Origin of the sequence: Streptomyces sp. NPDC058464 (genome assembly GCF_042721035.1) — a bacterium.
In the GTDB taxonomy this organism is placed as follows: Bacteria; Actinomycetota; Actinomycetes; order Streptomycetales; family Streptomycetaceae; genus Streptomyces.
In genome coordinates this window covers 1-57,671 of record NZ_JBHXMA010000003.1, presented here as the reverse complement: position 1 = coordinate 57,671, position 57,671 = coordinate 1, and the positions used below count along the sequence as shown (strand labels likewise).

Below are 57,671 nucleotides of genomic sequence, written 5' to 3'. Positions count from 1 at the left end.
TCGAGCGTGCTCACAGTGTTCCGATCCAGTTGGTGAGGAGCTGGGCGCCGGCGTCGCCGGACTTCTCGGGGTGGAACTGGGTGGCCCACAGGGCGCCGTTCTCCACGGCGGCCACGAACGGCTTACCGTGCGTCGACCAGGTCACCAGCGGGGCCCGCAGCGCGGCGTTGTGCGTCTCCAGCGCCCAGTCGTGGACGGCGTAGGAGTGCACGAAGTAGAAGCGCGCGTCGGCGTCCAGGCCGGCGAACAGCTGGGAGCCGGCCGGTGCTTCCACGGTGTTCCAGCCCATGTGCGGGACGATCTCGGCCTGCAGCGGCTCGACCGAGCCGGGCCACTCGTCGAGGCCGTCGGTCTCCACGCCGTGCTCGATGCCGCGCGCGAACAGGATCTGCATGCCGACGCAGATGCCCATCACCGGCCGCCCGCCGGACAGCCGGCGGTCGATGATCCAGTCCCCGCGCGCCCCGCGCAGGCCCTCCATGCAGGCGGCGAAGGCACCCACGCCGGGCACCAGCAGGCCGTCCGCGTTCATGGCCTTGTCGAAGTCACGGGTGATCTCGACGTCGGCCCCGGTGCGGGCGAGGGCGCGCTCGGCGGACCGGACGTTGCCGAAGCCGTAGTCGAAGACGACGACCTTTTTCGACGGTGCGGTCAATTCCACACCTCCAGCCTCATGACGCCCGCCACCAGGCACAGGGCGGCGCTGATCGAGAGCAGCACGATCAGGCTGGTGGGCATCTTCTGCTTGACGAAGGAGATGATTCCGCCGACCAGGAAGAGGCCGACGACGATCAGTATGGTCGAGAGGCTGTTCATCGCTTACAGCGCGCCCTTCGTCGAGGGGAGGATGCCGGCCGCGCGCGGATCGCGCTCGGAGGCGTAGCGCAGCGCCCTCGCCAGCGCCTTGAACTGGCACTCCACGATGTGGTGCGCGTTACGTCCGTACGGTACGTGCACGTGCAGGGCGATCTGCGCCTGGGCGACGAAGGACTCCAGGATGTGCCGGGTCATGGTGGTGTCGTACTCGCCGATCATCGGCGCCATCTTCTCCGGCTCGGTGTGCACGAGGTACGGGCGGCCGGACAGGTCGACCGTCACCTGGGCGAGCGACTCGTCCAGCGGGACCGTGCAGTTGCCGAAGCGGTAGATGCCCACCTTGTCGCCGAGGGCCTGCTTGAAGGCGGCGCCGAGGGCGAGGGCGGTGTCCTCGATGGTGTGATGCGAGTCGATGTGCAGGTCGCCGTCGGTCTTGACGGTGAGATCGAACAGGCCGTGCCGGCCGAGCTGGTCGAGCATGTGGTCGTAGAAGCCGACGCCGGTCTTGATGTCGGTCTTGCCGGTGCCGTCGAGGTCGATCTCGACGAGGACCGAGGTCTCCTTGGTGGTGCGCTCCACGCGCCCTACGCGGGTCATGCGTCCAGCTCCTTCTTGACTTCACGGACCGCGTCGAGGAACGCGTCGTTCTCTTCGGGGGTTCCGGCGGACACCCGCAGGAAACCGGGCACGCCGTTGTCGCGGACGAGGACCCCCCGGTCGAGGATCTTCTGCCACACCGCGTGCGGATCCGCGAACCGCCCGAACTGCACGAAGTTGGCGTCGGATTCGGTGACCTCCAGGCCCGCCGCGCGCAACTCGCTCACCAGCCGGTCCCGCTCGGCCTTCAGCTGCTCGACGTACTTCAGCAGCGTGTCGGTGTGCTCCAGGGCGGCCAGCGCGGTCGCCTGGGTGATCGCCGACAGGTGGTACGGCAGCCGCACGAGCTGGACGGCGTCCACCACCGCGGGGTGCGCGGCGAGGTAGCCGAGGCGCAGGCCGGCCGCGCCGAAGGCCTTCGACATGGTCCGGGATACGACGAGATTCGGCCGACCTTCGAGCAGCGGCAGCAGCGAGGCGCCGTGGCTGAACTCGATGTAGGCCTCGTCCACGACGACCATCGAGGGCTTGGCGGCCTGGGCGGCCTCGTAGAGCGCGAGGACCGTCTCGGCCGGCACCGCGTTGCCGGTGGGGTTGTTGGGGGTGGTGATGAAGACGACGTCCGGCCTGTGCTCGGCGATGGCCGCCGAGGCCGCCTCGACGTCGAGCGTGAAGTCCTCGTTGCGGGGGCCGGAGATCCAGCGGGTGCCGGTGCCGCGCGAGATGAGCGAGTGCATCGAGTACGACGGCTCGAAGCCGATCGCCGTGCGGCCGGGGCCGCCGAAGGTCTGCAGCAGCTGCTGGATGACCTCGTTGGAGCCGTTGGCCGCCCACACGTTCTCGACGGTGAGCGGGTGGTTGCCGGTCTTCGTCAGGTACTTGGCGAGTTCGGTGCGGAGCTGGACCGCGTCCCGGTCGGGGTAGCGGTTCAGGTCGCGGGCGGCCTCGCGCACCCGCTCCGTGATCCGCTCGACCAGCGGCTCGGGCAGCGGGTACGGGTTCTCGTTGGTGTTCAGCCGTACCGGGACGTCCAACTGGGGCGCGCCGTAGGGGGACTTGCCGCGCAGCTCGTCCCGTACGGGGAGATCGTCGATTCCGAGGTTCACTTGCTCGCCGGTACCTTCCACCCGAACCTTGCCTTCACCGCCGCGCCGTGCGCGGGCAGGTCCTCCGCCTCCGCCAGTGTGACCACGTGGTGCGCGACCTCGGCCAGCGCGTCCCGCGTGTAGTCGACGATGTGGATGCCGCGCAGGAAGGACTGGACGGAGAGCCCCGAGGAGTGGCAGGCGCAGCCGCCGGTGGGCAGCACGTGGTTGGACCCGGCGGCGTAGTCGCCGAGGGAGACGGGCGCCCAGGGCCCGATGAAGATCGCGCCCGCGTTCCTGACCCGGTCGGCCACCGCGGCGGCGTCGGCGGTCTGGATCTCCAGGTGCTCGGCGCCGTACGCGTCGACGACCCTGAGGCCCTCCTCGACGCCGTCGACCAGGACGATCGCGGACTGCCGGCCCTGCAGGGCGGGGACGATCCGGTCCTCGACGTGCTTGGTGGCCGCGACCTGCGGCTCCAGTTCCTTCGCCACCGCGTCCGCGAGCTCGACCGAGTCGGTGACCAGGACGGCGGCGGCCAGCGGGTCGTGCTCGGCCTGGCTGATCAGGTCGGCGGCGACGTGCACCGGGTCGGCGGTGGCGTCCGCGAGGACGGCGATCTCGGTCGGGCCCGCCTCCGCGTCGATGCCGATCCGGCCGGTGAAGTAGCGCTTGGCGGCGGCCACCCAGATGTTGCCGGGGCCGGTGACCATGACGGCGGGCGGGCAGGACTCGGTGCCGTACGCGAACATCGCGACGGCGGTGGCGCCGCCGGCCGCGTACACCTCGTCGACGCCGAGCAGGGCGCAGGCGGCGAGGATCGTCGGGTGCGGCAGCCCGCCGAACTCCGCCTGCGGCGGCGAGGCCAGCGCGATCGACTCGACGCCGGCCTCCTGCGCGGGCACCGCGTTCATGATCACGGAGGACGGATAGACCGACCGGCCGCCGGGCGCGTACAGCCCGACGCGCTCCACCGGCACCCACTTCTCGGTCACCGAGCCGCCCGGCACGACCTGGGTCGTGTGGGTCGTACGGCGCTGCGCGCGGTGCACGAGGCGGGCGCGCCGGATGGACTCCTCCAGGGCCGCGCGCACGGCCGGGTCGAGCTCCGCCAGGGCCTTGTCGAGCGCCTCGGCGGGCACCCGCACCTGCTCCAGCCGCACCCCGTCGAACTTCTCCGCGAAGTCGATCAGCGCCGCGTCGCCCCGATGATGCACGGCCTCGCAGATCGGACGCACCTTCTCCAGGGCGGCCGAGACGTCGAAGTCGGCTCGGGGCAGCAGGTCGCGCAGGGCGGGTCCCTCGGGGAGGGCGTCGCCGCGCAGATCGATTCGGGAGATCACAGGCTCAATTCTCTCAGACGGCACTCGGAGCCCGTCCGCGCGTATCAATGGCTGATACAGAACGTGGGGCAACAGCCGGTACATAGCCTGGCCGGAACCCGGAAGATCGCCTTCACCTACGGTGTTCGAGGTCTCACACAGCGGGCATCACCGGTTGTACCGAAACATGACCAACGAGTAGCCCGAGGAAGAAGGAACAGCCGTGACCGAGGGGGACGGCGTCCGGGACGGGGACCTGCCGGACGATCTGACCGCGGCCGAGGCCGGTATGTGGCAGGCGTTCCGCAACGGCAGTGTGTACGACCTGAGCAGCGGCGACATGCACGTGGACGATCCGCACGGCGGCCAGCCGTGGGGGCCCGAGCGGACCGTGCGGGCCCGGATCGTCTGCTGGCTGCTGCTCGACGGGCCGCCGCCGCTGGCGGGCCGGGTGGCCTCGCTGAAGCTGGCCGGCGTGCGGATCACCGGCCCCCTGGACCTGGCGGGCGGCACGGTCACGCCGTACGTGGAGCTGCGCGGCTGCCGGTTCGACGACGAGATCCTGCTGCCGGAGGCGCATTTCACGACCGTACGACTGGTCGACTGTGCGGCGCCGCGCCTCGAGGCCGCCCGGGTGCACACGGAGGGTGACCTGCATCTGCCGCGCTGCCGTTTCCTCGGCGGGGTCCGGCTGACCGACGCGCACATCGGCACCGACCTGCTGCTGAACCAGGCGGTGGTGTACCGGGACCGCAGCGGGCGGTCGATCGCGGCGGACGGCATGACCGTCGGCCAGGACCTGCAGGCGGAGCTCCTGGAGTCGCACGGGGAGCTGAGCCTGCGCAGCGCCAAGGTGGGCGTCTCGCTGAGCCTGCGCGGGGCGCGGCTGCGCAACCCCGACGGGCGGTTCGCGCTGAACGCGCCCCAGCTGACCGTCGGCCGGACCCTGTACCTGACCCCGGCCGGGGTGGGCGGCCCCTGGCAGAGCGGGACGACCCCGGCGCGCGGGACGCGGATCCAGCGGTTCGAGTGCCAGGGCGGGATCCGGCTGGACGACGGGCGGTTCGGGGACGCGGTGGACCTGGAGCGGGCGAGGTTCGCCTTCACGGACGTCCAGGAGCTGTCGCTGCGCCGGGTGCAGGCGCCGGAGCTGCGGTTCCTCGGGGAGGAGCCGCAGCGCGGAGCGGTGCTGCTGTCGGGCGCCCGGACCACCAACCTGGTCGACCGGGCGACCAGCTGGCCGGGACCGGGGCGGCTGCACATGGGCGGGTTCGTCTACGAGAACCTGGTCCCGCAGGGCCCGTTCCCGCTGACCCGGCGGCTGGACTGGGTGGCGGCGGCGACCGCCGAGTACAACCCGGAGCCGTACGAGCGGCTCGCGACCGTGCTGCGGGCCGCCGGCGAGGACGAGGACGCGCGCGAGGTACTGCTCGCCAAGCAGCGGCGGCGGCGCGAGACGCTGCCGCCGGCCGCCAAGCTCTGGGGGTTCGCGCAGGACCTGACGGTGGCCTACGGCTACCGGCCGGGCCGGGCGGCGGTGTGGATGGCGGTGCTGTGGGCGGCGGGCACGCTCGCGTTCGCGCACGCCCCGCATCCGCCGGTGAACTCCGGCGGCCACCCGGTCTGGGATCCGGCCCTGTTCGTCCTGGACCTGCTGCTGCCGGTGATCGACCTGGGCCAGGTCGGCCAGTGGCGGCTCACCGGCGGCTGGCAGTGGGCGGCGGCGGTGATGATCCTGCTGGGCTGGATCCTGGCGACGACGGTGGCGGCGGGGGCGACGAGGCTGCTGCGGCGGGGGTGACGAGGCTGCTGCGGCAGGTGGGGACGACCGGTGCCGCGGAGACACCCGAGTCACCTCGGGCACCACCTCTGACAGGTACCGAACAGATGAGCAACAGTCACCTTTTACGCGTCCTTGACCAGCCGCCGTACAACTTTCATGGAGTTGGCCACACCGTCTGGCGCTGCCCCGACCTGCGGACTTTCAATGGTCGACACCATGGCTTCGCTGCGCGCGCTCTTCCGTTCCGCACGGAGGGCCCCCACCGCTCCGCGTCTCGCTGCCGGACCGCTCCCGTCCGACGACGAGGTGTTCCTCGACGCGCCCGACGAACGTCTCGCCCCCGCGCTGGTCGCGGCCGGCCGGGGCGAGTACGAACCCGCCGCGAAACTGCTGGCCGGCACCAGGGACGCGGCCGAGTGGGAGGAACGCGACCGGTACGTGCGCCGGCTCGCCCTCTTCGCCCGCTCCCGCACCGAGTGGCTCGACCAGTGGGCCGTGACCGCGCCGCAGGACCCGGACCTGCTGCCGGTCCAGGCCCAGCTCGCGGTCGACCACGCCTGGGACTCCCCCGCCCGCGCGGAGCTCCTGCGCCCGCTCAGCCCGCTGATCACGGCGGCCGCGCGCGGCGACGACCGGGACCCGGTGCCGTGGCGGATCGCGCTCGACCACGCCCGCGGGACGAATGCCGGCCACAAGTACTTCGAGGAGCTGTGGGAGGCGGCCGTGCGCCGTGCCCCGCACCACTCCGGCTGCCATGTGGCGGCGCTGCGCTATCTGGCCACGTACTGGCACGGCTCGCACCACGAGTGCTTCGACTTCGCCGACCTGGCCGCGCAGGACGCCCCGCCGGACTCGCTGGTCCAGGCCCTGCCGGCCCGCGCGGCCTTCACCTACCTCAGCGACGGCTGCGGCCCCGAGGTGCCGCGCGCCCGCCTGGACGCGGCGGCCGACCGGGCGATCGACCTCTCCGCGCGGTTCCCGGCGGCCGACCCCTGGCCGGCCGAGGTCCGCAACCAGCTGATGTACCTGCTGGTCCGCCTGGAACGCTGGGAGGCGGCCCGCACCCAGCTGCACCTGATCGGCCCGTACGTCACGTCCTTCCCCTGGGACCGCCTCTCCGACGACCCGCTGGGCCATTTTCTGCGCCTGCGCGCCCACCTGCTGGCCGGTACGGAACCGCCTCCCGAGGCCGAACCGACCCCCTCGGCGAGGGCCGCGGGACGCCCACGGACCGAGCACGGCGGACATGCCACCGCCGATGACCACTAGGCTGTGGCGCCGTGACCACCGTCCGTCTCCCTCTCTTCCCGCTGAACTCGGTGCTGTTCCCGGGGCTGGTGCTGCCGCTGAACGTCTTCGAGGAGCGCTATCGCGCCATGATGCGCGACCTGCTGAAGACGCCCGAGGAGGAACCGCGCCGGTTCGCCGTCGTGGCGATCCGCGACGGCCACGAAGTGGCGGCGACCGCACCGGGCATGCCGGACCCGACGGCCCAGCCCGAGAAGGGCCCGGCGGCCGGCTTCGGACCCGACCCGCTCAAGTCCTTCCACCGGGTGGGCTGTGTGGCGGACGCGGCGACGATCCGGGAGCGGGCGAACGGCACGTTCGAGGTACTGGCCACGGGTACGAACCGGGTACGGCTGCTCTCCGTCGACACGTCGGGCCCGTTCCTGACGGCGGAGCTGGAGGAGCTGCCCGAGGAGCAGGGCGACGAGGCGGGCGCGCTGGCCGAGGGGGTCCTGCGGGCCTTCCGCCAGTACCAGAAGCGTCTGGCGGGCGCGCGGGAACGCTCACTGTCGTCCGGCGTGGACCTCCCCGACGAACCGTCGGTCGTCTCCTACCTGGTCGCGGCGGCGATGATGCACGACACCCCCACCAAGCAGCGCCTGCTGCAGGCCCCCGACACCGCCTCCCGCCTCCGCGACGAGCTGAAACTCCTTCGCTCCGAGACGGCGATCATCCGTAACCTGCCGTCACTGCCCGCGGCGGAGCTGACGCGGGCGCCGACGAGTCTGAACTGAACCGGGGATTTCCTGACATGCCGAAGAAGCCGAAGAAGCAGCAGTCCGGGGGCGGCGGTACCCCGGCGACGGTGGCCCTGACGGCCGCGGGGGCGGACTTCACGGTCCACTCCTACGACCACGACCCCGCCCACCCGTCCTACGGCGAGGAGGCGGCGGAGGCGATGGGCGTGTCCCCGGACCGGGTCTTCAAGACCCTGGTCGCGGACGTGGACGGCGCGCTCACGGTCGCCGTCGTCCCGGTGGCCGGCAGCCTGGACCTCAAGGCCCTGGCGACGGCGGTCGGCGGCAAGCGCGCGGCGATGGCGGACCCGGCCCTCGCCGAGCGCACGACGGGCTACGTCCGCGGCGGCATCTCCCCGCTCGGCCAGCGCAAGAAACTCCCCACGGTCCTGGACGCCTCGGCCTCCTCCCACCCCACGATCTGCGTCTCGGCAGGCCGCCGCGGCCTCGAGGTCGAACTGGCCCCGACCACCCTGGCCACCCTCACGAACGCGACCCTGGCCCCCATCGGACGTGCGTGACCCCTCGACGAAGTCTCCGTGCTCGGTTAAGTACGGAAGACATGTCGAAGAAGACACGGAAAAGGAAGTGGCGCCTGAAGAAGGCCCGCTCGAACCACGGTCGCCGTCCGGCATAGCAACCCCCCGGGCGCGGGCGCCGAACTGGCCCGACCACAGGTTTTCCCGCGCCCCTGCCCGACACCCACCTCACAACACACCGGGCACCAGCCCGACTGCGGGCCGCCGCGGGCGCCAGGTGACAGGTAGACCGCCGGGCGTCGCGGACACCAGGTGGCAAGTCGGCTGCGGGCCGTCGTGGGCTGGTCGCGCAGTTCCCCGCGCCCCTGGCTCTTCTGCCGACGCCCCCGCTTCGCAGTTGCCGAACACGGCCCACGCCCCCACCCACCAGCCCGACTGCAGGCCGCCGCGGACACCAGGTGGCAAGTCGGCTACGGGCCGTCGTGGGCTGGTCGCGCAGTTCCCCGCACCCCTGGCTCTTCTGCCGACGCCCCCGCTTCCCAGTCGCCGAACGGGGCCCGCGCCCACCCACCAGCCCGTCCGGCGTTTGAGGACGAGGCCGTTCAGGCCGAGGCGGGGGTGCGGGGGCGGCAGCCCCCGGAGCGGGCGGTCGAAGGGGGGGCTCCCCCTGGAGGATGGGACGGGTAGGGGCGGCGGGGGCGAAGGATGCTACGCCGGCGGAGCGGCGTACGGGCCGTCCTCGTACGGCGGCTCCGGGTCCCGCGGACCGAACAGCGCCGTCAACCCCAGATGCACCACCAACGCCGACAACGGCCACGCCAGCAACGCCCCCTTCGCCCCGAGCTTCAGCGGCGCCGAGAACGTCACCCCCTTCCCCACGGCCTTCGCGTGAGCGATCACGTCCTGCTCCGGCCCCAGCCACATCCCCAGCCGCCAGGCAAGGAAAGACGCGAGCAGCCCCCCGACCCCCAGCCCCACCACCAGCGGCACACCCCCACGCCGCCGCCACAGGAACACCACGACCGCGCTCACGACCCCGAGAGCCAGCGCCAGCAGCGTGAACGTTCCGTCCACTCCCGCCGCCTGCTCCCCCTCGCTGTCCTTGAGGTAGACCGCCCAGCTCTTGCCGGACTGGTCCCCCACCAGCGGTACGTGCGGCGCCAGCCACAGCCACAGCAGCCCGAGCAGCACACCGCTCACGGCCACCGCGACGGCGATCACGGCACCTTCCCGCAGTTCGGTCTTCATCCCGGGACCGTCCTGTCCGTACGCTCCGTACTGTCCGTACTCCCCCGCCGCCTCCCCGGCAGGCGGCGGCGCCTGCCAGGCCTGGTGCGAGGACTGGTCGTGCGGCGGAGGCGGCGGCGTCAGCGGTGCGGTCACGATGCCATCGTGCCAGGTCGGCCTGTGGGGCGCGTCACCGGACGGCAGCCCTGCGGTACGCCCAGGTGGCGACGGCCAGCGAGACGACCCCCACCCCGGCACACACGCCCAGGTCAGCGAGGACGACGGCCCAGTCGGGCTGCGCCCCGAAGGTCCGGGCGAAGGCCTCGACGCCGTACGTCGAAGGCAGCAGGTCACGCGCGAACTGGATGATCCCCGGCATCCGGTCGGGCGGCAGCACCCCGAGCAGCAGCGCCGCGGACATGCCCAGCTGCCCGAGCAGCGTGGCGATCTCGGGCCGGGGCGCGAGCAGCCCGCAGGCCGCGCCCAGCCCCGCCAGGGCCGCCCCCGCGAGCGGGATCACGGCGACGAGGATCCACAGGTTCGCGAGCGGCAGCCCGAACAGCACGCATCCGAAGACGGCGGTCACCAGCGTCCCCGGCACAGTGAACGAGGCGTACGCCGCGGCCGCCCCGAGCACCACCGAGGCCGGCGGCACGGGCAGCGTGGCGTAGTGGTCGAGGCCGCCGCTCGCCCGCAGCTGCCCGAAGTACTGCGCGAGCAGGTTCAGCGCCACGTAGGCCACCACGACCACCGCGGAGCCCGCCACCACGGACTGGGCCTCGCTCCGCGAGTCCACCACCCCGCGCATCATGATCATGATGCCGACGGACTGGAACGTCGCGACGAACAGCAGCGGGATCCGCGCCACCCGGGCCCGGGACAGCTGCGCACGGTAGACGGCCACCAGCGACGGCCACAGCCGCGCCCGCGGGCCCAGCTCGGCCACCGGGGCACCCGGCGCCGTCTCCTCCACGGCCAGGGCACCGCCCGGCAGAACCTCAGCGGGTACGACACTCACGTCGCGCTGCTCCCCTTCCGTGCGGCACCTGCGGCCCGTACCGCTGCCGCGCCTTTCCGTACGCGCATGGCCGCCGTCCTGTTCACCCTCGCGTTCGCCCTCACGCCTTCACCAGCCCCTGCCGTGCGGCGCCGCCCAGCGCCAGGTATACGTCCTCCAGGCTGGGCGTGGCGAGGGTGAAGTCGTCGAGGGCGGCGAAGGCGGCCCCGCCGGTCACCGTGGCGACGACGGCGCGTGCCTCCTCGGGCGCGAGCCGCAGCGTCCAGCGCCGGCCGGACTCGACGGCACGCTCCCGCAGGACGGCGACCTCTGGCACATCCAGCGGCGCCCGCTCCCGCCACACCAGCTCGACCCGCACCTCGCCGGCGACGCGTTCCTTGAGCCCGGCGGGGGTGTCGCAGGCGATGACCCGTCCCTGGTCGAGGACGGCGACCCGGTCGAGCACGGTCTCGGCCTCGATGACGTTGTGGGTGACCAGCACCACGGTGGCCCCCTGCTCGGCCCGGCGCCGGTCCACGGCAGCCCACACGGCCCGCCGGGCCACGGGGTCCATCCCGGTCGTCGGCTCGTCGAGCACCAGCAAGGGCCGCTCCCCGACCAGCGCGGCGGCGAAACAGGCCAGTCGCCGCTGTCCTCCGGAGAGCTTCTTGAGCGCCCGCCCGGCGATGGGCGTGAGGCCCAGTTCCTCCAGCACCGCGTCGCGCTCGCTCCGGGCCTGCCGTACGTCCAGTCCGCGCAGCCGCCCGGTGGTCTCGGCGGCGAGGGACACGGTCAGCTCGTCGAGGGCGCTGGACTCCTGCCCGAGGTAGGCGAGGATCCGCGCGGCCCGCTCCGGGTGCCGCACGATGTCGTGTCCGAGGATCTCGACGCTGCCCGCGTCGGGCCGCAGCAGCCCGGTGAGCTGCCGTACGAGCGTCGACTTGCCGGCCCCGTTCGGCCCGAGCAGCCCGAAGATCTCCCCGCGCCGGATCTCGAGCTCCACCCCGTCGGTGGCCCGCACCTCGGGCACGGCGGGGGCGCCACGCCGCCCTTTGACCGCGGCGTAGGTCTTCGTCAGCCCACGCACGGCACACACGACGTCACCCTGCTGCCGAAGTGCCCGACCCACGCCCGTACTCACAAGGGACGAGACTACGGGGTCGGGCCCCTTTACTCACCGTTGGGGCAGTTGGCGCCCCAAAGGGGCGCGGGACTGTATTCATTTGCGGCTCCGCCGCGTGGGCGCGACCAGCCCCCACCGGCCCCCAGCCGAAAGCACCACCGCGCCCCCTCACTCACTCCGCCGACGCATGCTCCCCGGCCCCCGCCGGCACATCGAACTCCCTCCAGAACCCCGCCCGAATGGCGTACCGGTCATGCTCGTCGATCTGGTCGTCCTTGTGCGCCAGCAACCCGAACCGCGCCGCGTACCGCAGCAGCTCGCCGTCGATCCGGTGCGGAATCCGCGGATACATCCCCGACAGCTTGTGCAGATGGCTCTGGTCCCCGAGCCGCGACATCCACCGCTTGGCGAACACCTGCCCGACCTCGTACGGATCCCCGCCGACGGTCGTGATGTCCTCCTCCCGGTCGGCCCACCGCTGCTCCGCGGTGGTCAGCTGCGCCAGCGTCGGCATGGAGGCCGCCTCCGCCGACTCCGCCGCGCCCCCCGGCCGGTCCACCCACCCCTTGTCCGAGGACCACCGCAGCGTCGCCGTCGTCGCCGGATGCTGGACCGGCTGCGCGCCCGGCGCCCGCAGCGCGGCGAGATCCTTCGGCGTCGGCACCCCCTTCGGCGTCGGCATCCGCTCCGGCGCCCCGTTCTCCGCCACGCTCGCCGCGGGGGCCCGGTCGGCGCCCTCGGGCACCGCCTCCGCCGCTGCCGCCAGCGACGACTCGGGCAGCGGCGCCGAGAGGATCGCGGCGATCTCCGGCCGTGGCACCGGCGGCGGCGCACAGACCGCGGTCAGCTCCTTGGCCCGTACCGCCTGGGTGATCCACGCCCGGTCCAGGACCCGCCGCTCGTCGGCCTCGGCGACCAGGTCCTCGGACTGGTTGTAGTCCCCGTCGGCGGCCTGCACGGCCCACAGATGGACGGCGACCCCGTGCTCCTTGGCGGCCATCATGCCCGGCAGCAGGTCCCCGTCACCGGTCACCAGCACGACGTCGGAGCAGGCCCGGTTCCTGGCCAGCTCGGTCAGCTCGGCGTGCATGGCCGCGTCCACGCCCTTCTGCGCCCAGCGCCCGTCGCTGCGGGTCAGCGCGCCGAGCCGGACGGTCACCCGGGGCATCACGCGCAGCCGGCGGTGTTCCGGCTGGGGGACGCGGTCGGGGGCACCGTCGAACCAGTAGATGCGCAGCAGTGGACGCTCGGTGTCGGACTCCGCGCGGTCGCGCAGCGCCTGGATCAGCGCGGCGTGGTCGACGGTGATCCGGGATCGGGAGGGCTCACCGGCGAGGAGACTGGCGGCGGCACCCAGCAGATACCCGGCGTCCACCAGGACGATGCAGCGGTCCACGCGACTCACCCTCTTTCCGGGAGGTTTGCTTCCGGGGCTTCCTTCGAGTCTGCCCGACCACGCGGGGGTTAACGGCCCGAACTCGATCTTCGGCGTGGCGTTTCGGGACCTCGCTCTCCGACAAGCCCTGTCACACACGGTAATTATCCGAAATGCGTCCGTTGTCAGCCTATGTGAATCTGAATTCGGCCCCTAGATCCCCCACAGGAGGCAGATCACCATGGCCAAGAACAAGAACCGCAAGGGTGGCTCCCAGAACCGCACCTCGCAGAGCGAGCAGTCCCACGAGCACCCGCAGCGTACGTCGACGGAGTCCCAGGACTCGCCGGTGTCGCACATCCAGGGCAGTCCGGCGGACGTTGCGAAGAAGAAGCAGAAGAGCTTCGGTCACAACTGAGCGGACCGACCAGGTCCCACCGGGCTGTTGAAGCCCAGGCACGCAGGAGGGGCGCACCCGTCGCGGGTGCGCCCCTTCGGCGCGCGTACGACCGTCCCTACGGGGTGAGGCCTATCCGGCCAGGCAGGACGGGCCGAGCAGCACCTTGAGGTCGCCGAACAGCGCCGGGTCCGGCTTCACCCGGTGCCGGTCCAGGCGCAGCACGGTGGTCTTGGTCGGGCCCTGGAGCTTGATCCGGACCTCGCTGTCGCCCTTGTGGTGGCTGAGGATCTCGCCGAGGCGGCTGACCATGGGCGGAGTGACCCTGGTGGCCGGGATGGTGAGGATCACGGGCGCGTTGGTGCCGGCGTTGGAGAGATCCGGGACCGCCAGCTCCATCCCCACCAGCCGCGGCACGTCCTCGCGCTTGTCGAGGCGGCCCTTGACGAACACCACCGCGTCCTCGACGAGTTGGGTCGAGATCAGCTGGTAGCTCGCCGGGAAGAACATGCACTCGATGGAGCCCGCGAGGTCCTCGACGGTGGCGATCGCCCAGGCGTTGCCCTGCTTGGTCATCTTGCGCTGGAGACCGGAGATGATGCCGCCGATGGTGACCACCGCGCCGTCCGCGTGCTCACCGCCGGTGAGCTGGGCGATGCCCGCGTCGGCCTTGTCGGAGAGCACGTGCTCCAGGCCGAAGAGCGGGTGGTCGGAGACGTACAGGCCGAGCATCTCCCGTTCCTGGGCGAGCAGATAGGTCTTGTCCCACTCCTCGGTGGTGAACTCGACGTCCAGACCGAAGCCGGGCTCGCTGCTCTCCTCCTCGCCCATCCCGCCGAAGAGGTCGAACTGGCCCTCGGCCTCCTTGCGCTTGACCGCGACCACGTTGTCGATCATCGAGTCGAAGTGCGCGGTGAGGCCCTTGCGAGTGTGCCCCAGGGCGTCGAAGGCGCCCGCCTTGATCAGCGACTCCGTGGTCCGCTTGTTGCACGCGACCGCCTCGACCTTGTCGAGGTAGTCGGGGAACGAGCCGTACTTGCCCTTGGCCTTGCGGCTCCTGATGATCGAATCCACCACGTTCGTGCCGACGTTGCGGACGGCTTCGAGGCCGAAGAGGATCACGTCGTCGCCCTGCGCGGCGAAGTTGTGCACCGACTCGTTGACGTTCGGCGGCAGCACCTTGATGCCCATGCGCCGGCACTCGTTCAGGTAGACGGCCGACTTGTCCTTGTCGTCCTTGACCGAGGTGAGCAGACCGGCCATGTACTCGGCGGGGTGGTTCGCCTTCAGGTAGGCGGTCCAGTACGAGACCAGGCCGTACGCGGCGGAGTGCGCCTTGTTGAAGGCGTAGCCGGCGAACGGGACCAGCACGTCCCACAGGGCCTGGATGGCCTCGTCGCTGTAGCCGTTCTTCTGGGCGCCGGACTGGAAGATGGTGAAGTTCTTGGCCAGTTCGTCGGGCTTCTTCTTGCCCATCACGCGGCGCAGGATGTCGGCCTCGCCGAGCGAGTAGCCGGCGATGATCTGGGCGGCCTTCTGCACCTGCTCCTGGTAGACGATCAGGCCGTAGGTGACGGCCAGGACCTCTTCCAGGGGCTCCTCCAGCTCCTTGTGGATCGGGGTGATCTCCTGGAGCTTGTTCTTGCGCAGGGCGTAGTTGGTGTGCGAGTCCATGCCCATCGGGCCCGGACGGTACAGCGCGGAGACGGCGGAGATGTCTTCGAAGTTGTCGGGCTTCATCAGACGCAGCAGCGAGCGCATGGGGCCGCCGTCGAACTGGAAGACGCCCAGGGTGTCGCCGCGCTGGAGGAGCTCGAAGGTCTTCGGATCGTCGAGCGGCAGGGCCAGCAGGTCGAGGTCGATGCCCTTGTTGGACTTCACCATCTTGACGGCGTCGTCCATGATCGTCAGGTTGCGCAGGCCGAGGAAGTCCATCTTCAGCAGGCCGAGCGACTCGCACTGCGGGTAGTCCCACTGCGTGATGGTCACGCCGTCCGTGTGCCGCACCCAGATCGGGGCGTGGTCGACGATGGGCTCGCTGGACATGATCACGCCGGCGGCGTGCACACCCATCTGCCGCACCAGGCCCTCGACGCCCTTCGCGGTGTCGATGACCTTCTTGACGTCCGGCTCGTTCTCGTACATCCCTCGGATCTCGCCCGCCTCGTTGTAGCGCGGGTGCGAGGGGTTGGTGATGCCGTCGAGGTCGATGCCCTTGCCGAGGACGTCGGCGGGCATCGCCTTGGTGAGGCGGTCGCCCATCGCGTACGGGTAGCCCAGCACGCGCGCGGAGTCCTTGATCGCGTTCTTGGCCTTGATCTTGCCGTAGGTGCCGATCATGGCGACCTTGTCGGCGCCGTACTTCTCGGTCACGTACCTGATCACCTCGACGCGCCGACGCTCGTCGAAGTCGATGTCGACGTCGGGCATGGAGACGCGCTCGGGGTTGAGGAACCGCTCGAAGATCAGGCCGTGCGGGATCGGGTCGAGGTCGGTGATGCCCATGGCGTAGGCGACGATCGAGCCGGCCGCGGAGCCTCGGCCGGGGCCGACCGCGATGCCGTTCTTCTTGGCCCACATGATGAAGTCGGCGACCACGAGGAAGTAGCCCGGGAACCCCATCTGGATGATGACGTCCATCTCGTACTCGACCTGCTTCTGCCGGTCGTCCGGGACCCCGCCGGGGAAGCGGCGGTCCATGCCCCGGCGGACCTCCTCCTTGAACCAGGTGACCTCGGTGAAGCCGTCGGGGATGTCGAACTTCGGCATGAGGTTCTTGGCCTCGAACATGCCGGTGGTGTCGACCATCTCGGCGACCAGGAGGGTGTTGGCACAGCCCTCCTGCCAGGCGTCCGAGGAGTCGACGGCGTACATCTCGTCCGTGGACTTCAGGTAGTAGCCGGTGCCGTCGAACTTGAAGCGGTCCGGGTCGGAGAGGTTCTTGCCGGTCTGGATGCAGAGCAGGGCGTCGTGGGCGGTCGCCTCGTGCGCGTAGGTGTAGTGCGAGTCGTTCGTCACCAGCGGCGGGATGCCGAGCTTCTTGCCGATCTCCAGGAGGCCCTTGCGCACCCGGTGCTCGATCTCGATGCCGTGGTCCATCAGCTCCAGGAAGTAGCGGTCCTTGCCGAAGATGTCCTGGTAGTCGGCGGCGGCCTTGAGGGCCTCCTCGTCCTGGCCGAGGCGCAGCCGGGTCTGCACCTCGCCGGAGGGGCAGCCGGTGGAGGCCACGATCCCCTCGGACCACTGGGAGATCGTCTCCTTGTCCATCCTGGGCCACTTCTGCAGCCAGCCCTCGGCGTACGCGTCCGAGGAGAGCCGGAAGAGGTTGTGCAGGCCCGTGCTGTTCACGGCCCACATCGTCTTGTGGGTGTAACCGCCGGAACCGGAGACGTCGTCCCGCTTCTGGTGCGGCTGGCCCCACTGGATCTTGCGCTTGTTGCGCCGGGACTCGGGGGCGACGTACGCCTCGATCCCGATGATCGGGGTGACCCCGGCCTTCTTCGCGGTGTGGAAGAAGTCGTACGCCCCGTGCAGGTTGCCGTGGTCGGACATGGCGATGTGCGTCATGCCCATCTCGTTGCAGGCGTTGAACATGTCCTTGAGCCGCGCGGCACCGTCCAGCAGCGAGTACTGGGTGTGGACGTGCAGGTGCGTGAAGGGCGGCTTTGACACGGTTTCGGCCTCCGAAGGAAAACAGGCGTCGACGATCTTCCGACCGGCTGCGGACAGTCTGGTGGGACAGCGGAATCCTATGCCTCGGCACTGACACCGGGCGGCCTGCCCCGCGTACCTTCATGCCAAGAAAGCGGGCACTCCCGGGGACCTTCGCACGTTGGTCCGGGCGAGAGATCCGCGCCACATGTCAGGCACCACACGCACCAGGAGGCACCCAGCGATGCCGGTCCCCCAGCTCAACGGCGAGCAGCGCGGCGAGCAGATCCTCGCCGTCTTCGACACCGCCTTCGGCGAGCTCCTGGCCGCCGACCCGGCCGCGTTCCGCGTGAAGTTCCGGAAGATGGCGGCCTCGGCCTTCGCCTTCTACCGGGGCACGGCCGCGCTCTTCTACCACGACCTGGACGCGGAGCACGCCGGTCTCGGCGGCGGGCGGATATACACCGGCCCGTACCTGGACGAGCGCACCTCGCGCGTGTGGATCCACGGCGACCTGCACGCGGAGAACTTCGGCACGTACATGGACTCCAACGGCCGTCTGGTCTTCAACGTCAACGACTTCGACGAGGCCTACGTGGGCCCGTTCACCTGGGACCTGAAGCGCTTCGCCGCCTCCGTGGCGCTGATCGGGTACGCGAAGGCGTTCAGCGACGAGCAGATCACCGAGCTGGTCGAGGTGTACGCGGAGGCGTACCGCGAGCGCATCCACGCACTGGCGACGGGCGCGAAGAGCGACGAGGTGCCGCCGTTCACCCTGGACACCGCCGAGGGCCCGCTGCTCGGCGCGCTGCGCGCGGCCCGCTCGCTGACCCGTTTCGAGCTGCTGGACTCGATGACGGAGATCCGTGACTGGGAGCGCCGCTTCGCCTCCGGCGGCGGCTCCATCGAGCTGGACGCCGCCACCCGCTACAAGGTGCTGGCCGCCTTCGACGGCTACCTGGAGACCCTCCCCGAGTCGTCCCTGTCCCGTCCGGACTCCTACCGCGTGAAGGACGTGGTGGGCCGCCGCGGGATCGGCATCGGCTCGGCCGGCCTGCCGTCGTACAACATCCTCCTGGAGGGCGCCACGGACGCCCTGGAGAACGACGTGGTGATCTACATCAAGCAGGCCCAGACCCCGGCCGTCTCCCGGCACGTCACGGACCCGGCGATCCGGGACTACTTCCAGCACGAGGGCCACCGCACGGTGATCTCGCAGCGCGCCCTGCAGGCGCACGCCGACCCGTGGCTGGGCTGGACCGAGCTGGACGGCGCGGGACAGCTGGTCGCCGAGGTGTCGCCGTACGCGGTGGACCTGGACTGGAGCGACATCGACGACCCGGAGGAGATCGCGGCGGTCGTCGCCGACCTCGGCCGGGCCACGGCGTCCATGCACTCGGCGGCAGACGACACCTCCGGCGAGTCCCTGGTGCCGTTCTCCACCGAGCGGGCCATCGACGCGGCGATCGCCGCCGACGAGGACGGCTTCGCGGGCCTGCTCACCGACTTCGCGCACAGCTACGGCGCACGTGCGCGTGCCGACCACCAGATCTTCGTCGACCTCTTCCGCAACGGCCGCATTCCAGGGCTGTAACCTTCGCCGATTCTCAGGGCCTTTTTAGGGGTCCCTTACATGAGTACGTGACAGACTCTCCACCGCTATGGACATATCCGGGACCCAGCTCAGAGCCGTGCGCGCGGCGCTGTTCACGGCCTTCGTCGTGACGCTCAGCACCGCGTCGCACGTGCTGCTGTCCCGGGCCCCGCTGCCGTTCGCGACGGTGGCCGCGGTCGCCGCCGGGGTGTTCGTCGCGGCCTACGCGCTGGCGGGTCGCGAGCGCGGCTTCGGCCGGATCGCGGCCCTGCTGATCCCGCTGGAGCTGGCCGCCGACACGGTCTTCACCACCGGCCAGCACGCCTGTTACGGCAGGGCGGGCGGCCCCATCGCCGGCCCGCTGCGCGCGGTCGGCCTCGACGTGCTGTGCCACGGCGGCACGGTCGGCACCCCGCTGGCCCGGATGACCGGCGGCTCCCGCGCCGCCACGGCCCTCGCGCACGCCGACCCGGCCGCCGCCTGGCTGCTGCTCGCCGCGCACGTCTGCGTCGGCCTGCTCGCCGCCGCCTGGCTGCGCCGCGGCGAGCGCGCCCTGACCCAGCTGTTGCGCGCCGTCGCCGCCACCACCTTCCGCCCGCTGCTGCTCGCGGTCGCCGCGGGCACGGTCCGGCCCGCCCCGGTACGGCGCCTGCCGCGGCCGGCGCCCCGCCCGGCCGCCGGCCGCGGCCTGCTCCTCGTGCACTCCCTGGGACGGCGCGGACCGCCGTGCTCCGGGGCGCTCGCCGCGTCCTTCGCCTGAGCACGTCCCTCGTCCGAGTATTCCGAGTACTCCGAGTACTCCGAGTCCCCCACACGTATCCCGCGTACGACATGTGCGCGTCCCCTATGGAGATCACCAACATGAGCAAGCGGAACAGCGCAGCTGCCAAGAACGCGGCCCGGGAGCGGCTGCGCGCCGAGCGCGAGAAGCAGGCCAAGCGCGCCAAGGTCAGGCGGCAGCTCATCGTGGCCGGCTCGGTCGTGGCCGTGCTGGCCGCGGCGGGCGGCATAGGCTACGCCGTCGTCCAGGCCAACAAGCCCAGCTACTGGAACAGCCTCAAGGACGCCAAGGTGGTCGCCCCGGCCAACACCACCGGCACCAAGGGCACCACGGTCGTCATCGGCAAGGCCAGCGCCAAGAAGACCCTCAAGATCTACGAGGACCCGCGCTGCCCGATCTGTGCCCAGTTCGAGCAGACCGTCGGCTCGACCGTGAAGAAGGACATCGACGACGGCAAGTTCAAGATCGAGTACATCGGTGGCACGTTCATCGACGACAAGGACAACGGCGAGGGCTCCAAGAACGCGCTGAGCGCCATGGGCGCCGCGCTGAACATCAGCTCCGAGGCGTTCCTCGAGTACAAGACCGCGCTGTACTCGACGAAGTACCACCCGGACGAGACCACCGACAAGTTCAAGGACGACTCGTACCTCATCGAGGTCGCGAACACGGTCCCCGCGCTGAAGAACAACGCGAAGTTCGACGACGCCGTCAAGAAGGGCACCTACGACGCCTGGGCGATGGCCATGTCGAACCTCTTCAACACCAACAAGGACGGCGTGACGGGCACCCCGAGCTTCGTCATGAACGGCAAGATGCTGACGGCCGACTCCAGCGGCAACCCGCCGATGACGGTCGACGCCTTCAACACCGTCGTGGACGCGGCGCTCAAGGCGTGACCCGGGTCCCTGTGCACAGGGACCGGACCACCTCCGCGTGAAGAGCAGGCGAACTTTTCTTTGTTCGCCTGCTCTTGTCCATACTGGTCAGTAACCTCATCGGACGTGACCAGTCGATACCGATCAACTCAGGCCTCCGAGGGTGCGAACTCCCTCTCCCCGCGCCGCCGTACGGTCGTCAAGGCCGCGGCGGCGACCGCTGTCCTGACCGCCCCGCTCGCCGCCGCCCTGCCGGCCCGGGCCGCCTCGGACGCCCCCGCCTTCCTGCACGGCGTCGCCTCCGGCGACCCGCTGCCCGACGGCATCCTGCTGTGGACCCGGGTGACGCCGACCACCGATGCGACACCCGGTTCCGGTGTCGGCCCGGACACCGAGGTCAGCTGGGTCGTCGCCACCGACAAGGCGCTGACGAACGTCGTCTCCCGCGGCTCCACGACCGCGACCGCCGCCTCCGACCACACCGTCAAGGCCGACATCCGCGGCCTGGCCCCGGCCACCGACTACTGGTTCCGCTTCTCGGCCGGCTCCACGGACTCCCCGGTGGCGCGTACCCGCACCGCGCCGGCGGCGGACGCCACCGTCGCGGGCCTGCGCTTCGGCGTGGTGTCCTGCGCCAACTGGGAGGCCGGCTACTTCGCGTCCTACCGTCACCTGGCCGCCCGAAACGACCTGGACGCCTGGCTGCACCTGGGCGACTACATCTACGAGTACGGCACCGGCGAGTACGGCACCCGCGACACCGTCGTCCGCCAGCACGCGCCCACCCACGAGATCATCACCCTCGCCGACTACCGCATACGGCACGGCAAGTACAAGACCGACACCGACCTGCAGGCCCTGCACGCCAAGGCGCCGGTCGTCGCGATCTGGGACGACCACGAGTTCGCCAACGACTCGTGGTCCGGCGGTGCCGAGAACCACACCGAGGGCACCGAAGGCACCTGGACGGCCCGTCAGGCCGCCGCCAAGCAGGCCTACTTCGAGTGGATGCCGGTCCGTCCGGCCATCGCCGGCACCACCTACCGCCGGCTGCGCTTCGGCAAGCTCGCCGACCTCTCCCTGCTGGACCTGCGCTCCTTCCGCTCCCAGCAGGTGTCCACGGGCAGCGGCTCGGTCGACGACCCGGACCGCACCATCACCGGCCGGGCCCAGCTCGACTGGCTGAAGGCCGGGCTGAAGGCCTCCGACACCACCTGGCGGCTGGTCGGCAACTCGGTGATGATCTCGCCGTTCGCCATCGGCTCGCTCTCCGCCGACCTGTTCAAGCCGCTCGCCAAGCTGCTCGGGCTGCCGCAGGACGGCCTCGCCCTCAACACCGACCAGTGGGACGGCTACACCGACGACCGCCGCGAGCTGCTGGCCCACCTGCGCTCCAACGCGATCGGCAACACGGTGTTCCTGACCGGCGACATCCACATGGCCTGGGCCAACGACGTACCGGTGGACGCCGGCACCTACCCGCTCTCCGCCTCCGCGGCCACGGAGTTCGTGGTCACCTCGGTGACCTCCGACAACCTGGACGACATCCTCAAGGTCTCCCCGGGCGTCGTCTCCGCGCTCGCCGCGCCGGTCATCCAGCTGGCCAACCGCCATGTGCACTGGGTCGACACCGACCGGCACGGCTACGGCATCCTGGACATCACCGCGGCCCGGGCGCAGATGGACTACTACGTCCTCTCCGACAAGACGAAGGCCGACGCGACCTCGTCCTGGGAGCGGTCGTACCGCACCCGCAGCGGCACCCAGAAGGTCGAGCGCACCTACGACCCGGTGTAACCGTCGCCTACAGCGTGTCGAGGAAGCCGAGCGCCACCCGCCAGGTGGCCTCGGCGGCCTCCTCGTCGTAGTCCGGCAGACCGGGGTCGGTGTAGAGGTGACCGGCCCCCGCGTACCGGTAGATCTCCACATCGGCGCCGACCCGGCCCATCTGCAGATACCAGGCGCTCAGCCAGTCGTCCGTCTCGAAGGCGTCCGGCTCGGCCACGTGCAGCTGCACCGGCAGCCCGTCCACCGCGGCGTTCGGAGCGATGTCCGAGGTGCCGTGCAGAAGCAGCAGGCCCCGCGCCCGCTCGTCGCCCAGCGCCAGCGTCTGTGCGATCGAGGCGCCCAGCGAGAACCCCGCGTACACCAGCCCGCGCTCCGAGTACGGCGCCGCCGCCAGCACGGCCCGCTTCAGCAGCTCGTCCTTGCCGATCGACTCGTTGAACTCCATGCCCTCCTCGACCGTGCCGAACGTGCGCCCCTCGAACAGGTCCGGCGTCCACACCTCGTGCCCGGCGGCACGCAGCCGGTCGGCGGCCTCGCGCACCGCGGGCCTGAGGCCGTAGGTCGAGTGAAAGAGCATGATGTTCATGCGCCCATGGTGCCAGCCACCACCGACAACGCCCGCCGCAGCCTGCGCACCGGCGGTCCCGGCCACGACCGTGACGCCCTTGTCACCGGACGGCATGTTCAGGACCCCGCGGATCCGGTTACGTTCGGTTCCATGGAGATGGAGAACGTACTCCGCCCGCTGATCGTGGTCGGCGGCGCCGTCGTCCTCACCCTGCTGATCGGCTGGGCGACCGACCTGCTGCTGCGCAAGGCCGACGCACGGCACAGCGAGACGCCCCTGTGGGGCCTGCTGCGCCGCGGCCGCGTCCCCTACCAGCTGGTGCTGTGCGCGGCCCTGCTCAGAGGGTCCTACGACCAGGCCCAGCTGATCCGGGAGCACCGGGTCGCCGTCGGCCAGGTCCTGACCCTGGTGCTGATCGGGTCGACCGCCTGGCTGGTGGTGCGGATCACGGCGGCCGTCGTGGAGTCCACCTACGACCGCTATGCCCGCGCCCACCACGACGCGGCCCGGGTCCGCCGGGTGCGCACCCAGGTGTCGCTGATCATGCGGGTGGTGACGGCGATCGTCGGCGTGATGGCCGTGGCCGCGATGCTGCTGACCTTCCCGGCGATGCGCGCGGCCGGCGCCTCGCTGCTGGCCTCCGCCGGGATCCTCGGCATCGTCGCCGGTGTGGCCGCCCAGTCCACGCTGGCGAACCTGTTCGCCGGTCTGCAGATCGCCTTCGGCGACATGGTGCGCCTGGGTGACACGGTCGTGGTCGACGGCGAGTGGGGCACGGTGGAAGAGATCACCCTGACCTTTCTGACGGTGCGGACCTGGGACGAGCGCCGGATCACCATGCCGGTGTCGTACTTCACCTCCAAACCCTTCGAGAACTGGTCGCGGGGCACCCCGCAGATGACCGGGACCGTCTTCTGGCACCTCGACCACTCGGCGCCGATCGGGCCGATGCGCGAGAAGCTCCGGGACATCCTGCGGGAGTGCCCGGCCTGGGACGGACGGGACCACGGCCTGGTGGTCACCGACAGCACACCGAACACCATCCAGGTACGCGCCCTGGTCACCGCCAAGGACGCCGACGACGTCTGGAAGGTCCGGGTGGCCGTCCGCGAGCAGATGATCACCTGGCTGAACGCGGAGCACCCGTACGCCCTGCCCCGGGTCAACACGGCCGACGCGGTCCTGCCACCCGGCGGGATCATCCCCTCCCAGGACGGGGCCCAGGACGGGGCGGCGGCCGCGGCCAACCGGCGGCTGCACGAACCGCCCCGCACCGGCCGCGGCTGACGCCTCGTCTCAGTGGCCGCGCTCGGCGCCTCAGTGGCCGCGCTCGGCGCCGCCGTTGACCTGGATGATCTGCGAGGTGATGTGCCCGGCGGCCGGGGAGGCCAGCCAGTGCAGGGTGGCGGCGACGTCGCCGGGGGTGCCGGCCCGCCCGGTCGACGTCTCGGCGACGAGCTGCTCCCGCCGCGCCTCCTCCACCGGCCCGCCGAAGAAGTCGGTGTCCTCGATGTACCCCGGCGCCACGACGTTCACGGTGACCCCGCGCGGCCCCAACTGGCGCGCCAGGTCGTGGGCGTAGGGATGCAGGGCGGCCTTGGAGGCGCCGTACGACCCGCTCCCCGAGCCCCGGAACGCGGCGAGGGAGCCGATGAACAGCACCCGCCCGCCGGGGTCGGCGAGCCGGTCCTTCAGCGCCTCCGTGAGCAGGACCGAGGTCAGCGTGTTCTGCAGGAAGTTGCCGGTCCAGACGCGCGCGGCGGCATCGAGCGGATCACCGGCATCCGCGCCGGGCGCGCGTGCCGCGTTCCCTCCTGCGCTGTGCACGAGTACATCGACGGTCCCGAACTCCTCGGCGACGAACCGCGCGACTCCGCGCACCTGCTCCGGTTCGGCCAGATCGGCGGCGTACACCTCCGCCCCCGGCACCCCCGCCTTCTCCAGCACCTCTCTGCGCCGCCCGAGCAGCAGCACCCGATCCCCGTCCCCGGCGAACACCCGCGCCGCCGCGAGCCCGATCCCGGTCCCTCCACCACTGATCACAATGTTCCGAGCCATGATCCGAGACTACGAGCGGAAAGCGGACGGCGCCTGCGACTGTCCACAGCCGCCATGCACTTGTATTACTGGCGCTGTACAGCGCCCCCGAAGGGGCGCTGGGGGTGCCCCCGGCCGAAGGCTGGGGGAGGCAGCCACGACGGCGCCGCAGCCGACCGACGGCCCATCGCGGCCCTTCCAGCGGAGCGCTCAGCGCAGGCTACGGACGTCCAAGTGCCGCAGCACCCGGTCCACGATCTCCGGATCCGCCCCCGGCTCGCTCCGCGCCGCCAGCACCTCGTGCCGCGCCGCGCTGAGCATCTCCTGCTGGATCCGCCGCAACCGCTTCAGCCGCCGCATCCGCTTCTCGTGGCCCTCCCGCCGCTCGTCCTCCACCACGTCGGGACTGATCCGGAACCCGATCTCGAAGGCCCGCCGCAGCATCTGCTCCGTCACGTCCTCCGGCAACTCCTCGACCTGCTCGATCTCCTTCAGGCGCCGCCGTGCCGCCTTCGCCGCCCGAACCGCCAGCTCCTTCTCGATCTCCTTCTCGCGGTCGGTGTCGGCCCTGACCCCCAACCGCTTCACGAGCCACGGCAGGGTCAGCCCCTGGAGCACCAGCGTGGCCATGATCACGCCGAAGGCGATGAAGACGATCTCGTCCCGGTCCGGGAACGCCGACCCGTCGTCCGTCCTCAGGGGGATGGCCAGGGCCAGCGCCACCGACGCCACGCCGCGCATCCCGGACCACCACATCACGATGGTCTCCCGCCAGCTGGTCGGGATCTCCTCGTCGTAGTCCCGCCGGGCGTGCAGCCGCTTGGTCAGCCAGGTGGCGGGCAGCAGCCACACCAGCCGTACCACGACCACCACACCCACGATCGCGGCCGCCCAGCCGAGCAGCTCGCCCCAGCGGCCGGACGCCGTGCGGATCGCGTTGTGCAGCTCCAGGCCGATCAGCCCGAAGGCGACGCCGGTGACGAGCGTGTCGACGATGTCCCAGAAGGTGTAGCCGGCGAGCCGGGTCATCACGTCGTCGGCGTCGGTGGCGTACTCGGCGATGAACAGCGCGGTGGTGAGCACGGCGAGCACCCCGGAGCCGTGCAGTTCCTCGGCGATGACGTAGGAGGCGTACGGGACGATCAGGGTCAGGCCGATCTGCAGGGTCGCGTCGCCGAGGATGTCCATCAGCTTGTTCGCGCCCCAGCCGAGCACCAGCCCCACGACGACCGCGACCACGGCGGACAGCAGGAAGTCCAGCCCGGCCCGCCACGGCGAGAACGTGCCGCTGACCACGGCGGCGATGGCCACGTGGTAGAGAACGATGGCCGTGACGTCGTTGAAGAGGCCCTCGCCCTCCAGGATCGACACCAGCCGGCGCGGCAGCCCGAGCTGTCCGGCGACGGCGGTCGCGGCGACCGGGTCGGGCGGGGCGACCAGCGCGCCCAGCGCGACCGCGGCAGCGATCGACAGTCCGGGCACGATCGCGTTGGCGACGACGGCCACGCACACCGTCGTGACGAAGACCAGGGCCACCGCGAGCAGGAAGATCGGCCGCTTGTTGGCCGCGAACTGCCGCCAGGAGGTCCGTCGTACGGCGGCGTAGAGCAACGGCGGCAGCAGGCCGGGCAGGATCAGCTCGGGCGGGATGTTCACGTTCGGCACGAAGTCGGCGACGGCTAGGACGATCCCGAACAGCGTCATCAGCACGGGCGCCGGCAGTCCGAACCGGTCCCCCACCGGAACGCTCACCAGGGCCCCGAGCAGCAGCACGAACAGCAGGGCCAACTGATCCACGGCCAGCGCTCCGGGAGTCGACGATCACACGGCAGGCCTCAAGCCTGCCATGCGACCCCGCTCAGAGCGCGCGCCGCATCCCCCGGTGCGGGATGCCCGCCTCCTCGTACTCCGGGCCGTACGGCTCGTAGCCCAGCCGCTCGTAGAAGCCCAGCGCGTGGGTCTGCGCGTGCAGGTCCACGGCGGCCAGGCCACGCGCGCGTGCGGCCTCCTCGATGGCGCGGACCAGGGCGACGCCGATACCGAGGCCGCGGGCCTCCTGGGAGACCGCGAGCCGGCCCAGCGAGCCGAGGGACAGGTCGCCGTCGGTCTTCGCCGCGGCCTGCTCGCCGTACAGCAGGCGGCCGGTGCCGAGCGGTACGCCGTCCTCGCGGATCGCCAGGACATGGACGGCCACGGGGTCGTACGCGTCGTACTCCAGGTCCTCGGGGACGCCCTGCTCGACCACGAAGACCTGCTTGCGCACCGCGAAGCACGCCTCCAGGTCGGCGGGGTCCTCGGCGACCCGCACGGCGTACGCGCGCGTGCTCATCCGTACGTCTCCTCGCGGACCTGGTCGAGCGCCTTCTGCAGGTCGGCCGGGTACTCGCTCTCGAACTCGACCCACTCGCCGTCCCCGGGGTGCTCGAAACCGAGCCGGACCGCGTGCAGCCACTGGCGGGTGAGGCGCAGCCGCTTGGCGAGCGTCGGGTCGGCGCCGTAGGTCAGGTCGCCGACGCAGGGGTGGCGGTGGGCGGCCATGTGGACGCGGATCTGGTGGGTGCGGCCGGTCTCCAGCTTCACGTCGAGCAGGGAGGCCGCGCGGAACGCCTCGATGAGGTCGTAGTGGGTCACGGAGGGCTTGCCGTCGGCCGTGACCGCCCACTTGTAGTCGTGCTGGGGGTGACGGCCGATGGGGGCGTCGATGGTGCCGCTGGTCGGGTCGGGGTGGCCCTGCACGAGGGTGTGATAGCGCTTGTCGACCGTGCGCTCCTTGAACTGGCGCTTCAGCGACGTGTACGCCCGCTCCGACTTGGCGACCGCCATCAGGCCCGAGGTGCCGACGTCGAGGCGGTGCACGATGCCCTGGCGCTCTGCGGCACCGGAGGTGGAGATCCGGTAGCCGGCGGCGGCGAGACCGCCGATCACGGTCGGGCCGGTCCAGCCGGGGCTGGGGTGCGCGGCGACGCCGACCGGCTTGACGATCACGACCACGTCATCGTCGTCGTGCACGATCTCCATGCCCTCGACGGGCTCCGCGACGATCTGCACGGGCGCGGGCGCCCCCGGCATCTCGACCTCCAGCCAGGCCCCGCCGTGCACCCGCTCGGACTTGCCGACCACCGAGCCGTCGACCTGGACCTTGCCCGCCGCGGCCAGCTCGGCCGCCTTGGTGCGGGAGAAGCCGAACATGCGGGAGATGGCGGCGTCGACGCGCTCGCCCTCCAGGCCGTCCGGCACGGGCAGGGTTCGGATCTCGGGAATCGTACTCACCCGTCGAGTATGCCGGACCGCGCCGACAGCCCCGTACGCAAGCCCCTGTGGGCCCTGCGGACCCCGGCAGTCCCGGTGGACCCCGGTCAGTCCTTGTGGACGGTCCCGTCCGGGTCCAGGCCGCGGAAGGAGAGCAGCACGATCAGGATGCCGCCGCAGACGATCGCCGAGTCGGCCAGGTTGAACACCGCGAAGCCCTTGGGCGCGATGAAGTCGACGACCTGGCCCTCGAAGATCCCCGGCGAGCGGAAGATCCGGTCGGTGAGGTTGCCGAGCGCGCCGCCGAGCAGCAGGCCGAGGGCGACGGCCCAGGGGAAGCTGTACAGCTTGCGTGCCAGCCGGAAGATCACGACGATCACGGCCGCCGCGATCACCGTGAAGATGATCGTGAAGGCGCCGCCGAAGCCGAATGCCGCGCCCGGGTTGCGGATCGCGTGGAACTCCAGCCAGTCGCCGATGACCTCGATCGGCGCGTGGTGCTCCAGCTTCGCGACCACGATCATCTTGCTGACCAGGTCGAGGGCGTACGCGAAGGCGGCCACCGCGAACAGCACGGCGATGCGGCGCCCGCGCCCGGGCCGCCGGTCCGCGGTGGACTGCTGATCCGCACCGGACGCGTCCGACGCGCCGGGCTCCGCCGTCCGCTCGCCGTCCTCGTCCGGGGTACCCGGCGTACCGATGATGCGTTCCACCTCTGCCACGTGAGTCCCTCAACCTAGGTGCCTGCCTCGGGACGAGACTACGGCACGCCCAAGGGGACCCCGATGCTCAGTAGCGGCGTTCCTGCTTCTGCTTGCATTCCACGCACAGGGTGGCCCTCGGGAAGGCCTGCATCCTGGCCTTCCCGATGGGGTTCCCGCAGTTCTCGCAGAGTCCGTAGGTGCCCGCGTCCAGCTTCTGCAGGGCCCGCTCGGTCTGTTCGAGCATCTCGCGCGCGTTGGCGGCCAGTGCCAGTTCGTGCTCGCGGGTGATGTTCTTGGTGCCGGTGTCGGCCTGGTCGTCACCGGCGCCGTCGCCGGAGTCCCGCATCAGCCCGGCCAGGGCGCTGTCGGACGCCTCGATCTCGGCCCGCAGCCGTGTCGCCTCGGTCGTCAGCTCGGTGCGCGCCTCCTCGACCTCCTGCGGCGTCCACGGGTCCTCGCCGGGACGTACCGCGAGTTCGCCCGGAGCCGCCGTGGCGACCCGCGCCTTGGGGACGGCGGTCTCCGCCGCCGCGGCCGTGCCAGGAGTCTTCTTCGCAACCACCGTCGTGGCTCCCGTCTGCTTCGCGGCCCGCGCCGCGCCCGCTTTCTTGGCCGTGCTCTTCTTGGCCGTGCCCTTCTCCGCCGCGGTCCTCGTCGCCGCGGCCCTGGACGCGCTCTTCTCCGGCTGTTCCGCGGTGTCCTTCACCACCGCGGCCGCCTTCCCGGCCGCCTTCACCCCGTCGGCCTTCTTCGCGGCGGCCTTCTTCACGGCCGTCCTGCCCACCGGTGCCTTCTTCACGGCGGAGTTCTCGACGGAACCCTTCTCACCCGGCGTTCTCTTGGAAGGAGCCGCCGCTGTCGCGCGCGTGCTCTGTTTTCCGCCGCCCCCAGCGGGATTCTTCGCCACCATGGCCGCGGCCCCTTCACATATTGTGATCTTGCACGCGAATCGTGCTGGGACGATAAATCGACTGGAGTCCCGCGGCAACGGGGCACGCCGCCCGATCCGCCTGCCCCGGCCCCCCCAAGCAGCAGGTATGCATGCGTTGTGCCCAGCTCCCCGCGCGGTAATCCGCCGAGCCGGACATCCCAGGATGCGAACACGCGTACCGCGCCATTCGGGTCATCCCGGCCGGACGTCCGCCGGGCGCCGCCGGTGCCGGTGCCGGTGCCGCAACCGGCCCCGGGAAAACGGGTCGGCCGCTGTCCGCGCGGCGCCGTACACTGGGCGGAGCGAGAAGCGTGGATGGGGACGAGTAGCGGCGTACGCAGCCCAGAGCGACCCGGGGACGGTGGAAGCCCGGGGGCGAGCGCGACGTGAAGATCACCCCGGAGCCGCCGGAGGAAAGCCGCAGCCGTCAGGCGGGGGCGAGTAGAACCGGCTTCGCGACCCCAATGAGGGGGCTCACCGGCGCGTACGGCGACCGGGGGGCCAAGGAGGGTGGTACCGCGGGAGCGCGCCGCACACGGCGTACGCAAGGCAAGGCTCTCGTCCCTCCGACGGAAGGCAGCAAGTCCGTTGGAGGAAGCTCGCAGATGACAGCGCCGACGTACCGCCAGGTGCCCGCACAGGTCGACCTGCCCGCCCTCGAGCACGCCGTGCTCGACTTCTGGCGCGAGCAGAAGATCTTCGCCAAGACCCTGGAGCAGTCCGAGGGCCGCCCCGAATGGGTGTTCTACGAGGGCCCGCCCACCGCCAACGGCATGCCCGGCGCCCACCACATCGAGGCGCGCGTCTTCAAGGACGTCTTCCCCCGCTTCCGCACCATGCGCGGCTACCACGTGGCCCGCAAGGCCGGCTGGGACTGCCACGGCCTGCCCGTGGAGCTCGCGGTCGAGAAGGAGCTGGGCTTCAGCGGCAAGCCGGACATCGAGAAGTACGGCATCGCCGAGTTCAACGCCAAGTGCCGCGAGTCGGTGACCCGCCACACCGACGCCTTCGAGGCGCTGACGACCCGCATGGGGTACTGGACCGACCTGGACGACGCCTACCGCACGATGGACCCCGAGTACATCGAGTCGGTCTGGTGGTCGCTGAAGACGATCTTCGACAAGGATCTGCTGGTCCAGGACCACCGCGTCGCCCCCTGGTGCCCGCGCTGCGGCACCGGCCTGTCCGACCACGAGCTGGCGCAGGGCTACGAGACGGTCGTCGACCCCTCCGTGTACGTCCGTTTCCCGCTCACCTCCGGTCCGCTCGCCGGCCAGGCCGCGCTCCTGGTGTGGACGACCACCCCGTGGACCCTGGTGTCCAACACGGCGGTCGCCGCGCACCCCGAGGTCACCTACGTCGTCGCGACCAACGGCGAGGAGAAGCTCGTCGTCGCCGAGCCGCTCGTCGCCAAGGCGCTCGGCGAGGGCTGGGAGACCACGGGCCAGTCCTTCACCGGCGCCGAAATGGAGCGCTGGACCTATCAACGTCCGTTCGAGCTTGTCGAGTTCCCGGAGCCGGCGCATTACGTCGTGAACGCCGAGTACGTCACGACCGAGGACGGTACGGGTCTGGTCCACCAGTCCCCCGCCTTCGGTGAGGACGACCTCAAGGTCTGCCGCGCCTACGGCCTGCCGGTGGTGAACCCGGTCCGCCCGGACGGCACCTTCGAGGAGGACGTGCCGCTGGTCGGCGGCGTCTTCTTCAAGAAGGCCGACGAACGGCTCACCGAGGACCTGTCGCAGCGCGGCCTCCTCTTCAAGCACCTTCCGTACGAACACAGCTACCCGCACTGCTGGCGCTGCCACACCGCGCTGCTCTACTACGCGCAGCCGTCCTGGTACATCCGCACGACGGCGATCAAGGACCGCCTCCTCGCGGAGAACGAGAACACCAACTGGTTCCCGGACACGGTCAAGCACGGCCGGTACGGCGACTGGCTGAACAACAACATCGACTGGGCGCTGTCCCGCAACCGCTACTGGGGCACCCCGCTGCCGATCTGGCGCTGCGAGGACGACCACCTCACCGTGGTCGGCTCCCGCGCTGAGCTCACCGAGCTCACCGGCACGGACCAGTCGGACCTGGACCCGCACCGCCCGTTCATCGACGCCGTCACCTTCGCGTGCCCCCAGTGCGCGAAGACGGCCACGCGCGTGCCGGAGGTCATCGACGCCTGGTACGACTCGGGTTCGATGCCGTTCGCGCAGTGGGGCTACCCGCACAAGAACAAGGAGCTGTTCGAGAGCCGCTACCCGGCGCAGTTCATCTCCGAGGCGATCGACCAGACGCGCGGGTGGTTCTACACCCTCATGGCCGTCGGCACGCTCGTCTTCGACAAGTCGTCGTACGAGAACGTGGTCTGCCTCGGTCACATCCTCGCCGAGGACGGCCGCAAGATGTCCAAGCACCTGGGCAACACCCTGGAGCCGATCCCGCTGATGGACCGGCACGGGGCGGACGCGGTGCGCTGGTTCATGGCGGCCGGGGGTTCGCCGTGGGCGGCCCGCCGGGTGGGCCACGGCACCATCCAGGAGGTCGTCCGCAAGACGCTGCTGACGTACTGGAACACGGTCGCCTTCCAGGCGCTGTACGCCCGTACGTCGAACTGGGCGCCGTCCGCGGCCGACCCGGCCCCGGCCGACCGCCCGGTCCTGGACCGCTGGCTGCTCTCCGAACTGCACGCGCTCACCGACCAGGTGACGCAGGCGCTGGAGGCGTACGACACCCAGCGCGCCGGCAAGCTGCTGTCGGCGTTCGTCGACGACCTGTCCAACTGGTACGTCCGCCGCTCGCGGCGCCGCTTCTGGCAGGGCGACAAGGCCGCGCTGCGCACGCTGCACGAGGTCGTGGAGACCGTCACCAAGCTGATGGCCCCGCTGACCCCGTTCATCACCGAGCGGGTGTGGCAGGACCTGGTGGCGCCGGTGACCCCGGGCGCGCCCGAGTCGGTGCACCTGGCGGCATGGCCGGAGGCCGACCTGTCCGCGATCGACCCCGAGCTGTCGAAGCAGATGGTCCTGGTACGGCGGCTCGTGGAGCTGGGCCGGGCCACGCGCGCGGAGTCGGGCGTCAAGACGCGGCAGCCGCTGTCCCGGGCGCTGGTCGCGGCGGTGGGCTTCGACGCGCTCGACCCGGAGCTGCACGGGCAGATCACCGACGAGCTGAACGTCTCCTCGCTGGCGTCCCTCTCCGAGGTCGGCGGCTCCCTGGTCGACACGACCGCGAAGGCCAACTTCCGGGCGCTGGGCAAGCGGTTCGGCAAGCGGGTGCAGGACGTGGCCAAGGCGGTCGCCGCGGCGGACGCGGCGGCACTGTCGCTGGCGCTGCGTGAGGGCACGGCGTCCGTGGAGGTCGACGGCGAGACGGTGACGCTGGCGCCGGACGAGGTGATCATCACGGAGACGCCTCGTGAGGGCTGGTCGGTGGCGTCGGACTCCGGTGCGACCGTCGCGCTGGACCTGGAGATCACCGAGGAGCTGCGGCAGGCGGGCCTGGCCCGGGACGCGATCCGGCTGATCCAGGAGGCGCGCAAGAACAGCGGGCTGGACGTGGCCGACCGGATCGCACTCAGGTGGGTGTCGACCGACCCGGCGGTGATCGCGGCGCTGGCGGAGCACGCTCCTTTGATCGCCGACGAGGTGTTGGCGACCGACTTCTCCCAGGGCGAGGGGGATGACGGCTACGGCGATCCCTTCACCGACGAAGGGCTGTCGCTGACGTTCCGCCTGCGCAAGGCGTAGGCGCCGGCCTGTTCGAGAAGGGCCCGGTCTCCGTATGGGGATCGGGCCCTTTCCGGTACGTGCGGGTCGCGGCAGGTGCCGTGCGCGGTTCCCCGCGCCCCTGATGTGCGAGCCCCTTCTCCCAGCTGCGGGTCGGCGCGCTGAGCCGTGCGCCCACGCGGCGGCAGCCGCATATGGATACAGCCCCGCGCCCCCTGGAGTGGCTTGCGCAACCCGCGTAAAAAGGGCGGGCCCCGGATCGAAATCCGGGGCCCGCCCTTTTGAACGCCTGCCGACGCCTACGCCGTACTACTACGCGGCGGCCGTCAGTTGTCGTCCTCGTCGATGAGGAAGCCGCGCATCGGGGACGGTGCCTGGCCCATCGGGGACGGGCCCTGCGGGCGCACCGGCGCCATCGGCTGGGTCATCGCCGGCGTCATCTGCTGCTGGCCGCCGTAGGACGGGGCAGCGGGGGACGGGGCGCCGCCCATCGCCGGGTTGCCGCCGTAGGACGGGACGCTCGCGCCGGCCGGGGCCATGGAAGGCGCCGGGGACGGCGGGAGGGAGGCCGCAGCCGGGGTGCGCGGCGGCGCCAGGGAGTCGTCGGCCTGGGTCTCCAGCTGACGCAGCTGCGACTCCAGGTACGACTTCAGACGCGTGCGGTACTCGCGCTCGAAGCCGCGCAGGTCCTCGACCTTGCGCTCCAGCGTGGCGCGCGCGGACTCCAGGGAGCCCATGGCGACGCGGTGCTTCTCCTGCGCGTCCCGCTCCAGCGCGTCGGCCTTGGCACGGGCGTCACGCTCCAGACCCTCGGCGCGGCTGCGGGCCTCGCCGACGATCTTGTTGGCCTCGGAGCGGGCCTCGGCGATCGCCTGGTCGGCGGTCTGCTGGGCCAGCGAGAGGACACGGGCGGCGCTGTCGCCACCGGGGCCCTGACCGGGGCCGCCCATCGGACCGCCCATGGGGCCGCCCATCGGGCCACCCATCTGCTGCTGCATGGGCGGCTGGCCGCCCATCGGGGCCATGCCCTGACCCATCGGGCCGGGACCCTGGCCCATGCCCTGGCCCATCGGACCGGGGCCCTGACCCATGCCCTGACCCATCGGACCGGGACCCATCGGGCCCTGGCCCATCGGACCGGGACCCTGCGGACCGCCCTGGCCACTGGGACCGGCCGGCAGCTGCGGGGCGCCGCTCGGCAGCTGCGGGGGACCGCCCATGGGGCCACCCATCTGCTGCTGCGGCGGGCCCGATATGCCGGCGGGCACCGGAGCGCCGGGGCCTCGCATGCCCTGCTGGGGCATACCACCCTGCTGAGGCATACCCTGCGGCATACCGCCTTGCTGAGGCATACCCTGCGGCATACCGCCCTGCTGAGGCATACCACCCTGAGGCATACCGCCCTGCTGGTCCTGCGGCTCCGGAGGCTTGCGCATGTTCTGCTGGTTCTGGGCAGCAGCGCGCGTGGCCGCGGCCAGTTTGGCGCGCAGGTCCTCGTTCTCGCGGAGCAGGCGCGTCAGTTCGGCTTCGACCTCATCGAGGAAGGCATCGACCTCGTCCTCGTCATAGCCTTCTCGGAGGCGGACGGTCGTGAACTGCTTGTTCCGCACGTCCTCGGGGGTCAACGGCATCTCTTCACCTCAACGTAGTCGTCGGCGTTCGGCAAGACGGTAGGTCACATCGCTCATCACAGCCGACCAACGATCGCAATCAGGATGTAGACGATGATCATCAGCACGAAGAAGGACAGGTCGAGCGCCACGCCCCCGAGACGCAGCGGCGGGATGAACCGCCGCAGAAGCTTGAGCGGTGGATCGGTGACAGTGTAGGTGGCCTCAAGTACGACCACCATCGCCTTGCCGGGTTGCCATGAGCGGGCGAACTGGAACACGTAGTCCATGACCAACCGGAAGATGAGCACGATGAGGAAGCACATCAGCGCGATGTAGATCACATCCAGGAACACGCTCATGGTCCGTGCTTTCCCTCTCCCCTGTTACGTGCCTTCTACCGGTCGTGCGTCTCAGCTCTGGTTGAAGAACCCGCCCTCTGCGATGCGAGCCTTGTCCTCCGCCGTGACATCGACGTTAGCAGGCGACAACAGGAACACCTTCTGCGTCACCCGCTCGATGCTGCCGTGAAGACCAAACACCAAACCAGCCGCAAAGTCGACAAGTCGCTTCGCGTCTGTGTCATCCATCTCAGTCAGATTCATGATCACCGGGGTGCCCTCACGGAAGTGTTCCCCGATGGTACGGGCCTCGTTGTAGGTCCGGGGGTGAAGCGTGGTGATCCGGTAAGGCTCTCGTTCCGACACGACCTTGGGCATGATCACCGGTGCGTTCTTCTCCAGGCTTGCGCGTTCTTGTGTGATGGACGCCACGGGGGCGATGCGCGCCGGGCGTCCCGATTCCGCAGGGAGCGAAGCGGAATGCGACACCGGTTCGCGCGGGGGTGACGGTTGCACCACTCGTACCGATTCGTCCCTTTGGGACTGGTGTGCACCGTGGGACTGGTGTGACGGCTCGTGCCGTCGGTGATCCCGCTCGGGCTCCGGGTCCAGTTCGGGCTCGAAGTCGTCATCGGGGTCGAATCCGCGGCCGTCGTACCCATCGTCCTCCACGAGGCCGAGGTAGACCGCCATCTTGCGCATCGCGCCGGCCATGCTCTGAGTCCTCCGCTCTGTGGTGGATCGGTGACGACTGCCAAGTCCCGCGATCCACACGGTCGTTGTGCCCACCTTGGGCGGCATTGACCATATTTTCTGCTGTGGTCCGACTTCCTGGCGACGTTACCCGAGCCTGGGGCGGACTCCGAGTACCGCGGTGCCGACGCGTACATGTGTCGCCCCGGCGGCCACGGCTTCCTCAAGGTCCGCACTCATCCCTGCGGAGACCATGTTCGCAGCAGGATGGGCTCGGCGCAGGTCAGTCGACAAATCCATCAACCGCTCGAACGCCGCACGTTGGCGGCCCGCGTACTCCCCGGTGAGCGGAGCGACGGTCATGAGGCCGTCGAGCCGCAGTCCCGGCGATCCGGCGACGAGGGCGGCCAACTCTTCGATTCCGCCCGGCGCCACGCCACCACGCTCCCCTCTTCCGCTCGCGCCCGCGTCGAGTGCGACCTGGAGGAGGCAGCCGACCTCGCGCCCGACCCGCACCGCTTCCCTGGACAGGGCGTCCACCAGCTTGGAACGATCGACGGACTGCACGAGATCCGCATAAGCGACCACTGATCGGACTTTGTTGGTCTGCAACTGCCCGACAAAGTGCCAAGTAAGGGGCAGATCCGTACATTCGGCGGCCTTGGGGGCCGCGTCCTGGTCCCGGTTCTCGGCGACATGGCGCACCCCGAGCCCCGAGAGGATCCGCACGTCGCTCGCCGGATAGGTCTTGGTGACCACGATCAGCGTCACCTCCTCCCGCTTGCGCCCCGCCGCCGCACAGGCGGCCGCGATACGCTCTTCCACTTTCGCCAGGTTTGCCGCGAGTTCGGCGTTACGGTCCGTCATGTCCCATCAGTCCAGCCACACATAGCCGGCGAGCCGCCCGGTGGCGCGGTCCCGGCGGTACGAGAAGTGATCACCCGACTCCAGCGTGCACACCGGCGACTGCGCCCGGTCGAGCACCCCGGCGCGCGCGAGCTGCGCGTGCACTCCGGCGCTCACGTCGACCGCGGGAGTACCCCAGCTGGTCTCCGCGTGCGCCGCCGGCTCCACGGCGGCCACCTCGGCGCGCATCGCCTCCGGCACCTCGTAGCACCGTCCGCAGACGGCGGGTCCGGTGCGGGCGACGATCCGGGCCGGGTCGGCGCCGAGCGACTGCATGGCGTCGATCGCGGCGGGCACGATCCCCTTCACCATGCCCGGCCGTCCGGCGTGGGCGGCGGCGACCACCCCGGCCGCCGGGTCGGCCAGCAGGACCGGCACGCAGTCGGCGGTGAGGACGGCGAGGGCGAGCCCCCGGGCCGCGGTCACCAGCCCGTCCACCTCGGGCGTGAGCCGGGTGGTCCACGGACCTTCGACCTCGGCCACGTCGTTGCCGTGGACCTGGTTCATCCAGACCACCCGGCCGGGGTCCAGGCCGAGCGACTTGGCGGCGAGTTCCCGGTTGGTCCGTACCACGTCGGGGTCGTCGCCGACCGCCCCGCCCAGGTTGAGCTCCTCGTACGGAGCGGCGCTCACCCCGCCCCACCTGTCGGTGAAGGCGAAGTGCGCGCCGCTCACGGTGTCGCGCTGTCCTATCACGTCGTAAGGATCACTTGAGGAAGTCCGGTACGTCCAGTTCCTCGGCCGCGCTGTCCGTGTAGGAACGGGACGGCGGGACCGGCGGGGCGACCGGGATGTCGGCGACCGGCTCGGGCGCCGGCTCCGGCTCCTCCTTCGGGGTCACGCTGCCGAGCGAGCCGAAGGAGGGGCGCTCGGGCTCCCGCCGGGCCGGAGCGGGCTCCTCGCGGCGGGCGGAGGCCGAGGACGAGCCGAGGACGTTGTCCCGGCGGGCCGGGGGCTGGCCCCCGTCGAAGCCGGCCGCGATGACGGTGACGCGGACCTCGTCGCCGAGGGCGTCGTCGATGACCGCACCGAAGATGATGTTGGCCTCGGGGTGGGCGGCCTCACTGACCAGCTGGGCGGCCTCGTTGATCTCGAACAGGCCGAGGTCGGAGCCGCCGGAGATGGACAGCAGCACGCCCCGGGCGCCGTCGATGGAGGCCTCCAGGAGCGGCGAGGAGATCGCCATCTCGGCGGCGGCCACCGCGCGGTCGTCGCCGCGGGCCGAGCCGATGCCCATGAGGGCCGAACCGGCCTCGGACATGACCGACTTGACGTCGGCGAAGTCGAGGTTGATCAGGCCGGGGGTGGTGATGAGGTCGGTGATGCCCTGGACACCGGAGAGCAGGACCTGGTCGGCCGACTTGAACGCGTCGAGCACCGAGACCTGGCGGTCCGAGATGGACAGCAGCCGGTCGTTCGGGATGACGATGAGGGTGTCGACCTCTTCGCGGAGTTCGGCGATGCCGTCCTCGGCCTGGTTGGCGCGGCGCCGGCCCTCGAAGGTGAACGGGCGGGTGACCACGCCGATGGTGAGGGCGCCCAGCGAGCGCGCGATGTTGGCCACGACGGGCGCGCCGCCGGTGCCGGTGCCGCCGCCTTCGCCGGCCGTCACGAAGACCATGTCGGCCCCCTTGAGGACCTCCTCGATCTCCTCCCGGTGGTCCTCGGCGGCCTTGCGGCCGACGGCCGGGTTGGCGCCGGCGCCGAGTCCCCGGGTGAGTTCACGGCCGACGTCGAGCTTGACGTCGGCGTCGCTCATCAACAGCGCCTGCGCGTCGGTGTTGATGGCGATGAACTCGACGCCCTTGAGACCGACCTCGATCATCCGGTTGATGGCATTGACACCACCGCCGCCGACACCGATGACCTTGATGACTGCGAGGTAGTTCTGCGGTGCTGCCACGTCGAAGGCCTCTCGCCTCGAATTACGTTGCCGTCCACGTGCGGTGTTCGCGCGGGACGGCAGATGCCGATTGGGACGGTCCGTAGCGCCGACCCGAACCCTAACGTTGAAGTTTAGGGTTACCAGTGTGTCTGTTCCCTGGAGTCTTCTGAACAGGACACTAAGTCGACAAGTGGCGCGCGTTCAACGAACACGCCGAACCTCCCGTTTTTCTTTTCACCCTATGTGATCAGGCATAGTCGTGCCCAACCAGGGTGCTGGCCTGGGCAGATGTGCGTCAACTCGCCGATGACGCAGGGGCGGTGGGAACGCTTACGTCGAAGTGCCGGGCACCGGAGGCTGCTTTCATGAGTGCGGTGAGCGTACGCGCCTTGGCGGCGCCGTTCTCGGCACTTCCCCACTCGACGACGCTGCCGCCGCCCAACTCCAGCGAGATGTCGTCGTAGGAACGGACCTTGAGGGTCCGGGTGTCCCGGCGGACGGCGGCCGGAATGGCACGTGCGACGTCGACCGCTTCCCGCACCAGCCGGTCGGTGCCGAACCGGCGCAGGCTCGGGGTGGCCGAACCCGACCGGGAGAGACTCAATTCCAGCGCCGGAACGCCTTTCGGCGCCTGTGAAACCGTGGCGAAACGGACACCCTTCCTGTCCACTTCGGTGAACTTTCCGCCCTTTTCGATGACGAGCACCGGAGTCCGCTCGATTACTTTCAGCCCGATTCCACGGGGCCAGGAACGGACGACGTCCACCACGTCGATCCGGGGCAGTTTCCGGCGCAGCCGGGCCTCGATCCCGTCGGTGTCGACGGACACCATCGGCTCCCCGACGGGGACGTCGGCGGCCTCGAGGACCTGTTCGGGCGTCAGAACGGCCGTACCGGACACCGAGACGTGGCGCACGCGCAGCCATGGGGAGCCGTACAGCAGCCAGACGGAGCCGGACCCGAGGAGCAGCACGCACAGCGTCAGGACGAGGGTCCTGCGAAAGCGGCGGTTGCGCAGCCGCCGGACGAGCGGCGGGCCGGACGACTCCTGCTGGCGTTCACCGCGTTCGGCGGTGGTCGGTCCGGCCACGCTGCTCACTTGCCTTTCGTCATACGGTCCTATCGGCTTGAGGCGATCGCCTCGTACACCATGCCGACGAGCAGGTCGTCGGCGTCCCGGCGGCCGAACTCGCTTGCCGCGCGGGACATCTCGTACAGCCGGTGCGGGTCGGCGAGCACGGGCAGGACGTTCTGCTGCACCCACTCCGGGGTGAGTTCCGCGTCGTCGACCAGGAGGCCGCCGCCGGCCTTGACCACCGGCTGGGCGTTCAGCCGCTGTTCGCCGTTGCCGATGGGCAGTGGGACGTAGGCGGCCGGGAGCCCGACGGCGGAGAGTTCGGCGACGGTCATCGCGCCGGCGCGGCAGAGCATCATGTCGGCCGCGGCGTACGCGAGGTCCATCCGGTCCAGGTAACTTACCGGGATGTAGGGCGGCATCCCCGGCATCTGGTGCACCTGCGGCAGTTCGTTCTTCGGGCCGACCGCGTGCAGGATCTGGATGCCCGCCTGCTGCAGCCAGGGCGCGACCTGCTGGATGACCTCGTTGAGGCGGCGGGCGCCCTGCGAGCCGCCGGAGACCAGCAGCGTCGGCAGGTTGGGGTCGAGGCCGAAGCGGTGGCGGGCCTCGGGGCGGGCCGCGGCGCGGTCCAGGAGGGAGATGGAGCGGCGCAGCGGGATGCCGATGTAGCGGGCGTCGCGCAGCTTGCTGTCCGGGGTGGAGACCGCGACCTTGGCGGCGTACCGGGAGCCGATCTTGTTGGCGAGGCCGGGGCGGGCGTTGGCCTCGTGGATCACGATCGGCACGCCGAGGCGCTTGGCGGCGAGGTAGCCGGGCAGGGCGACGTAGCCGCCGAAGCCGACGACGCAGTCCGCCTTGGTGCGCTCCAGGATCTGCTCGGCGGCCTTGATGGTGCCGCGCAGCCGGCCCGGCACGGTGATCAGCTCGGGGGTGGGCTTGCGGGGCAGCGGCACCGCCGGGATCAGTGCGAGCTCATAGCCGCGTTCCGGGACCAGTTTGGTCTCCAGGCCGCGCTCCGTGCCCAGGGCCGTGATCCCCACGGTGGGGTCCTGCCTGCGCAGGGCGTCCGCGAGGGCGAGCGCGGGCTCGATGTGGCCGGCGGTCCCCCCACCAGCGAGTACGACATGCACCGAAATTCACCGCTCTCCGGACGAGCGCGCCACCGAGGCGCGCCGTCGCATCGTGTTCCATCTCCGAGGCCCCTGAGGGCCCCGGGCTCCCCGCTTTCTACCAAAGCGAGGTTGCCGCATCGCAAGCGCCGCCCGCGCAGCGGGCTCGTCGCGTGCGAAGGCGATCAGCAGCCCGATGGCGAACATGGTCGGCAGCAGGGCGGAGCCTCCGTAGGAGAACAGCGGGAGGGGGACGCCGGCGATCGGCAGCAGGCCGAGCACCGCACCGATGTTGATCACCGCCTGGGCGGTGATCCAGGTGGTCACGCCTCCCGCGGCGTACCTCACGAAGGGGTCCTCCGTGCGTCCGGCCACGCGGATACCCGCATAGCCTAGAGCCGCGAAGAGGGCCAGTACCGACAGCGTCCCCGCCAGGCCCAGTTCCTCGCCGGTGACGGCGAAGATGAAGTCGGTGTGGGCTTCGGGCAGTTGGCCCCATTTCTCCACACTCGCACCGAGTCCGGATCCGAAGAGCCCGCCGCTGGCCAGGGCGTAGATGCCGTGCACCGCCTGCCAGCAGTCGGCGACGCCGGTCTTGGGTTCGGTGGCGCCGATGCAGGCGAGGCGGGCCATCCGGTTCGGGCTGGTCTTGATGAGGATGAACCCGAGCAGGCCCGCGATGGACAGCACACCCGCGAACAGCCGGGTGGGCGCCCCCGCCAGCCACAGCAGGCCGAACAGGATCGCGGTCAGGATGATCGCCGTGCCCATGTCGCCGCCGAGCATGATCAGCCCGAGCAGCAGGAAGCTCACCGGAACGAGCGGTACCAGCATGTGCTTCCACTGCGTCAGCAGCCGCCTCTCCTGCTTCCGGGCCATCAGGTCGGCGCCCCACAGCACCAGCGCGAGCTTGCCGAACTCGCTGGGCTGGATCTGGAAGGAGCCGCCGAGGGAGATCCAGTTCTGGTTGCCGTTGACCGACATGCCTATCCCCGGCACCTGCACGAGCGCCATCATGAAGACGGCTCCGGCGAGGATCGGGTAGGCGAGCGCCCGGTGCAGTTTCACCGGCATACGGGACGCGACGAGCAGCAGCACGCCGCCGATGGAGGCGGCCAGGAACTGTTTGCGGAAGAAGAACGAGCCGGGCAGCGACATCTGGAGCGCGGTGATCTGGGAGGCCGAGTAGACCATCACCAGCCCGAGCACGATGATGAGCAGGCTGCCGCCGAGGATCAGGTAGTACGCGGTCAGCGGCCGGTCCCAGGCCCGTTGGGCGCGCGTGTAGAGCCGCCGCAGCGGGTTCTCGCGCGACGCGCGGGGCGCGGCGGGCCGCCGGACCGCCCGCTGTACGGGCGGCCGGCCGGTGCGGCTACCGGGCATCAACGCCTCCGCTGAACGTCGACCGTCCCACGCGTCCCTCCCAAGGTCGCCCGGCAGGCGGCCGGGTCAGGCGCCGAGTTCGCGAACAGCCTGGGCGAACGCGTCACCGCGCTTGTTGTAGTTGGCGAACATGTCCATGGAGGCACAGGCGGGGGCGAGGAGCACCGTGTCGCCCTCGGCCGCCAGCCGCCGCGCCTCCTGGACCGCCGCGAGCATCGCCCCAGTGTCGGTCCGGTCGAGGTCGACGACGGGTACTTCCGGCGCGTGTCGCGCGAGGGCGTCCCGGATGAGGGCGCGATCGGCGCCGATGAGCACCACGCCGCGAAGTCGCTTTGCCGACTTGGCGACCAGCTCGTCGAAGGTCGCCCCCTTCGCCAGACCGCCCGCGATCCACACGATCGACTCGTACGACGCCAACGAGGCTTCCGCCGCGTGCGTGTTGGTCGCCTTGGAGTCGTCGACGTACGCGACCCCGTCCACGTCGGCCACGTGCGCGATGCGGTGGGCGTCCGGGGTGAAGTTCCGCAGCCCGTCCCGTACGGCCGTGGGCGGCACCCCGAAGGCGCGCGCGAGGGCCGCCGCGGCGAGGGCGTTGGCGATGTTGTGCGGGGCCGGCGGGTTGACGTCGGAGACCTCGGCCAGCTCCTGGGCGTTCTTCTGCCGGTTCTCGACGAAGGCGCGGTCGACGAGGATGCCGTCCACGACGCCGAGTTGGGAGGGTCCCGGGGTGCCGAGGGTGAAGCCGATGGCCCGGCAGCCCTCCTCGACGTCGGCCTCCCGCACCAGCTCCTCGGTGAGCTTGTCGGCGACGTTGTAGACGCAGGCGACCCGGTTGCCCTCGTAGATGCGGCCCTTGTCCTTGGCGTACGCCTCCATGGAGCCGTGCCAGTCGAGGTGGTCCGGGGCGAGGTTGAGCACGGCCGCCGAGTGGGCGCGCAGGGAGGGCGCCCAGTGCAGCTGGTAGCTGGACAGCTCCACCGCGAGGACGTCGTACTCCTCGTCGCCGAGGACCGCGTCGAGCAGCGAGACGCCGATGTTGCCGACGGCGGCCGTGCGCAGGCCCGCGGCCTTCAGGATCGACGCCAGCATCTGGACGGTGGTGGTCTTGCCGTTGGTGCCCGTGACGGCCAGCCAGGGGGCCGCATCGGGGCCGCGCAGCCGCCACGCCAGCTCGACATCGCCCCAGATGTCGATGCCGGCCGCGCGGGCCGCCTGGAACAGCGGCTTGTCCGGCTTCCAGCCGGGCGCGGTCACGATCAGCTCGGTGCCCGCGGGCAGGGTGGCGCCGTCACCGAGCCGTACCGTGACGCCCAGTGCCTCCAGTTCGGCGGCCTGCTCACGCGCGCGTGCGTCGTCGCCGTCGTTGACGACCGTGACGATCGCGCCCCGCGCGTGCAGCACCCTGGCCGCCGGGACACCGGAGACGCCGAGCCCGGCGACGGTGACGTGCTTGCCCTGCCAGTCGGTCACTTGTCCGCTGCCCATCCTGCGTAGAAGAGGCCCAGTCCGACAATCACACAGATGCCCTGGATGATCCAGAAGCGGACCACCACAAGGACTTCGGACCAGCCCTTGAGTTCGAAGTGGTGCTGGAGCGGTGCCATCCGGAAGACGCGCTTGCCGGTGAGCCGGAAGGAGCCGACCTGGATGACGACCGACATGGTGATCAGGACGAACAGGCCGCCCATGATGGCGACGAGGAGCTCCGTGCGGGAGAGGATCGCCAGGCCCGTGAGGACACCGCCGAGCGCGAGCGAACCGGTGTCGCCCATGAAGATCTTGGCCGGCGAGGTGTTCCACCACAGGAAGCCGAGGCAGGAACCCATCAGCGCGGAGGCGATGACCGCGAGGTCCAGCGGGTCGCGCACCTCGTAGCAGGCGTTGGGGTTGGTCAGCGTGACCGCGTTGGCGCAGGACTCCTGGAACTGCCAGACGCCGATGAACGTGTAGGCGCCGAAGACGAGCACGGAGGCGCCGGTGGCCAGACCGTCCAGGCCGTCGGTCAGGTTCACGCCGTTGGACATCGCGAGGATCATGAACAGCGCCCAGACCACGAACAGCACCGGGCCGATGGACCAGCCGAAGTCCGTGATGAACGACAGCTTGGTGGAGGCCGGCGTGTTGCCGCGGGCGTCGGCGAACATCAGCGACAGCACCGCGAAGCCGATGCCGACGATCAGCTGGCCGGCCATCTTCGCCTTGGCCCGCAGGCCCAGCGAGCGCCGCTTGACGATCTTGATGTAGTCGTCGAGGAAGCCGACCAGGCCCATCCCGCACATCAGGCCGAGCACCAGCACGCCCGAGTAGGTCGGGGTGTAGCCGGTGATCACCTTGGACAGGAAGTAGGCGGCGACCGTCGACAGGATGAAGGCGATACCGCCCATCGTCGGCGTACCGCGCTTGCTGGCGTGCTCGCGCGGGCCGTCGTCACGGATGTACTGGCCGTAGCCCTTGCGGGCGAGGAGCTTGATCAGCAGCGGGGTGCCGACCAGGGTCAGAAAGAGACCGATGACGCCCGAGAAGAGGATCTGCTTCATCATCGGGCATCAACACCCTCGGCACCGGACTCCAGGAGCGCCTGCGCAACGCTCTCCAGGCCCACCGACCGGGACGCCTTCACGAGTACGACGTCCCCCGGGCGCAACTTGCTGCGCAACAGGTCGATCGCCGCCTGTGCGTCGGACACGTGCACCGACTCCTCACCCCACGAACCCTCGTTATATGCGCCCAGTTGCAGCCAGGAGGCTTCCACTCCCCCGACGGCGACGAGCTTGCCGACATTGAGCCGGACGGCGAGCCGTCCGACCGCGTCGTGCTCGGCGAGCGCCTCGTCCCCGAGCTCGGCCATCTTGCCGAGCACCGCCCACGTGCGGCGCCCCTGACCCATGGCCGCGAGCGCGCGCAGCGCGGCTCGCATGGACTCGGGGTTGGCGTTGTAGGCGTCGTTGACGATGGTCACGCCGTCCGGGCGCTCGGTGACCTCCATACGCCAGCGGGAGAGGGAGCCCGCCTCGGAGAGCGCGAGCGCGATCTCTTCCGCGGACATGCCCAGCTCATGGGCGACGGCGGCCGCGGCGAGCGCGTTCGACACGTGGTGCTCACCGTACAGGCGCATGGTCACATCGCTTGCACCGGAGGGTGTGTGAAGGCTGAACGCGGGCTGTCCCGTGTCCGTGAGTCGTACGTTCTCGGCCCGTACGTCCGCTTCGGCCGACTCTCCGAAAAGGACCACCTTCGCCTTGGTACGGGAGGCCATGGCCCGCACCAACGGGTCGTCCGCGTTGAGGATCGCGGCGCCGCCGTCCTCGGCCGCGGGCAGGGCCTCCACCAACTCGCCCTTCGCCTGGGCGATCTGCTCCCGGCCGCCGAACTCGCCGATGTGGGCGGTGCCGACGTTGAGGACCAGGCCGATCTTCGGGGGTGTCAGATCGGTGAGGTAGCGGATGTGGCCGATGCCCCGGGCCCCCATCTCCAGCACCAGGAACTTCGTCTCCTCGGTGGCGGACAGGGCGGTCAGCGGCAGCCCGATCTCGTTGTTGAGGGAGCCGGGCGTGAAGACGGTCGGCGCCTTGGTGCGCAGCACCTGGGCGATGAGGTCCTTGGTGCTGGTCTTGCCGGCCGAGCCGGTCAGCGCCACGAGGGTCGCGCCGAGCCGTCGTACGACATGGCGGGCGAGGGCGCCGAGGGCGGTCTGGACGTCGTCCACGACGATCGCGGGCACGCCGACGGGGCGGGACGCCAGTACGGCGACCGCGCCCTGCTCGACGACCTGGGCGGCGAAGTCGTGGCCGTCCACGCGCTCGCCCACGAAGGCGGCGAAGAGACTGCCCGGCCCCGCCTCGCGGGAGTCCCGGACGACCTCGCCGGTGACCTGGACGGACGGATCCGGTATGTCGTGCGTCTGCCCGCCGACGACTGCTGCGATCTCGGCGAGAGAGAGGGCGATCACAAGTTCATCCCCTGGGTCTTCTGGATTTTCATCCCTGGGTTTTCTGGATGGCTTCGCGGAGGACCTGACGGTCGTCGAAGGGACGGATCACGCCGGCGATGTCCTGGCCCTGCTCGTGGCCCTTGCCGGCGACCAGCACGGTGTCGCCGGGGTGCGCACGGGCGACGGCGGCTTCGATCGCGGCGGCCCGGTCCTCGAAGAGGAGCACCTCGCCGCGCTCGTGGGCGGGCACCGACGCCGCGCCTTCGAGCATGGTCGCGAGGATGGCGAGGGGGTCCTCGGAGCGGGGGTTGTCGGAGGTCAGTACGGCCGTGTCGGCGAGCCGGGCCGCGGCGGCGCCCATCGGGGCGCGCTTGGTGCGGTCACGGTCGCCGCCGCAGCCGAGGACGACGAGCAGCCGGCCCTTGGTGACCTTGCGCAGGGCCCTGAGGACCGACTCGACGGCGTCCGTCTTGTGGGCGTAGTCGACGACCGCGAGGTAGGGCTGTCCGGCGTCCACGCGCTCCAGGCGGCCCGGGACGCCCGGCACGGCGGCGATGCCGTCGGCGGCGGTCTGCGGGTCGAGCCCGGCGGCGGCCAGGGCGACGATCGCGGCGAGGGTGTTCGCCACGTTGAAGGGGCCCGGCAGCGGCGACTTGGCGGCGATCCGGACGCCCTCGGGCCCGGTGACGGTGAACGTCGAGTCCATCGGGCCGATGTGGACGTCGGTGGCCCGCCAGTCGGCGTCCGGGTGGCCCTCGGCGGAGTAGGTGACGACCGGGACGGAGGCCTCCCGGGCGAGCCGGCGGCCGTACTCGTCGTCGATGTTGACCACACCCCGTTTGCTGCGTTTCGGGGTGAACAGCTGCGCCTTGGCCCGGTAGTAGTCCTCCATGTCGGAGTGGAACTCCATGTGTTCCGGGCTGAGATTGGTGAAGACGGCGATGTCGAAGACGCAGCCGTCGACCCGGCCGAGGACCAGGGCGTGGCTGGAGACCTCCATGGCGACCGCCTCGACCCCGCGCTCGCGCATCACGGCGAACAGGGCCTGGAGGTCGGTGGCCTCGGGGGTGGTGCGCTCGGACTTGATGCGCTCGTCGCCGATGCGCGTCTCGACCGTGCCGATCAGACCGGTGTTGCGCGTGGTCTTCAGACCGCCCTCGACCAGGTAGGCCGTGGTGGTCTTGCCCGACGTGCCGGTGATGCCGATCTGGAGCAGGCCGGCGCCCGGACGGCCGTAGATGGTGGCCGCGAGTTCGCCCATCCGCCCGCGCGGGTCGTCGGCGACCAGGACCGGCAGGCCGGTCGCGGCGGCGCGCTCGGCGCCCGACGGGTCGGTCAGAACGGCGACCGCGCCGAGGCCGGCGGCCTGGGCGACGAAGTCGGCACCGTGCAGCCGGGCACCCGGCAGGGCGGCGTACAGGTCGCCGGGGCGGACCGCGCGCGAGTCATGGGTGATGCCCGTGACCTCCGCGCTGCTGTCCGGGACGGCGGCACCCAGCTGGCCGGCGAGCTCCGCGAGGGGTGTGGCGGAGGCCCGAACCGGCCTGGGCGGCCCCGGATGTGTCACGGAAGCGCCCTTCTGGGTGGTTTGGGACTGATCAGCGTCTGGCACGGCGGTGAGCGTACCGGGCGCACCCGCTCCGGAGCGAAGCGAGGGGCGCGGGGTCCCGTGGTTCCCGGGATCGGGGGTGATCGTTGTCACGAGCTCGTTCCTGGTGGTCTGTGCGAAGTGCTGAGGTGCTGATCAGGGCTTGTAGTCGACGGGCAGGTCGGCCGCCTTGGCGCCGGTCGGCGGGATCTGGAGGGTCTTGAGGGCGAACTCCATCACCTGCTTGTAGATCGGGCCGCAGATCTGGCCGCCGAAGTAGCTGCCGGCGGTGGCGTTCTGGATGGCGCAGTAGACGGTGATGCGGGGCTTGTCGGCGGGTGCGAACCCGGCGAACGACGAGGTGTAGCCGCGGTACCTGCCGGTGGCCGGATCCACTCGGTTGGCGGTGCCGGTCTTGCCGGCGACGTTGTAGCCGGGGATGGCCGCCTTGGCGCCGGTGCCCTGCTCGTCGTCCACGACGGACTCCAGCATCTCGGCGAGCGTCCTGGCCGTCTTCGCGCTGATCACGCGCGTCTTCTTGGGCTGGGCGGCCGGGGTGTAGCGGCCGTCGGCGCCCTTGGTGCCGCGCACCAGGGTCGGGTCGACGCGGACCCCGCCGTTGGCGATGGTCGAGTAGACGGAGGCCGCCTGCATGGCGTTGATGGAGAAGCCCTGGCCGAAAGGAATCGTGAACTGCTGCGACGTCGACCACTTGTCCGGCGCGGCCAGGATGCCCTTGGTCTCGCCGGGGAAGCCGAGCCCGGAGTAGCTGCCGATGCCGAACTTGCGCAGGTACGAGTAGAGGACCTGGTTGGCCTGTTCCTGGGTCTTGCCGAGCTGGCCGGCGGCGAGGATGGTGCCGATGTTGCTGGACTTGGCGAGCACGCCGTTGAGCGTGAGGTACCAGGTCGTGTGGTCGACGTCGTCCTTGAAGAGCCGGTCGCCGCGGTGCAGCCGGTTGGGCACCACCACGTGCGTGAGCGGGGTGGCGGCGTTCTGCTCCAGGACGGCCGCCATGGACATCACCTTGGCCGTGGAGCCGGGCTCGTAGGCGTCCTGGAGGGCCGCGTTGCCCATGTCGGCGGAGTCGGCGGTCGACAGGTCGTTCGGGTCGAAGCCGGGCGAGTTGGCCATGGCCAGGATCTGCCCGGTCTGCGTGTCCTGGACGACCACGTAGCCGCGGTCCGCCTTGGACTTCTTGACCTGCTCGCTGATGGCGTTCTGCGCGGCCCACTGGATGTCGCGGTCGATGGTCAGCTCGACGTCGGAGCCGGCCACGGCCGGGGTCTCGGTGGAACCCGCGGTGGGGACCTCGCGACCGCCGGACTGGGCATAGCGGATCTTGCCGTCCTTGCCGGTCAGCGCCTTGTCGAGCTGCTGCTCGATGCCGCCGCCGCCCTTGCCCTCGGCGTTGACCCAGCCCAGTATCCCGGCGGCCAGGTCGCCGTTGGGGTACACGCGCTGGCTGCTCGGGTCGGCGAAGACGCCGGCCAGCACGTTGACGGTGCTGCTGTCGGTCCCGGCCTTGGTGGTGAGCGCGGCCTTCAGGTCCTTGATCTGCTTCCAGACCTGCGGGGTCTGCCGGGTCGCGAGCCGGACGTAGCGCAGCTCCTTGTTCTTCGGCCGCAGCAGCTTGAGCAGGTCGGCCTGGTTCTTGCCGAGGATCGGGGAGAGCAGCGCGGCGGCCTGCTCGGGCCCGTCGTCCACCTTGAGCTGCTTGCTGGTGAACATCGTGGGGTCGGCGGTGATGTCGTAGGCGTCCTCGCTGATCGCGAGCGCCACGCCGTTGCGGTCGGTGATACCGCCGCGCTCGGCGGCCAGGGTGTGCACGACGTACCGGTTCAGCTCGGCCTTCGCCGCGTACGCGCTGGCGTCGACGGCCTGGACCTGGAGCAGGCGCCCGACGAAGACCATCAGCACCAGGGTCAGGGCGAGCCCGACCATGCGCAGCCGGGGGCGGGGGCTGCCGAGCCGCAGCGCGGGCGCGGCCGGGGGGCGCGGGCCGCTCGGACCGCTCGGGCGGCGGACCGGGCGGGCGCCGGGCCCGGGACCGGACCGGCTCCGGACGGTACCCCTGGGGTCCCGGGGGCGGGGCGGCCTGGCGGGGCCGGGCACGCGGCGGCGCGGCGGCTGCCTGTCTCCAGAAGTGTCTGGCACTTCCGTCACCTGCCGGGGGTCGGGGTCGGGGTGGTCGCGGGCGTGAGTGCCGGCGCCGGGGTCGTCACGGGGGTGGCGACCGGCGTGGTGACCGGCGTGCCCGTAGGTGCGGCCGCCGGCGGGGGCACCGACGCGGACCCGGTCGGCGTCGCCGCGGCGGCGGACCGGGTGCCGAGGGCCTCGGGGGCGAGGGGCGCGGTGGTCTGCCGGAGGGCGGCGGGGCCGGGGACGCCCTTGACGGTGCCGTCCGGGTCGAGGAAGGCCGGGTCGCCGCCGGGGACCATGCCGAGCTCGCGGGCCCGGCGCTGGAGGGCGTCGGGGGCGGAGTAGGCGTCGATGTCCCGCTGCAGGGCCTGTTCCTCGTCGGTGAGGTTCTTGGTCTGCTTCTGCAGGTCGTCGAGTCTGAACGAGCCCTCGCTGAGCGCCGAGTTCAGCACCAGCAGGCCGATCAGGCCGCCGCTGAGGAGCAGGACGACGAGCAGGACGAACGGGGTGCGGGCGGCCTGGTTGGCACGGCCGGCCGGAAAGAGCCGGGCGAGCCGGGCCGCCCGCCCCCGCAGCTCGGGTTTCCTACTCACGTGTCCTCCGGTGGGTCCGCAAACCCCGCTCGCTCACTCGGCTTCCTCCCTGATGCGCTGGGCTCCCCGAAGACGCGCCGGCGCGGCCCGGCGGTTCTCGGCGACCTCTTCCTCGGTGGGAAGTTCGGCACCGCGCGTGAGCAGCTTGAGCCGGGGCTGGTACTGCTCGGGCACGACCGGCAGCCCGGGCGGCGCGGTGGTGGCGGCGCCGGCCGCGAACACCTGCTTGACCAGGCGGTCTTCGAGCGAGTGGTACGACAGCACGGCGATCCGTCCGCCGACCGCGAGGGCCTTCACGGCGGCCGGGATCGCCCTTTCCAGGACGGACAGTTCGCCGTTGACCTCGATGCGCAGCGCCTGGAAGGTGCGCTTGGCCGGGTTGCCGCCGGTGCGCTTGGCGGCCTGCGGCAGCGAGTCCCGGATCAGCTCGACGAGCCGGGCGCTGTTGCTGAACGGCTCCTTCTCGCGCTCCCGGACGATCGCCGAGACGATCCGCTTGGCCTGCTTCTCCTCGCCGTACGCGAACAGGATGCGGACGAGGTCGCCGGCCGGGTAGGTGTTGAGGACCTCGGCGGCGCTGATGCCGGTCGTCTGGTCCATGCGCATGTCCAGGGGGGCGTCCTGGGCGTAGGCGAAGCCGCGGCCGGCCTCGTCGAGTTGCATGGAGGAGACGCCGAGGTCGAAGAGCACGCCCTGCACGCGCGCGATGCCGAGGCGTGCGAGCACGTCGGGCAGTTCGTCGTAGACGGCGTGCACCAGGGTGGCGCGCTCACCGAAGGGGGCGAGCCGCTCGCCGGACAGGCGCAGGGCCTCCTTGTCGCGGTCCAGGGCGACCAGGCGGGCCTCGGGGAAGCGGGTCAGCAGCGCCTCGCTGTGGCCGCCGAGGCCGAGGGTGCAGTCGACGACCACGCTGCCCGGCCGCTCCAGGGCGGGCGCCAGCAGGTCCAGGCACCGCTGGAGCATCACCGGGACGTGTCGACTCTGGCTCAAGGGGGCCTCTCAGTTCCGGCACGGGGGACGCACCGCCGGGTCCCCGCCCGCTCGGTACGCGCGCCGCGCACGTGGGGAGACGGCCCGGGCGCCGTGCCGGGGTCTCCAGGGGATTTCACCAGCGGGGAGAGCCTCGCCTCCCGCTTCGCGTCACTTTAGTCCACCGTGTCGCGCGGTCAATCAACCGGCCTGCACGGCGCGTACGGCGTCCCGGCCGGGGCGGGATTCACCGGGAATCACCCGGGCGGCCCTGGTTTGCCCTCCGTGTGGGTTAGCTCACAACAAGCCACGATGACGTCCTTTGTCCCCTCTCACAGCAGGCCGTGACCACCCGTGACCAGTACCGTCGTGACTATGACGACTTCCGCAGCAGCTCCCACTGGATCCGAAGGCGCCATAACCACGGACGGCACCGTGACGGACCGCCTGGTCGATGCCAACCGGACCTACGCAGGCGCCTTCACCGACCCCGGCATGGACGCCCGGCCCGTGCTGCACGTGGCCGTGGTGGCCTGTATGGACGCCCGCCTCGACCTGCACGCCGCGCTCGGCCTGGAGCTCGGCGACTGCCACACCATCCGCAACGCCGGCGGTGTGGTCACCGACGACGTGATCCGCTCGCTCACCATCAGCCAGCGCAAGCTCGGCACCCGCAGCATCGTGCTGATCCACCACACCGGCTGCGGTCTGGAGGCCCTCACGGAGGACTTCCGCACCGAGCTGGAGATGGAGGTCGGCCAGCGCCCGGCCTGGGCGGTGGAGTCCTTCCGGGACGTCGACCAGGACGTACGGCAGTCCATGCAGCGGGTGCGCACCTCGCCGTTCCTGCTGCACACCGACGACGTACGCGGCTTCGTCTTCGACGTCCGCACCGGCCTCCTCCGCGAGGTCGACCCGGTCTGACCGGTCCCGGCCCGGCCGCCCGCCGTCCCGGAATCGGCGCGGCGGGCGGCGGGGCACACCGGCCGCCGCCGCCCGCCGATCCCGCCGCCCCGGCCCGTCGAGCAGACCGCGCGCCCCGGAACACGCCCGCCGTAAGCTGTCGACCCACTGTCAAATAGGCGGTCGAAAGCCCGTAAGACCGACATAGTGCGGGCAGTTGTCCACAGGCGAGTGACACGAATCGGTAACGGCAGCAAGAATGCGGTGTGAGACGTCACGCGGAACCATTCACGCGTGGTGTCCGTGATTCGGGGTGGGCCGGTTATGCCAGACGGAGCGCCGGCCCGGGCAATGACGGGCCGAGGAGGGCCGGGTGACGACCTATGACGATCGAGCGAGCCTCACTGATCTGACCACGACTGTGGAGCGGGTCCGCAGTTCGGTGGAGAGTGTGATCGAGGGCAAGCCCGAGGTCGTACGGCTTTCGCTGACCGTACTGCTCGCCGAGGGACATCTTCTGATCGAGGACGTCCCGGGCGTGGGCAAGACGATGCTGGCGAAGGCGTTGGCGCGGTCCATCGACTGCACGGTGCGGCGTATCCAGTTCACGCCCGACCTGCTGCCGTCGGACATCACCGGCGTGTCCATCTGGGACCAGCAGCGCCGGGACTTCGAGTTCAAACCGGGCGCCATCTTCGCCCAGATCGTGATCGGCGACGAGATCAACCGCGCCTCGCCGAAGACCCAGTCCGCGCTGCTGGAGTCGATGGAGGAGCGGCAGGTCACCATCGACGGGCAGACCTATGAACTGCCCAGTCCGTTCATGGTGGTGGCCACCCAGAACCCGGTCGAGATGGAGGGCACCTACCCGCTGCCCGAGGCCCAGCGCGACCGCTTCATGGCCCGCGTCTCGGTCGGCTACCCCAGCGTGGAGGCCGAGTTGCAGATGCTCGACATCCACGGCGGGGTGAGCCCCCTGGAGGACCTCCAGCCGGTGGCGCACGCCCATGACGTGGTGAAGCTGATCGAGGCCGTGCGCGGGGTCCACGTCGCCGAGCCGGTCCGGCGGTACGCGGTGGACCTGGTCGCCGCCACCCGTACCCATCCCGACCTCAGACTCGGCGCCTCCCCGCGCGCCACGCTGCACCTGCTGCGCGCGGCGAAGGCGTCCGCGGCCCTGAGCGGCCGGGAGTACGCGCTGCCGGACGACGTGCAGGCGCTCGCCGTCGCGGTGCTGGCGCACCGGCTGCTGCCCACCGCCCAGGCCCAGCTCAACCGGCGCACCGCGGAGCAGGTCGTCCAGGAGATCCTGCAGTCGACCCCGGTGCCCGCGGCCCCCCAGCAGCAGGCCGGTTTCGGCGGTCTGGGCCGGGGTGTGCCGGCGTATCCCCAGCAGCCCCCGCGGAGTCGGTGATGGGCACCCCGGCGGAGGCCGACCGCGGGGAGACGGGCGGGATCCGCACGGCCCTGGCCGGGCTGACCACCCGCGGCCGGTCCTTCCTGGCGGCCGGCATCGCGGCGGTGATCTGCGCGTACATACTCGGCCAGGCCGACCTGCGCCGGGTCGGGCTGCTGCTCGCCGTGCTGCCGCTGATCTGCGCCGCCGTGCTCTACCGCACCCGCTACCGGGTGGCCGGCAGCCGCCGGCTCTCCCCCGCGCGGGTGCCGGCCGGCAGCGAGGCCCGGGTCCACCTGCGGATGGACAACGTCTCGCGGCTGCCCACCGGCCTGCTGATGCTCCAGGACCGGGTGCCCTACGTCCTCGGGCCGCGCCCCCGCTTCGTCCTGGACCGGGTGGAGCCGGGCGGCCGCCGCGAGGTGTCCTACCGGGTCCGCTCCGACCTGCGCGGCCGCTATCCGCTGGGCCCGCTCCAGCTGCGCCTGACCGACCCGTTCGGCATGTGCGAACTGACCCGTTCCTTCTCGACGTTCGACACCCTCACCGTCATCCCGAAGGTCGAGCCGCTGCCGCCGATCCGGCTCAGCGGCGAGGCGAAGGGGTACGGCGACGGCCGGCAGCGCTCGCTGGCCCTGGCCGGCGAGGACGACGTGATCCCGCGCGGCTACCGCTACGGCGACGACCTGCGCCGGGTGCACTGGCGCTCCACCGCCCGCTACGGCGAGCTGATGGTGCGCCGTGAGGAGCAGCCGCAGCGCGCCCGCTGCACGGTACTGCTGGACACCCGGGGCCTCGCCTACGAGGGCGCGGGTCCGGACTCGGCGTTCGAGTGGGCGGTGTCCGGTGCCGCCTCGGTCCTGGTCCACATGCTCGAACGCGGCTTCTCGGTCCGGCTGTTGACGGACACCGGCAGCTCGGTGCCGGGCGAGGGCGCCGACGGCTTCGCGGGCTCCGGCCACGAGTCGGCGGAGGCGGCCGGGCTGATGATGGACACCCTGGCCGTGATCGACCACTCGGACGGCACCGGCCTGTCCCGGGCCTACGACGTGCTGCGCAGCGGGAACGAGGGGCTGCTGGTGGCCTTCCTGGGCGATCTCGACGAGGAGCAGGCGACGGTGGCCGCGAAGATGCGCCAGCGCAGCGGCGGTGCCCTCGCCTTCGTGCTGGACCCGGACACCTGGGTCCGGGAGCCGAGCGACGTGCCCGCCCCGGGCAACGCGCACGAGGAGCGGCTGCGGATGCTGCGCGAGGCCGGCTGGACGGCCGTGAGCGTGGACCGCGGCGCCGCGCTGGCCGAGCTGTGGCGGCAGGCCGACCGGGAGCGCACCGGGCTGGCCGCGCTGAGCGGGGAGGCCAAGTGATGAGCGGACGGGCCCGGCTCGCCCTCACCGCGGCGGCGGCGACGCTGATGGCGTCCTGTGCCCTGCTGCCGCTGGTCTCCCCGATGACCTGGCTGTTCCAGGCGGCGTTCCTGGTGGCGGTCCAGACGGGCGTGGGCGCGGCCGCCAGGCGGGTGCCGCTGGCCCGGCCGCTCACCGTGGCCGCGCAGGCCCTGGTCACGCTGCTGACGCTGACCGTGGCCTTCGCCCGGGAGCACGCGATCGCCGGGGTGATCCCCGGCCCGGACACCTTCCGGTACTTCGGCGACCTGCTCCAGCAGGGCTCGGACGACGTCAGCCGGTACGCGATACCCGCGCCGCTGACGCCCGGCATCCGGCTGATGGTCGTCGGCGGGGTGCTGGTCGTCGGGCTGGTCGTGGACACCCTCGCGGTGACCTTCCGCAGCGCGGCCCCGGCCGGGCTGCCGCTGCTCGCGCTGTACTCGGTGGCGGCCGGCCTGTCCGACGGGCCGATCGACTGGCTGTGGTTCCTGGTCGCGGCGGCCGGCTATCTGATGCTGCTGCTCGCCGAGGGCCGGGACCGGCTCTCGCAGTGGGGCCGGGTGTTCGGCGGGGCCGCGCGCACCCCGGGCGCCCAGGAGAGCGGCGCGGTGGCCCCGGTGCGCACCGGGCGCCGGATCGGCTTCGCCGTGCTGAGCGTCGCGCTGTTCGTGCCGCTCGCGATGCCCTCGATCCAGGGCGGCCTGCTGGACGGCACCGGGGCCGGTGTCGGCGTGGGCAACGGGAACGGCGGCACGATCTCCGCGGTCAACCCGCTGGTGTCGCTGCGGGACAGCCTCAACGTGGACGAGGACCGCCAGGTGCTGTCCGTGCGGACCAGCAGCGACGACGTCTCCGACCTGTATCTGCGGATCGTCTCCCTGGACGACTTCGACGGCACCACCTGGAAGCCGGCCCAGCGGCACATCACCAGCGTCCCGAACACGTTCCCCACCCCGGCGGGCCTCGGCGGCGACGTCCGGCGGACGACGGTGAAGTCGACGATCTCGGCCGCCGACTGGTACGCCCAGGACTGGCTGCCGATGCCGTACCCGCCGAGCGGGGTGAAGGTGGCCGGCACCTGGCGCTACGAGCCGGTCGGGATGACCCTGGTCGGCGACCACGGGCAGAACACGCGCGGTGAGACGTACCAGGTCACCAGCCTGGACGTGCAGCCGACGGCGGAGCAGCTGGCCGCGGCGCCCGAGGCCTCGGCGGCGATGAGGAAGGACTACACCAAGGTGCCGTCCTCGCTGCCGTCGGTGGTGGCGCAGACGGCGAAGGAGGTCACCGCGGGCTCGGCCAACCACTACGAGGAGGCGGTCAAGCTCCAGGACTACTTCGCGGTGACGGGCGGCTTCCAGTACGACACCCAGGTGGAGGTCGGCCGGGGCGAGGGCGCGATCGCGAACTTCCTGAAGCAGAAGCGCGGTTTCTGCGTGCACTTCTCCTTCGCGATGGCCGCGATGGCCCGGACGCTGGGCATCCCGGCCCGGGTCGCGGTGGGCTTCGCGCCGGGCACCCCGCAGGCCGACGGCACGGTGTCGGTGGGCCTGAAGGACGCGCACGCCTGGCCGGAGCTGTACTTCGAGGGCGTGGGCTGGACCCGCTTCGAGCCGACCCCGACCCGGGGCACGACGCCTTCGTACACGGTGTCGGACTCGCCCGGCTCCTCTTTGCCGGACCAGACCCTGCCCTCCAAGGGCGCCTCGGCGGCGCCGTCCGTCTCGGCCTCGCAGAGCGAGAGCTGCCCGGCGCAGCTGCGCAGGCAGGACGCCTGCGCCAGCCCGTCCGCGGCGGCCGCGGTGCAGAGCGGCGACGACGGGCCGCCGTGGTGGCAGCTGGCGCTGTGGGCGCTCGGCGGCCTCGTCGTGGTGGCGGTGCCGCTGTCGCCGATGCTGTACCGGCAGCAGGCACGTGCCCGTCGGCTCGGGGCCTACGACCGCACGCCGGCCGGCGTGGCGGCGCACACGCTGGCCGTCTGGACGGAACTGACGGACACCGCCTGGGACTTCGGCGTCCTGCCGGACGACTCGCAGACCCCGCGCAACGCCGCCGCCCGGATCGTCCGGCTCGGCGGTCTGGACCCGGCCGCCGGGGCCTCGGTGCACCGGGTGGCGGACGCGGTCGAACAGGTGCTGTACGCGCCTCGGCCGCGGCCGACGGCGGGCCTCGCGGACGACGTCCGCAGGGTGACGGCCGCGTTCAACGGCACGGTCGGTGTCCCCTCGCGGCTGCGAGCGCTGTTCGCTCCGCGGTCGGCCGTGCGGCTGGTGTGGGCGACTTCGGCGGGGTGGACCCGGCTGCGGGAGCGGGCGGCAGCGGCCCGACCGACCTTGCGCAAGCCGTCGGAGCAGGAAGGCTGACGGGGGCGGCGCGGGGGGATGGGGTCGCTTACCGGCACTGGCAGGGTGCCGCTGCGCCCACCCGTGCCGCCCTGCGGCACGCCTGCCCGCAGCTGGGGGCTGTGACGCGCCCCGTAAGGGGCGCAGGGAACTGCGCGACCAGCCCCCACCGGCCCGCAGTGGCTCACGGCCCGCAGCAAGGGTTTCCGACGACTGAGGGGTGGCCCCCCCGGGGGGGGGACCCCACCCTCACCGGCGGGCGGCCCGCGGGGGGTAACCACAATGGGCC

The 57,671-nt window shown here is 71.2% G+C and carries 49 protein-coding genes (1 of these 49 running past the window's edge); 15 read left to right on the top strand and 34 right to left on the bottom strand.

The window, feature by feature from the left end; genetic code table 11:
- The 6 genes in view from priA to hisD are tightly spaced (at most 3 nt apart) and all read right to left on the bottom strand, a layout consistent with a single transcriptional unit that may run on beyond the window.
- A protein-coding gene (gene priA, locus ACFWPQ_RS05360) for a bifunctional 1-(5-phosphoribosyl)-5-((5-phosphoribosylamino)methylideneamino)imidazole-4-carboxamide isomerase/phosphoribosylanthranilate isomerase PriA (protein ID WP_384030176.1) crosses the window boundary here: on the bottom strand, positions 1–14 show its 5' end (the start). It extends 712 nt beyond the left edge of the window; 14 of the gene's 726 nt are visible here — the first part of the coding sequence; its start codon is at positions 12–14; its stop codon lies off the left edge, out of view.
- Entirely contained in the window at positions 11–655 is a 645-nt protein-coding gene (gene hisH / locus ACFWPQ_RS05355) for an imidazole glycerol phosphate synthase subunit HisH (protein WP_384030174.1), read from the bottom strand. Before hisH ends, priA begins: the two co-directional genes overlap by 4 nt.
- The gene (locus ACFWPQ_RS05350) at positions 652–816 is read right to left on the bottom strand and encodes a hypothetical protein (RefSeq protein WP_351704898.1); all 165 of its coding nucleotides are present in this window, start codon (positions 814–816) and stop codon (positions 652–654) included. Before ACFWPQ_RS05350 ends, hisH begins: the two co-directional genes overlap by 4 nt.
- Before the next feature lie 3 nt (positions 817–819).
- Complete coding sequence (hisB, locus tag ACFWPQ_RS05345) at positions 820–1,413, bottom strand: imidazoleglycerol-phosphate dehydratase HisB (protein WP_133028294.1); 594 nt, start codon at positions 1,411–1,413, stop codon at positions 820–822.
- Positions 1,410–2,519 carry a histidinol-phosphate transaminase gene (locus tag ACFWPQ_RS05340; protein ID WP_384030171.1) on the bottom strand — a complete coding sequence of 370 codons (1,110 nt, stop codon included), beginning with the start codon at positions 2,517–2,519 and terminating at the stop codon, positions 1,410–1,412. The genes hisB and ACFWPQ_RS05340 overlap by 4 nt, the downstream gene beginning before the upstream one ends.
- On the bottom strand, positions 2,516–3,841 hold the full coding sequence (hisD, locus tag ACFWPQ_RS05335) for a histidinol dehydrogenase (RefSeq protein ID WP_384030169.1): 1,326 nt from the start codon (positions 3,839–3,841) through the stop codon (positions 2,516–2,518). Before hisD ends, ACFWPQ_RS05340 begins: the two co-directional genes overlap by 4 nt.
- 202 nt (positions 3,842–4,043) lie before the next feature.
- Here hisD and ACFWPQ_RS05330 point away from each other — a divergent pair, with 202 nt between their 5' ends.
- From ACFWPQ_RS05330 to ybaK, 4 genes are all read left to right on the top strand, one after another.
- Positions 4,044–5,621: an oxidoreductase gene (locus ACFWPQ_RS05330; RefSeq protein ID WP_384030167.1), complete on the top strand. Its 1,578-nt coding sequence runs from the start codon at positions 4,044–4,046 to the stop codon at positions 5,619–5,621.
- 186 nt (positions 5,622–5,807) lie between these two features.
- Positions 5,808–6,872 (top strand): hypothetical protein, encoded by a 1,065-nt coding sequence (locus ACFWPQ_RS05325; RefSeq protein ID WP_384030165.1) that lies wholly within the window; start codon positions 5,808–5,810, stop codon positions 6,870–6,872.
- Positions 6,873–6,883: 11 nt separating this feature from the next.
- A complete protein-coding gene (locus ACFWPQ_RS05320) occupies positions 6,884–7,624 on the top strand; it encodes an LON peptidase substrate-binding domain-containing protein (protein WP_384030163.1) in 741 nt (246 codons plus the stop codon).
- 17 nt (positions 7,625–7,641) lie between these two features.
- A complete protein-coding gene (gene ybaK, locus ACFWPQ_RS05315; protein ID WP_384030161.1) occupies positions 7,642–8,148 on the top strand; it encodes a Cys-tRNA(Pro) deacylase in 507 nt (168 codons plus the stop codon).
- Between the two features lie 666 nt (positions 8,149–8,814).
- On the opposite strand, the gene ACFWPQ_RS05310 is transcribed toward ybaK, so the two are convergent.
- From ACFWPQ_RS05310 to ACFWPQ_RS05295, 4 genes are all read right to left on the bottom strand, one after another.
- A complete protein-coding gene (locus ACFWPQ_RS05310) occupies positions 8,815–9,489 on the bottom strand; it encodes an AAA family ATPase (RefSeq protein WP_384030159.1) in 675 nt (224 codons plus the stop codon).
- Positions 9,490–9,523: 34 nt separating this feature from the next.
- Positions 9,524–10,351: an ABC transporter permease gene (locus ACFWPQ_RS05305; protein ID WP_384030157.1), complete on the bottom strand. Its 828-nt coding sequence runs from the start codon at positions 10,349–10,351 to the stop codon at positions 9,524–9,526.
- A gap of 100 nt (positions 10,352–10,451) precedes the next feature.
- On the bottom strand, positions 10,452–11,426 hold the full coding sequence (locus ACFWPQ_RS05300) for an ABC transporter ATP-binding protein (RefSeq protein ID WP_384030155.1): 975 nt from the start codon (positions 11,424–11,426) through the stop codon (positions 10,452–10,454).
- A 199-nt stretch (positions 11,427–11,625) separates the two neighbouring features.
- Positions 11,626–12,849: an NYN domain-containing protein gene (locus ACFWPQ_RS05295; protein ID WP_361283651.1), complete on the bottom strand. Its 1,224-nt coding sequence runs from the start codon at positions 12,847–12,849 to the stop codon at positions 11,626–11,628.
- Positions 12,850–13,069: 220 nt separating this feature from the next.
- Here ACFWPQ_RS05295 and ACFWPQ_RS05290 point away from each other — a divergent pair, with 220 nt between their 5' ends.
- Positions 13,070–13,246, top strand: a complete 177-nt coding sequence (locus ACFWPQ_RS05290; RefSeq protein ID WP_361283648.1) for a hypothetical protein — start codon at positions 13,070–13,072, stop codon at positions 13,244–13,246.
- A 111-nt stretch (positions 13,247–13,357) separates the two neighbouring features.
- Here the strand turns inward: ACFWPQ_RS05290 and dnaE are convergent, their stop codons facing one another.
- Complete coding sequence (gene dnaE / locus ACFWPQ_RS05285) at positions 13,358–16,897, bottom strand: DNA polymerase III subunit alpha (protein ID WP_384030152.1); 3,540 nt, start codon at positions 16,895–16,897, stop codon at positions 13,358–13,360.
- A 223-nt stretch (positions 16,898–17,120) separates the two neighbouring features.
- Here dnaE and ACFWPQ_RS05280 point away from each other — a divergent pair, with 223 nt between their 5' ends.
- From ACFWPQ_RS05280 to ACFWPQ_RS05265, 4 genes are all read left to right on the top strand, one after another.
- Positions 17,121–18,470 (top strand): DUF2252 domain-containing protein, encoded by a 1,350-nt coding sequence (locus tag ACFWPQ_RS05280; RefSeq protein ID WP_384030150.1) that lies wholly within the window; start codon positions 17,121–17,123, stop codon positions 18,468–18,470.
- A 67-nt stretch (positions 18,471–18,537) separates the two neighbouring features.
- Positions 18,538–19,230, top strand: coding sequence for a hypothetical protein (locus ACFWPQ_RS05275; RefSeq protein WP_384030148.1), 693 nt, complete (start codon positions 18,538–18,540; stop codon positions 19,228–19,230).
- 101 nt (positions 19,231–19,331) lie between these two features.
- On the top strand, positions 19,332–20,150 hold the full coding sequence (locus ACFWPQ_RS05270) for a thioredoxin domain-containing protein (RefSeq protein ID WP_384030146.1): 819 nt from the start codon (positions 19,332–19,334) through the stop codon (positions 20,148–20,150).
- Between the two features lie 105 nt (positions 20,151–20,255).
- Positions 20,256–21,926: an alkaline phosphatase D family protein gene (locus ACFWPQ_RS05265; RefSeq protein WP_384030144.1), complete on the top strand. Its 1,671-nt coding sequence runs from the start codon at positions 20,256–20,258 to the stop codon at positions 21,924–21,926.
- Positions 21,927–21,933: 7 nt separating this feature from the next.
- Here the strand turns inward: ACFWPQ_RS05265 and ACFWPQ_RS05260 are convergent, their stop codons facing one another.
- Positions 21,934–22,503, bottom strand: coding sequence for a dienelactone hydrolase family protein (locus tag ACFWPQ_RS05260; protein WP_384030142.1), 570 nt, complete (start codon positions 22,501–22,503; stop codon positions 21,934–21,936).
- 138 nt (positions 22,504–22,641) lie between these two features.
- Here ACFWPQ_RS05260 and ACFWPQ_RS05255 point away from each other — a divergent pair, with 138 nt between their 5' ends.
- Entirely contained in the window at positions 22,642–23,772 is a 1,131-nt protein-coding gene (locus ACFWPQ_RS05255) for a mechanosensitive ion channel family protein (RefSeq protein WP_384030721.1), read from the top strand.
- Between the two features lie 30 nt (positions 23,773–23,802).
- Here ACFWPQ_RS05255 and ACFWPQ_RS05250 read toward each other — a convergent pair whose 3' ends face one another.
- The 6 genes from ACFWPQ_RS05250 to ACFWPQ_RS05225 form a co-directional block, all read right to left on the bottom strand.
- On the bottom strand, positions 23,803–24,543 hold the full coding sequence (locus ACFWPQ_RS05250) for an SDR family oxidoreductase (protein ID WP_361283627.1): 741 nt from the start codon (positions 24,541–24,543) through the stop codon (positions 23,803–23,805).
- Positions 24,544–24,732: 189 nt separating this feature from the next.
- Positions 24,733–26,319, bottom strand: coding sequence for a Na+/H+ antiporter (locus ACFWPQ_RS05245; RefSeq protein WP_361283624.1), 1,587 nt, complete (start codon positions 26,317–26,319; stop codon positions 24,733–24,735).
- A 61-nt stretch (positions 26,320–26,380) separates the two neighbouring features.
- Positions 26,381–26,851, bottom strand: a complete 471-nt coding sequence (locus ACFWPQ_RS05240; RefSeq protein WP_361283621.1) for a GNAT family N-acetyltransferase — start codon at positions 26,849–26,851, stop codon at positions 26,381–26,383.
- Positions 26,848–27,792 (bottom strand): RluA family pseudouridine synthase, encoded by a 945-nt coding sequence (locus tag ACFWPQ_RS05235; RefSeq protein WP_384030138.1) that lies wholly within the window; start codon positions 27,790–27,792, stop codon positions 26,848–26,850. Before ACFWPQ_RS05235 ends, ACFWPQ_RS05240 begins: the two co-directional genes overlap by 4 nt.
- 86 nt (positions 27,793–27,878) lie before the next feature.
- Positions 27,879–28,493, bottom strand: coding sequence for a signal peptidase II (gene lspA, locus ACFWPQ_RS05230; protein WP_384030136.1), 615 nt, complete (start codon positions 28,491–28,493; stop codon positions 27,879–27,881).
- Positions 28,494–28,560: 67 nt separating this feature from the next.
- Positions 28,561–29,385 (bottom strand): TraR/DksA family transcriptional regulator, encoded by an 825-nt coding sequence (locus ACFWPQ_RS05225; RefSeq protein ID WP_384030134.1) that lies wholly within the window; start codon positions 29,383–29,385, stop codon positions 28,561–28,563.
- A 626-nt stretch (positions 29,386–30,011) separates the two neighbouring features.
- Between ACFWPQ_RS05225 and ileS the strand changes: the two genes are divergently transcribed.
- Positions 30,012–33,149 (top strand): isoleucine--tRNA ligase, encoded by a 3,138-nt coding sequence (gene ileS / locus ACFWPQ_RS05220; protein WP_384030132.1) that lies wholly within the window; start codon positions 30,012–30,014, stop codon positions 33,147–33,149.
- Positions 33,150–33,454: 305 nt separating this feature from the next.
- Here the strand turns inward: ileS and ACFWPQ_RS05215 are convergent, their stop codons facing one another.
- The 16 genes from ACFWPQ_RS05215 to rsmH all read right to left on the bottom strand — a co-directional run bounded on the left by ACFWPQ_RS05215 (position 33,455) and on the right by rsmH (position 51,377).
- Complete coding sequence (locus tag ACFWPQ_RS05215; protein ID WP_384030130.1) at positions 33,455–34,759, bottom strand: DivIVA domain-containing protein; 1,305 nt, start codon at positions 34,757–34,759, stop codon at positions 33,455–33,457.
- A gap of 56 nt (positions 34,760–34,815) precedes the next feature.
- Positions 34,816–35,100, bottom strand: a complete 285-nt coding sequence (locus ACFWPQ_RS05210) for a YggT family protein (protein ID WP_046729537.1) — start codon at positions 35,098–35,100, stop codon at positions 34,816–34,818.
- A gap of 51 nt (positions 35,101–35,151) precedes the next feature.
- Positions 35,152–35,793 carry a cell division protein SepF gene (locus ACFWPQ_RS05205; RefSeq protein WP_361283603.1) on the bottom strand — a complete coding sequence of 214 codons (642 nt, stop codon included), beginning with the start codon at positions 35,791–35,793 and terminating at the stop codon, positions 35,152–35,154.
- A 126-nt stretch (positions 35,794–35,919) separates the two neighbouring features.
- Complete coding sequence (locus ACFWPQ_RS05200; protein WP_384030128.1) at positions 35,920–36,639, bottom strand: YggS family pyridoxal phosphate-dependent enzyme; 720 nt, start codon at positions 36,637–36,639, stop codon at positions 35,920–35,922.
- A 6-nt stretch (positions 36,640–36,645) separates the two neighbouring features.
- Positions 36,646–37,374: a peptidoglycan editing factor PgeF gene (gene pgeF / locus ACFWPQ_RS05195; protein WP_384030126.1), complete on the bottom strand. Its 729-nt coding sequence runs from the start codon at positions 37,372–37,374 to the stop codon at positions 36,646–36,648.
- Positions 37,375–37,384: 10 nt separating this feature from the next.
- Positions 37,385–38,581 carry a cell division protein FtsZ gene (gene ftsZ, locus ACFWPQ_RS05190; protein WP_089101080.1) on the bottom strand — a complete coding sequence of 399 codons (1,197 nt, stop codon included), beginning with the start codon at positions 38,579–38,581 and terminating at the stop codon, positions 37,385–37,387.
- 277 nt (positions 38,582–38,858) lie between these two features.
- Positions 38,859–39,653 (bottom strand): cell division protein FtsQ/DivIB, encoded by a 795-nt coding sequence (locus ACFWPQ_RS05185; protein ID WP_384030719.1) that lies wholly within the window; start codon positions 39,651–39,653, stop codon positions 38,859–38,861.
- A 29-nt stretch (positions 39,654–39,682) separates the two neighbouring features.
- Positions 39,683–40,771 (bottom strand): undecaprenyldiphospho-muramoylpentapeptide beta-N-acetylglucosaminyltransferase, encoded by a 1,089-nt coding sequence (murG, locus tag ACFWPQ_RS05180; RefSeq protein WP_217544558.1) that lies wholly within the window; start codon positions 40,769–40,771, stop codon positions 39,683–39,685.
- Between the two features lie 6 nt (positions 40,772–40,777).
- Complete coding sequence (gene ftsW / locus ACFWPQ_RS05175; protein ID WP_384030123.1) at positions 40,778–42,133, bottom strand: putative lipid II flippase FtsW; 1,356 nt, start codon at positions 42,131–42,133, stop codon at positions 40,778–40,780.
- A gap of 66 nt (positions 42,134–42,199) precedes the next feature.
- Positions 42,200–43,618, bottom strand: coding sequence for a UDP-N-acetylmuramoyl-L-alanine--D-glutamate ligase (gene murD / locus ACFWPQ_RS05170; RefSeq protein ID WP_384030121.1), 1,419 nt, complete (start codon positions 43,616–43,618; stop codon positions 42,200–42,202).
- Positions 43,600–44,670, bottom strand: coding sequence for a phospho-N-acetylmuramoyl-pentapeptide-transferase (gene mraY, locus ACFWPQ_RS05165; RefSeq protein ID WP_361284585.1), 1,071 nt, complete (start codon positions 44,668–44,670; stop codon positions 43,600–43,602). The genes murD and mraY overlap by 19 nt, the downstream gene beginning before the upstream one ends.
- Positions 44,670–46,082 (bottom strand): UDP-N-acetylmuramoyl-tripeptide--D-alanyl-D-alanine ligase, encoded by a 1,413-nt coding sequence (gene murF, locus ACFWPQ_RS05160; protein ID WP_384030119.1) that lies wholly within the window; start codon positions 46,080–46,082, stop codon positions 44,670–44,672. Before murF ends, mraY begins: the two co-directional genes overlap by 1 nt.
- A gap of 28 nt (positions 46,083–46,110) precedes the next feature.
- Positions 46,111–47,766, bottom strand: a complete 1,656-nt coding sequence (locus ACFWPQ_RS05155; protein ID WP_384030117.1) for a UDP-N-acetylmuramoyl-L-alanyl-D-glutamate--2,6-diaminopimelate ligase — start codon at positions 47,764–47,766, stop codon at positions 46,111–46,113.
- A gap of 42 nt (positions 47,767–47,808) precedes the next feature.
- The gene (locus ACFWPQ_RS05150; protein ID WP_384030115.1) at positions 47,809–49,818 is read right to left on the bottom strand and encodes a peptidoglycan D,D-transpeptidase FtsI family protein; all 2,010 of its coding nucleotides are present in this window, start codon (positions 49,816–49,818) and stop codon (positions 47,809–47,811) included.
- Positions 49,815–50,387, bottom strand: coding sequence for a septum formation initiator family protein (locus ACFWPQ_RS05145; RefSeq protein WP_361283574.1), 573 nt, complete (start codon positions 50,385–50,387; stop codon positions 49,815–49,817). The genes ACFWPQ_RS05150 and ACFWPQ_RS05145 overlap by 4 nt, the downstream gene beginning before the upstream one ends.
- Before the next feature lie 33 nt (positions 50,388–50,420).
- Positions 50,421–51,377, bottom strand: coding sequence for a 16S rRNA (cytosine(1402)-N(4))-methyltransferase RsmH (rsmH, locus tag ACFWPQ_RS05140; RefSeq protein ID WP_384030113.1), 957 nt, complete (start codon positions 51,375–51,377; stop codon positions 50,421–50,423).
- Positions 51,378–51,731: 354 nt separating this feature from the next.
- On the opposite strand from rsmH, the gene ACFWPQ_RS05135 reads away from it, so the two are divergent.
- The 4 genes from ACFWPQ_RS05135 (at position 51,732) to ACFWPQ_RS05120 (ending at position 57,403) form a co-directional block, all read left to right on the top strand.
- On the top strand, positions 51,732–52,280 hold the full coding sequence (locus tag ACFWPQ_RS05135; protein ID WP_361283568.1) for a carbonic anhydrase: 549 nt from the start codon (positions 51,732–51,734) through the stop codon (positions 52,278–52,280).
- Positions 52,281–52,632: 352 nt separating this feature from the next.
- The gene (locus tag ACFWPQ_RS05130) at positions 52,633–53,673 is read left to right on the top strand and encodes an AAA family ATPase (RefSeq protein ID WP_384030110.1); all 1,041 of its coding nucleotides are present in this window, start codon (positions 52,633–52,635) and stop codon (positions 53,671–53,673) included.
- Positions 53,673–55,019, top strand: coding sequence for a DUF58 domain-containing protein (locus ACFWPQ_RS05125; protein WP_384030108.1), 1,347 nt, complete (start codon positions 53,673–53,675; stop codon positions 55,017–55,019). Before ACFWPQ_RS05130 ends, ACFWPQ_RS05125 begins: the two co-directional genes overlap by 1 nt.
- Positions 55,019–57,403, top strand: a complete 2,385-nt coding sequence (locus tag ACFWPQ_RS05120; protein WP_384030106.1) for a DUF3488 and DUF4129 domain-containing transglutaminase family protein — start codon at positions 55,019–55,021, stop codon at positions 57,401–57,403. Before ACFWPQ_RS05125 ends, ACFWPQ_RS05120 begins: the two co-directional genes overlap by 1 nt.
- Positions 57,404–57,671: the final 268 nt, after the last annotated feature.

Coding starts and splice junctions, on each gene's coding strand:
- murD (WP_384030121.1), bottom strand. CDS start 43,618: ATGGGCAGCGGACAAGTGACCGACTGGCAGGGCAAGCACGTCACCGTC.
- ftsW (WP_384030123.1), bottom strand. CDS start 42,133: ATGCCCGGTAGCCGCACCGGCCGGCCGCCCGTACAGCGGGCGGTCCGG.
- ACFWPQ_RS05225 (WP_384030134.1), bottom strand. CDS start 29,385: ATGGTGGCGAAGAATCCCGCTGGGGGCGGCGGAAAACAGAGCACGCGC.
- ACFWPQ_RS05240 (WP_361283621.1), bottom strand. CDS start 26,851: ATGAGCACGCGCGCGTACGCCGTGCGGGTCGCCGAGGACCCCGCCGAC.
- ybaK (WP_384030161.1), top strand. CDS start 7,642: ATGCCGAAGAAGCCGAAGAAGCAGCAGTCCGGGGGCGGCGGTACCCCG.
- ACFWPQ_RS05120 (WP_384030106.1), top strand. CDS start 55,019: ATGAGCGGACGGGCCCGGCTCGCCCTCACCGCGGCGGCGGCGACGCTG.
- hisB (WP_133028294.1), bottom strand. CDS start 1,413: ATGACCCGCGTAGGGCGCGTGGAGCGCACCACCAAGGAGACCTCGGTC.
- ileS (WP_384030132.1), top strand. CDS start 30,012: ATGACAGCGCCGACGTACCGCCAGGTGCCCGCACAGGTCGACCTGCCC.
- ACFWPQ_RS05325 (WP_384030165.1), top strand. CDS start 5,808: ATGGTCGACACCATGGCTTCGCTGCGCGCGCTCTTCCGTTCCGCACGG.
- ACFWPQ_RS05205 (WP_361283603.1), bottom strand. CDS start 35,793: ATGGCCGGCGCGATGCGCAAGATGGCGGTCTACCTCGGCCTCGTGGAG.
- ACFWPQ_RS05280 (WP_384030150.1), top strand. CDS start 17,121: ATGCCGGTCCCCCAGCTCAACGGCGAGCAGCGCGGCGAGCAGATCCTC.
- ACFWPQ_RS05290 (WP_361283648.1), top strand. CDS start 13,070: ATGGCCAAGAACAAGAACCGCAAGGGTGGCTCCCAGAACCGCACCTCG.
- ACFWPQ_RS05250 (WP_361283627.1), bottom strand. CDS start 24,543: ATGGCTCGGAACATTGTGATCAGTGGTGGAGGGACCGGGATCGGGCTC.
- ACFWPQ_RS05270 (WP_384030146.1), top strand. CDS start 19,332: ATGAGCAAGCGGAACAGCGCAGCTGCCAAGAACGCGGCCCGGGAGCGG.
- ACFWPQ_RS05200 (WP_384030128.1), bottom strand. CDS start 36,639: ATGACGGACCGTAACGCCGAACTCGCGGCAAACCTGGCGAAAGTGGAA.
- ACFWPQ_RS05135 (WP_361283568.1), top strand. CDS start 51,732: ATGACGACTTCCGCAGCAGCTCCCACTGGATCCGAAGGCGCCATAACC.
- ACFWPQ_RS05210 (WP_046729537.1), bottom strand. CDS start 35,100: ATGAGCGTGTTCCTGGATGTGATCTACATCGCGCTGATGTGCTTCCTC.
- ACFWPQ_RS05275 (WP_384030148.1), top strand. CDS start 18,538: ATGGACATATCCGGGACCCAGCTCAGAGCCGTGCGCGCGGCGCTGTTC.
- ACFWPQ_RS05255 (WP_384030721.1), top strand. CDS start 22,642: ATGGAGAACGTACTCCGCCCGCTGATCGTGGTCGGCGGCGCCGTCGTC.
- mraY (WP_361284585.1), bottom strand. CDS start 44,670: ATGAAGCAGATCCTCTTCTCGGGCGTCATCGGTCTCTTTCTGACCCTG.
- ACFWPQ_RS05125 (WP_384030108.1), top strand. CDS start 53,673: ATGGGCACCCCGGCGGAGGCCGACCGCGGGGAGACGGGCGGGATCCGC.
- ACFWPQ_RS05260 (WP_384030142.1), bottom strand. CDS start 22,503: ATGAACATCATGCTCTTTCACTCGACCTACGGCCTCAGGCCCGCGGTG.
- ACFWPQ_RS05215 (WP_384030130.1), bottom strand. CDS start 34,759: ATGCCGTTGACCCCCGAGGACGTGCGGAACAAGCAGTTCACGACCGTC.
- ACFWPQ_RS05350 (WP_351704898.1), bottom strand. CDS start 816: ATGAACAGCCTCTCGACCATACTGATCGTCGTCGGCCTCTTCCTGGTC.